The organism is Biformimicrobium ophioploci (genome assembly GCF_030270605.1).
GTDB lineage: Bacteria > Pseudomonadota > Gammaproteobacteria > Pseudomonadales > Cellvibrionaceae > Biformimicrobium > Biformimicrobium ophioploci.
The window spans coordinates 1-57,671 of the sequence record NZ_BSYJ01000002.1; the positions used below are offsets into that span (position 1 = coordinate 1).

At 58.4% G+C, this 57,671-nt stretch carries 36 protein-coding genes and 1 tRNA gene (1 of these 37 running past the window's edge); 27 read left to right on the top strand and 10 right to left on the bottom strand.

The window, feature by feature from the left end; genetic code table 11:
• Positions 1 to 295: 295 nt before the first annotated feature.
• Both QSJ80_RS03505 and QSJ80_RS03510 read left to right on the top strand, forming a co-directional pair.
• The gene (locus QSJ80_RS03505; protein WP_285762898.1) at positions 296 to 979 is read left to right on the top strand and encodes a hypothetical protein; all 684 of its coding nucleotides are present in this window, start codon (positions 296 to 298) and stop codon (positions 977 to 979) included.
• A gap of 191 nt (positions 980 to 1,170) precedes the next feature.
• Positions 1,171 to 2,004: an outer membrane protein gene (locus QSJ80_RS03510; RefSeq protein ID WP_285762899.1), complete on the top strand. Its 834-nt coding sequence runs from the start codon at positions 1,171 to 1,173 to the stop codon at positions 2,002 to 2,004.
• A 63-nt stretch (positions 2,005 to 2,067) separates the two neighbouring features.
• On the opposite strand, the gene QSJ80_RS03515 is transcribed toward QSJ80_RS03510, so the two are convergent.
• The 3 genes from QSJ80_RS03515 to QSJ80_RS03525 all read right to left on the bottom strand — a co-directional run bounded on the left by QSJ80_RS03515 (position 2,068) and on the right by QSJ80_RS03525 (position 5,626).
• Positions 2,068 to 2,595, bottom strand: a complete 528-nt coding sequence (locus tag QSJ80_RS03515) for a dihydrofolate reductase family protein (RefSeq protein WP_285762900.1) — start codon at positions 2,593 to 2,595, stop codon at positions 2,068 to 2,070.
• 94 nt (positions 2,596 to 2,689) lie between these two features.
• Positions 2,690 to 3,424, bottom strand: coding sequence for a TSCPD domain-containing protein (locus QSJ80_RS03520; RefSeq protein WP_285762901.1), 735 nt, complete (start codon positions 3,422 to 3,424; stop codon positions 2,690 to 2,692).
• Positions 3,425 to 3,454: 30 nt separating this feature from the next.
• Positions 3,455 to 5,626, bottom strand: a complete 2,172-nt coding sequence (locus QSJ80_RS03525; RefSeq protein ID WP_285762902.1) for an adenosylcobalamin-dependent ribonucleoside-diphosphate reductase — start codon at positions 5,624 to 5,626, stop codon at positions 3,455 to 3,457.
• A gap of 447 nt (positions 5,627 to 6,073) precedes the next feature.
• Here QSJ80_RS03525 and QSJ80_RS03530 point away from each other — a divergent pair, with 447 nt between their 5' ends.
• From QSJ80_RS03530 to QSJ80_RS03540, 3 genes are read left to right on the top strand one after another with little or no spacing between them, the layout of a single operon-like run.
• Positions 6,074 to 7,636 (top strand): Re/Si-specific NAD(P)(+) transhydrogenase subunit alpha, encoded by a 1,563-nt coding sequence (locus QSJ80_RS03530; protein WP_285762903.1) that lies wholly within the window; start codon positions 6,074 to 6,076, stop codon positions 7,634 to 7,636.
• 16 nt (positions 7,637 to 7,652) lie between these two features.
• A complete protein-coding gene (gene pntB, locus QSJ80_RS03535; protein ID WP_285763642.1) occupies positions 7,653 to 9,053 on the top strand; it encodes a Re/Si-specific NAD(P)(+) transhydrogenase subunit beta in 1,401 nt (466 codons plus the stop codon).
• A 50-nt stretch (positions 9,054 to 9,103) separates the two neighbouring features.
• Positions 9,104 to 11,716: an immune inhibitor A domain-containing protein gene (locus tag QSJ80_RS03540; protein ID WP_285762904.1), complete on the top strand. Its 2,613-nt coding sequence runs from the start codon at positions 9,104 to 9,106 to the stop codon at positions 11,714 to 11,716.
• Between the two features lie 58 nt (positions 11,717 to 11,774).
• On the opposite strand, the gene yhbY is transcribed toward QSJ80_RS03540, so the two are convergent.
• Positions 11,775 to 12,077, bottom strand: coding sequence for a ribosome assembly RNA-binding protein YhbY (yhbY, locus tag QSJ80_RS03545; RefSeq protein ID WP_285762906.1), 303 nt, complete (start codon positions 12,075 to 12,077; stop codon positions 11,775 to 11,777).
• Positions 12,078 to 12,116: 39 nt separating this feature from the next.
• On the opposite strand from yhbY, the gene rlmE reads away from it, so the two are divergent.
• From rlmE to QSJ80_RS03635, 18 genes are all read left to right on the top strand, one after another.
• Positions 12,117 to 12,740, top strand: coding sequence for a 23S rRNA (uridine(2552)-2'-O)-methyltransferase RlmE (gene rlmE, locus QSJ80_RS03550; RefSeq protein WP_285762907.1), 624 nt, complete (start codon positions 12,117 to 12,119; stop codon positions 12,738 to 12,740).
• Between the two features lie 146 nt (positions 12,741 to 12,886).
• Positions 12,887 to 14,818, top strand: a complete 1,932-nt coding sequence (gene ftsH / locus QSJ80_RS03555; RefSeq protein ID WP_285763643.1) for an ATP-dependent zinc metalloprotease FtsH — start codon at positions 12,887 to 12,889, stop codon at positions 14,816 to 14,818.
• Between the two features lie 74 nt (positions 14,819 to 14,892).
• Entirely contained in the window at positions 14,893 to 15,750 is an 858-nt protein-coding gene (gene folP / locus QSJ80_RS03560; RefSeq protein ID WP_285762908.1) for a dihydropteroate synthase, read from the top strand.
• A gap of 55 nt (positions 15,751 to 15,805) precedes the next feature.
• On the top strand, positions 15,806 to 17,143 hold the full coding sequence (gene glmM / locus QSJ80_RS03565; protein ID WP_285762909.1) for a phosphoglucosamine mutase: 1,338 nt from the start codon (positions 15,806 to 15,808) through the stop codon (positions 17,141 to 17,143).
• Between the two features lie 165 nt (positions 17,144 to 17,308).
• The gene (gene tpiA / locus QSJ80_RS03570) at positions 17,309 to 18,028 is read left to right on the top strand and encodes a triose-phosphate isomerase (RefSeq protein WP_285762910.1); all 720 of its coding nucleotides are present in this window, start codon (positions 17,309 to 17,311) and stop codon (positions 18,026 to 18,028) included.
• Between the two features lie 26 nt (positions 18,029 to 18,054).
• Positions 18,055 to 18,444: a preprotein translocase subunit SecG gene (gene secG, locus QSJ80_RS03575; protein WP_285762911.1), complete on the top strand. Its 390-nt coding sequence runs from the start codon at positions 18,055 to 18,057 to the stop codon at positions 18,442 to 18,444.
• 16 nt (positions 18,445 to 18,460) lie between these two features.
• A tRNA-Leu gene (locus QSJ80_RS03580) sits at positions 18,461 to 18,546 on the top strand.
• 283 nt (positions 18,547 to 18,829) lie between these two features.
• On the top strand, positions 18,830 to 19,339 hold the full coding sequence (locus QSJ80_RS03585) for a hypothetical protein (protein ID WP_285762912.1): 510 nt from the start codon (positions 18,830 to 18,832) through the stop codon (positions 19,337 to 19,339).
• Between the two features lie 77 nt (positions 19,340 to 19,416).
• Positions 19,417 to 21,411: a tetratricopeptide repeat protein gene (locus tag QSJ80_RS03590; RefSeq protein WP_285762913.1), complete on the top strand. Its 1,995-nt coding sequence runs from the start codon at positions 19,417 to 19,419 to the stop codon at positions 21,409 to 21,411.
• Complete coding sequence (locus QSJ80_RS03595) at positions 21,408 to 24,539, top strand: tetratricopeptide repeat protein (RefSeq protein WP_285762914.1); 3,132 nt, start codon at positions 21,408 to 21,410, stop codon at positions 24,537 to 24,539. Before QSJ80_RS03590 ends, QSJ80_RS03595 begins: the two co-directional genes overlap by 4 nt.
• A complete protein-coding gene (locus tag QSJ80_RS03600; protein WP_285762915.1) occupies positions 24,536 to 25,132 on the top strand; it encodes a tetratricopeptide repeat protein in 597 nt (198 codons plus the stop codon). The genes QSJ80_RS03595 and QSJ80_RS03600 overlap by 4 nt, the downstream gene beginning before the upstream one ends.
• Positions 25,132 to 25,467, top strand: coding sequence for a hypothetical protein (locus QSJ80_RS03605; protein WP_285762916.1), 336 nt, complete (start codon positions 25,132 to 25,134; stop codon positions 25,465 to 25,467). The genes QSJ80_RS03600 and QSJ80_RS03605 overlap by 1 nt, the downstream gene beginning before the upstream one ends.
• A gap of 100 nt (positions 25,468 to 25,567) precedes the next feature.
• Positions 25,568 to 26,332, top strand: coding sequence for a MotA/TolQ/ExbB proton channel family protein (locus QSJ80_RS03610; protein WP_285762917.1), 765 nt, complete (start codon positions 25,568 to 25,570; stop codon positions 26,330 to 26,332).
• Positions 26,332 to 26,928 (top strand): ExbD/TolR family protein, encoded by a 597-nt coding sequence (locus QSJ80_RS03615; RefSeq protein ID WP_285762918.1) that lies wholly within the window; start codon positions 26,332 to 26,334, stop codon positions 26,926 to 26,928. The genes QSJ80_RS03610 and QSJ80_RS03615 overlap by 1 nt, the downstream gene beginning before the upstream one ends.
• Before the next feature lie 59 nt (positions 26,929 to 26,987).
• On the top strand, positions 26,988 to 27,476 hold the full coding sequence (locus QSJ80_RS03620) for an ExbD/TolR family protein (RefSeq protein ID WP_434219162.1): 489 nt from the start codon (positions 26,988 to 26,990) through the stop codon (positions 27,474 to 27,476).
• 10 nt (positions 27,477 to 27,486) lie between these two features.
• Positions 27,487 to 28,863, top strand: a complete 1,377-nt coding sequence (locus QSJ80_RS03625) for an AgmX/PglI C-terminal domain-containing protein (RefSeq protein ID WP_285762919.1) — start codon at positions 27,487 to 27,489, stop codon at positions 28,861 to 28,863.
• A gap of 267 nt (positions 28,864 to 29,130) precedes the next feature.
• Positions 29,131 to 39,615 carry an isopeptide-forming domain-containing fimbrial protein gene (locus QSJ80_RS03630; protein WP_285762920.1) on the top strand — a complete coding sequence of 3,495 codons (10,485 nt, stop codon included), beginning with the start codon at positions 29,131 to 29,133 and terminating at the stop codon, positions 39,613 to 39,615.
• Positions 39,615 to 44,375, top strand: a complete 4,761-nt coding sequence (locus tag QSJ80_RS03635; protein ID WP_285762921.1) for a flagellar motor protein MotB — start codon at positions 39,615 to 39,617, stop codon at positions 44,373 to 44,375. The genes QSJ80_RS03630 and QSJ80_RS03635 overlap by 1 nt, the downstream gene beginning before the upstream one ends.
• 33 nt (positions 44,376 to 44,408) lie before the next feature.
• Here the strand turns inward: QSJ80_RS03635 and QSJ80_RS03640 are convergent, their stop codons facing one another.
• A complete protein-coding gene (locus QSJ80_RS03640; protein ID WP_285762922.1) occupies positions 44,409 to 45,323 on the bottom strand; it encodes a LysR substrate-binding domain-containing protein in 915 nt (304 codons plus the stop codon).
• A gap of 152 nt (positions 45,324 to 45,475) precedes the next feature.
• On the opposite strand from QSJ80_RS03640, the gene QSJ80_RS03645 reads away from it, so the two are divergent.
• The 3 genes from QSJ80_RS03645 to QSJ80_RS03655 all read left to right on the top strand — a co-directional run bounded on the left by QSJ80_RS03645 (position 45,476) and on the right by QSJ80_RS03655 (position 50,481).
• A complete protein-coding gene (locus QSJ80_RS03645; RefSeq protein WP_285762924.1) occupies positions 45,476 to 46,387 on the top strand; it encodes a dimethylarginine dimethylaminohydrolase family protein in 912 nt (303 codons plus the stop codon).
• A gap of 41 nt (positions 46,388 to 46,428) precedes the next feature.
• Positions 46,429 to 47,661 (top strand): Zn-dependent hydrolase, encoded by a 1,233-nt coding sequence (locus tag QSJ80_RS03650; RefSeq protein WP_285762925.1) that lies wholly within the window; start codon positions 46,429 to 46,431, stop codon positions 47,659 to 47,661.
• A gap of 360 nt (positions 47,662 to 48,021) precedes the next feature.
• The gene (locus tag QSJ80_RS03655) at positions 48,022 to 50,481 is read left to right on the top strand and encodes a DUF305 domain-containing protein (protein ID WP_285762926.1); all 2,460 of its coding nucleotides are present in this window, start codon (positions 48,022 to 48,024) and stop codon (positions 50,479 to 50,481) included.
• A gap of 9 nt (positions 50,482 to 50,490) precedes the next feature.
• Here QSJ80_RS03655 and QSJ80_RS03660 read toward each other — a convergent pair whose 3' ends face one another.
• From QSJ80_RS03660 to QSJ80_RS03670, 3 genes are all read right to left on the bottom strand, one after another.
• Complete coding sequence (locus tag QSJ80_RS03660; protein ID WP_285762927.1) at positions 50,491 to 52,227, bottom strand: N-acyl-D-amino-acid deacylase family protein; 1,737 nt, start codon at positions 52,225 to 52,227, stop codon at positions 50,491 to 50,493.
• A gap of 66 nt (positions 52,228 to 52,293) precedes the next feature.
• The gene (locus QSJ80_RS03665; RefSeq protein WP_285762928.1) at positions 52,294 to 52,770 is read right to left on the bottom strand and encodes an EVE domain-containing protein; all 477 of its coding nucleotides are present in this window, start codon (positions 52,768 to 52,770) and stop codon (positions 52,294 to 52,296) included.
• A gap of 109 nt (positions 52,771 to 52,879) precedes the next feature.
• Positions 52,880 to 53,155: a DUF4242 domain-containing protein gene (locus tag QSJ80_RS03670; protein ID WP_285762929.1), complete on the bottom strand. Its 276-nt coding sequence runs from the start codon at positions 53,153 to 53,155 to the stop codon at positions 52,880 to 52,882.
• A gap of 124 nt (positions 53,156 to 53,279) precedes the next feature.
• On the opposite strand from QSJ80_RS03670, the gene QSJ80_RS03675 reads away from it, so the two are divergent.
• The gene (locus tag QSJ80_RS03675; protein ID WP_285762930.1) at positions 53,280 to 54,209 is read left to right on the top strand and encodes a LysR family transcriptional regulator; all 930 of its coding nucleotides are present in this window, start codon (positions 53,280 to 53,282) and stop codon (positions 54,207 to 54,209) included.
• 28 nt (positions 54,210 to 54,237) lie between these two features.
• Here the strand turns inward: QSJ80_RS03675 and QSJ80_RS03680 are convergent, their stop codons facing one another.
• Together QSJ80_RS03680 and QSJ80_RS03685 are read right to left on the bottom strand one after the other, a co-directional pair.
• Complete coding sequence (locus tag QSJ80_RS03680) at positions 54,238 to 56,610, bottom strand: ATP-dependent DNA helicase (RefSeq protein WP_285762931.1); 2,373 nt, start codon at positions 56,608 to 56,610, stop codon at positions 54,238 to 54,240.
• Positions 56,597 to 57,671, bottom strand: partial view of a VRR-NUC domain-containing protein gene (locus QSJ80_RS03685; protein WP_285762932.1) — the 3' portion only. It continues 566 nt past the right edge of the window; 1,075 of the gene's 1,641 nt are visible here — the last part of the coding sequence; the start codon falls outside the window, past its right edge; its stop codon occupies positions 56,597 to 56,599. Before QSJ80_RS03685 ends, QSJ80_RS03680 begins: the two co-directional genes overlap by 14 nt.

A 57,671-nucleotide genomic window follows, 5' to 3' on the forward strand; every position in this document is an offset into this window, starting at 1 on the left:
TTTATATTCCAAAAGCCCAGTCGCTAACGCGGCTGGGCTTTTTTCATATAAACCTTCCGATGACGGCTGCTACGCAGCCAGGGTCATGGTGGCTCGCTTCGCTCGGGGCTGCGCCCCGCCGTCGTAAGCTCCGGCGCCCAAACCAGCTACGCTGGTTAGTCAGGTTCCTCAGCTGGCGGATGCCGCGTAGCGGCAGCTCAGAGTAGGTCATCAGTAGTTCAGCCCCCTTACGAACCTTTCTCCGCAGCTCGGGTCTACCCTCAGTACGCAACTGAACAATGGAATGTGCGCAGGGATGGAGCGAGTCGGAATTGCACAGAGATTCTTCTGGCCGATCAGCGCTGCTCTCGTGCTGCACCTGGCGGTCTTTTACCTGATGAAAGACCTGCAGTTAGGTGATTACCCATCGATGCCTGGCCCTGACAGTGCCCGCCTGAATGTCACTTTGCGTTTCGCGTCAGTGACAGAACCGAACCTCGATCCGAAATCACCTACTAATGCTGATCCGGAAATTGACTCCAAACTTGCCCCTGACATCAGCCCGGTACTTTCTTCTGCCTGGAGGGAGCCAGAAGTACAGAGCCCGGCGCCCGAAGCTGCTGCTAGTCGCCAGATCCATACGGCGATACCCGCGCCCGGAGCTGCGCTAGCGCCAAAGCCCTCGATTTCTAAAGAAGATGCGAGTGACGCGGGCGCTTCCGATGCCAAAATCAACGGCACTGTATTTGATCCTCGCCTGAGGGAACGGATCCAGCGTGCACAATCCACACGAAGTTTGCCTGCAGACAGTGGGGATATCGAAGAGATGACTGCGCAGGGCACGTTTATCCGGAGGGGAGATTACTGTGCCGAGCGGCGAGCACTGGTCACCAATGATATCGACTTTGTTGTCTATCAGGACTTCAAGGTGAAGTGCAGCAAGCGCAAGGCCGACAAAGACAGGGTCGACAGGCTCGCGGAGCGCTTCGGTATTCCCTGAGGTACTGCGCTGTAGCGGGGGGACACCACTGCGTGCACCGGCTAATTTACAACGCGATTTGCGAAACGCGGTGATTCCTCAAAATTGATGCCATTTCAGCGCTTTTTTGCCTTTGTAGGATGCGCTTTAAATACCTGTTTCGATTGCTCACCTATTATTTAGACGTATGTTCTAGGGATAGGTGTATACCAATGATGAAACGGACAGTTTTTTTGGGCCTTGCATTGGGTGCGTTCGCATCGTCGCAGGTATTGGCCGATAGTAGCCTCTATGTAAGTGGTTCTGCTGCTTACAACGATATGGATGACACTGGCAGTGTTGGCTGGCTGACGGATGAGTTCGTCACCGGCCCGGGCACTGAAGTGCCGGCCGGCGTGGTCCTGGGGCCCGGTACGAATTTGCGCTGGGATACCGATGTCGATAGTGGCTGGGGTGTAAATCTTGCGTTGGGCTGGCGCGCGAACTCGGCCAGGTTTGAGCTGGAGTACGCCTACACAGAGAACGATGTGGACTCGCATAGTGGTGTCACTATAGCGGGAATCGCAATCGATTCTGAGGATGCCGCCATCCTGATCAGCGACGCCGAGGAGAATCTGGGCGTGACGGTCGGGGATCTGGTCGCCGATGGTGGTGGCGAATTCACGACAGATTACTTCTTCGTCAACGCCTATTACGACTTTGACGGCTGGGACGACCAGTGGGCACCCTATGTCGGTGTAGGTCTGGGTTGGGCGTGGCTGGATGCAGACTATAGCCCATCGAGCATCGATATCCTCGATGACGACGACGATGGTTATGCGTGGCAGGCAATGCTCGGTCTCAACTATTTCTGTAGCGACCAGCTGAGTATTTTCGGTGGAGTGCGCTGGCGGGAATCTGATGAGATGGTGATTCGCACTGGCAGTGACAGCCTGGTACCAGCGCTGTTCGAGGTCGATAACGAGAACTGGCAGTTTGAGGTCGGCGTGCGCTGGCACTTCCACATGGGGCCGAAAATGGCGCCTTACACGCCGAACTACAAGTAGCGACTTTGCTGCAACGTTGAATGGAAAACCGGGCCTTGCGGCCCGGTTTTTTGTTTGGATCCGCTAGCCGGGCTTTATCTCATAGTGTGTGAGTGCGGCGCCTGCGTCGATTACTGTGGCGCTTTTCAGCTCGAAGGGTATTGTTCTGTCTAGTGGCGCGAAGAGCGGTATACCGGAGCCGAGCAATACCGGCATCTGGCACAGGCTGAGATCCGTAAGCAGGTTTCTTTCCAGTAAGGCAGAAGCGAGGACTCCGCCACCGACCACCCATAAATAGCCAATGCCAGAGCGCCTCGCGGCACTCACTGCCTCCTCGGGAGTGTGCTCCAGTTGCAGTGCGCAGCCCGCATGCCCGGTAACCTCCCCGCTCGCGCAGACCCAGGTTGGCCTGTCTCCATAAGGCCATTGGCCGAATTCGCGAATCTGGTCGTAGGTCTTGCGGCCCATGATGACGCCATCTACAGAGGCGAAAAATTCGTGGAAGCCGGTTTCCGAGAGCGGAATCGCCAACTCGTCCAGCCAGCCCACCCCACCCTCGGCGTCCGCGATAAAGCCATCGACACTGGCGGCAACATAGTAGTGAACTTTCATAGCCCAAGTGTAGGCCGCCCACTACCAAAAAATGACGGGCAATAAAAAAGGCGACTCATGGGAGTCGCCTTCGTAAAGCCCAGCGTTCAGATGCTTAACCGCATTTGCTGTCGCCGCAGTTCAGGCAGGTCAGGCAGCCATCCATCTGGATCAGCGCAGTGGTATTGCACTTCTTGCACAGTTGCGCGCCCGGCGGGAATTCTGCATGTGAGCTGGCGGAAGCCTTCTTCTCCTGCTGCGATTCAAACTCCTTGCGCTTCTGGTCCAGGATTTCCTTCTGGTGGGCTTCCATCTCCGGGTCTACCAGCAGGCCAATCATGCGCATGTGCGACTCGATGGCTTCGCCGATTTCAGCGACCAGGGACGGCATGAAACGGCCGCCGGACTTGAAGTAGCCGCCCTGCGGATCGAATACTGCTTTCAGCTCTTCCACCAGGAAGGTAATGTCACCGCCCTTGCGGAATACCGCGGAAATAACCCGGGTCAGGGCCACGATCCACTGGAACTGGTCCATGTTCTTGGAGTTGATGAAGATCTCAAACGGACGGCGCACTTCGTGCTCGGTACCCTCGTTGAGGATGATGTCATTGATGGTGACATAGAGCGCGTGCTCGGACAGCGGTGTCTTGATCTTGTAGGTAGAACCGAGCAGCATCTCAGGACGTTCTACGCTTTCGTGCATATGGATGACCTCAGCCATCGCCGCGGGTGCCTCGGTACCCTCTGCAGGCTGTGTGGCTACAGGCTGTGCGGCCGCTTCCGACGGCTTGTCTGCCTCTTCGTCGCGAACCTTGAAGCCCACGATTTTCTTTTCAATCTTAGTTGCCATTATTCCTTTCCCCAAAATTCTGTATAGCGCTTACAGCTTGCCGTAGTAGCCTTCTTTCAGTGCGTCGAAGAGGTTTGCAGCGGTGTGGATCTCGCCGTCGTATTCCACCTCTTCATTGCCTTTCAGGCGCACAGTGGTGCCGTCGTCCAGAGTGAACTCGTAAGTGGTCTTTTCCAGGTCACTGTCCTTGACCAGCACACCCTGGAAGGCCTCCGGATTGAAGCGGAAGGTGGTGCAGCCCTTCAGTTTCTTCTCGTAGGCGTACAGGTAGATATCCTTGAATTCCTCGTAGGGGAAATCTGTTGGCACGTTTGCAGTCTTGGAGATCGAGGAGTCGATCCAGGTCTGCGCCGCCGCCTGGATATCAACGTGCTCCTTGGGCGTGATGTCATCTGCAGTGATGAAGTACTCCGGCAGTGCTGCGTCCGGGTCTTCGCTGTATGGCATGGCCTTGTTGCTTACCAGTGCACGGTAGGCAAGCAGCTCATAGGAAAAGACGTCGACCTTCTCCTTACTCTTCTTGCCGGCACGGATCACGTTGCGGCTGTAGTGGTGCGCAAAGCTCGGCTCGATACCGTTACTGGCGTTGTTGGCCAGGGACAGGGAAATAGTACCTGTCGGCGCGATGGAGCTGTGGTGGGTAAAGCGGCAGCCTTTCTCGGCCAACTTTTCCGCCAGCGCCTTGTCCTCTTTCGCCACACGCTGCATGTAGCGGCTGTACTTAGCAAACAGCACCTTGCCCGGCAGCTTGTCGCCGGCCTTGATGCCGTCCTTCGCCATCTCCGGGCGTACACGCAACATGTCCGCGGTCACCGTGAACTCCTCGTCCATGATCGGTGCTGGGCCCTTCTCTTCGGCCAATTCCAGGCCGGTGCGCCAGCCGGTCATTGCCAGCTCGCGGCTGACCTGCTCGGTGAACGCGAGGGAGTTCTCTGAACCGTACTTCATCTGCAGCATGGTCAGGGTGGAGCCCAGACCCAGGAAGCCCATGCCATGGCGGCGCTTGCGGAATATCTCGTTGCGTTGCTCTTCCAGCGGCAGGCCGTTGATCTCCACCACATTGTCCAGCATGCGGGTGAAGATGCCGACGGTCTCGCGGAAGCTGTCCCAGTCAAAGGTCGCCTCTTCGGTGAACGGGTCACGCACGAACTTGGTCAGGTTGACGGAGCCCAGCAGGCAGGCGCCGTAGGGCGGCAGGGGCTGCTCGCCACACGGGTTGGTCGCGCGAATATCCTCGCAGAACCAGTTGTTGTTTTCCTGGTTGACCTGGTCGATCAGGATGAAGCCCGGCTCGGCAAAGTCGTAGGTGGAGGCCATGATGGCATTCCACAGTTTCTGTGCCTTGATGGTCTTGTAGATACGGCACGCAGCTTCACCTTTCTTGTTGGTGTAGTAGCGGCTGCTGTCTGGCAGGTAGCGCCAGACCACCTGCTTGGCGTCTTTCAGGTCAACTTCGTCGCTCTCGACTTCCTTTTCGGTCATCGGGAAAGACAGGGTCCAGTCGGCGCCCGCCTGCACGGCCTGCATGAAGTCATCGGTGATCAGCAGGGACAGGTTGAACTGGCGCAGACGGCCGTCCTCACGCTTGGCGCGGATGAATTCCATCACGTCCGGGTGGTGCACATCGAACGTGGCCATCTGCGCACCGCGGCGACCGCCAGCCGAGGAGACGGTGAAGCACATCTTGTCGTAGATATCCATGAACGACAGCGGGCCGCTGGTGCGGGCACCGGCGCCGCTTACGTAGGCACCGCGCGGGCGCAGGGTGGAGAACTCGTAGCCGATACCACAGCCGGCTTTCAGGGTCAGGCCAGCTTCATGAACCTTCTCCAGGATGCCGTCCATGGAATCATCGACGGAACCAGATACTGTGCAGTTAATGGTCGATGTGGCGGGTTTATAATCGCCTGCGCCGGCGTTGGAAATAATGCGGCCGGCAGGGATGGCGCCATTGCGCAGCGCCTTGACGAATTCTTTCTCCCAGTGTGCGCGCTTTTCAGGCGCTTCCACTTCGGCCAGCGCTTCTGCGACGCGCTGGTAGGTGGCGTCCATGTCCGCGTCCACCGCTTTGCCGTTGCGGTCCTGCAAACGGTATTTCTTATCCCAGATGTCGAGGGATGCGTCTTGGAAAGCCACGTCAATGCGGGCTTTTGGCTTACTTTCCGTGGTTTTGGAAGCTGCGGCGGTCTTGCTTGATGACATGAGAGCGTAGTGTTCCTTGAAGCTTTTCTTGTATTTATACCACAAGATATTGTGGTGCCGATCGACATAGTATCCGAAAGGGCCGCGGATATTAAAGTTTGAAATTTGTATCCGCAAGCGGACCCAGGCGCCACTGGAAAAATATTAATGACTGTCAGGTTGTTCAGTTTGAGGTTGTTCTTTTTTTAATCTTTTGGGTAAATTTTGAGCGCCGCAGCATGGGTGTTTACGCGACAAAAAGTGATTGAAATCCGGACGGCATTAATGCGTGAAATTGGATGCAGAAAAAAACGCCACTCTGTGCAGATTTTGGCGCCAGCATGCTTTGAATCTGGCGTGGATTGCTGCCATGATCCGGAAAGCCGGACCACAAGGTTCTCAAGGATGTAACGGGGGCTGCTTATTTCGTGACCGGCTTGCTTATATACAACAGGGGAGGTTATAGCGGTGATTATTGCAATACCCGCAGAGACAGCGGCAGGTGAAGCGCGTGTAGCGGCTACGCCGGCGAGTGTCGACAAACTGAAGTCACTGGGCTTCGAAGTCCGGATTCAGGCTGGAGCAGGGGAGGCCGCGAGCTTCCGCGACAGCGACTACGAACAGGCAGGAGCGCAGATCGCAGCAGATGCGGCGGGCTGCTTCACCGGCGCCGATATCGTACTCAAGGTTCAGGCGCCTTCCACCGAAGAGATCGAGCTGATTCCACCGCGCGCGACCCTGATTTCCTTTATGAAGCCGGGCCAGAGTGAAGCGCTGCTCAAGACGCTGGCGGAGAAGAATATCAACGCCCTGGCCATGGAGTCCGTACCGCGGATCTCCCGCGCGCAAAAAATGGACGCCCTCAGCTCCATGGCGAATATTGCCGGCTACCGCGCGGTCATCGAGGCAGCGCACTCCTTTGGTCGTTTTTTCACCGGCCAGATCACGGCTGCGGGCAAGGTGCCGCCGGCCAAGGTGCTGGTGATTGGCGCTGGTGTCGCAGGCCTCGCTGCAATCGGTACCGCCAAGGGCATGGGTGCCATCGTGCGCGCATTTGATACCCGCGCCGAGGTTAAAGAGCAGGTAGAGTCCATGGGGGCCGAGTTCCTCACGGTGGAGATCGAGGAAGAGGGCTCCGGCACCGGCGGCTACGCCAAGGAAATGTCGCAGGCCTTTATCGATGCTGAAATGGCGCTGTTCCGCGAGCAGGCCGAGGAAGTGGACATCGTGATCACCACGGCGCTGATTCCGGGCCGCCCCGCGCCCAAGCTGTGGCTTGCGGACATGGTAGAGACCATGAAGGAAGGTTCTGTAGTGGTGGACCTGGCCGCGGAAAACGGGGGCAACTGCGACTTCACCGAAAAGGATGAAAAAGTCGTGCGAGAGGGTGTCACCATTATCGGTTACACCAACCTTCCCAGCCGTGCAGCCACCCAGGCCTCGACGCTGTACGCCACCAACCTTTATCACTTGATGAGTGAACTGAGTCCTGAAAAGGATGGCCAGGTCAACATTGATTTCGAGGATGAGGTCATCCGCGGTGCGACCGTGGTACTCGCCGGCGACGAGCAGGGTGAGATTACCTGGCCACCACCGGCGCCCAAGCTGAGTGCGCAGCCCGCCAAGCCTGCAGCCGGAGAAGAGACTCAGGTCGCCGCGGTAGAAAAGAAAGAGAAGAAGCCGACCAGCGCATTTGCCCTGATTACCTACTGGGCAGTGGCAGGCGCAGCGTTGCTGGGCCTTGGTAAGGTAGCGCCGGCAGATTTCATCGCGCACTTCACTGTGTTCGTGCTGGCCGTCTTTGTTGGCTGGCAGGTGATCTGGAATGTGACCCACGCGCTGCACACCCCGTTGATGAGTGTGACCAATGCCATTTCCGGTATTGTGGTTGTGGGTGCCCTTCTGCAGCTGGGTGGTGACAGCAGCACGCTGGTGACGGTGCTGGCATTTATCGCGGTACTGGTGGCGACCATCAATATCGCCGGCGGGTTCCTGGTAACTCACCGCATGCTGAAAATGTTCCGTCGATAGGCCAGGGAGAAATATGATGAACGGTGTAATTTCTATGGCCTACCTGTTGGCGGCCATCTTTTTCATCCTGAGCCTGAGCGGGCTCAGTAGCCACGAAACGGCGCGCAGGGGCAATGCCTACGGCATAACGGGTATGGCCATTGCAATTGTGGCCACGATCCTCAGCGTCAAAGCGGAAGCCTACGGGCTGATTGCCATTGCGATGGGCGTGGGTGCGGCGATTGGCTTCGTGTTCGCCAAGCGGGTTGAAATGACCGCGATGCCGCAGCTGGTTGCGCTGCTGCACAGCTTTGTTGGTCTTGCGGCCGTGCTGATCGGCTGGGGCGGCTACCTGTCTCCCGCGGAGCAGCTGGAGGGCGCGGCGCATACGATCCACAATACCGAGATCTACCTCGGGATCTTCATCGGTGCCATTACCCTGACCGGTTCACTGGTCGCATTCGGCAAACTGCAGGGTTCGATTTCCGGGCGGCCGCTGATGCTGCCATTCCGGCATGGCCTCAACCTGATTGCGATACTGCTGACAATATTCCTGGGCGTATTGTTCGTGCCGGGTGACATCAGTGCGTCCAGCACGTTTTACCTGTTGATCATGACCGGTATTGCACTGCTGGTGGGTATCCACCTGGTTGCGGCCATCGGCGGCGCGGATATGCCGGTGGTGGTGTCGATGCTCAACAGCTACTCGGGTTGGGCCGCGGCCGCGACCGGCTTCATGTTGAGCAACGACCTGTTGATTGTCACGGGCGCGCTGGTGGGTTCTTCCGGTGCCATCCTCAGTTACATCATGTGTAAGGGCATGAACCGCTCTTTCATCAGCGTGATCCTCGGTGGCTTCGGCACCGATAGCGGCGCAGTGGCCGATGACGACGGCGAGGGCGGGGAAGCTGTAGCGACTTCGTTCGAGGAGCTGGCTGACGATCTCGACATGGCGAAAAACATCATCATCGTGCCGGGCTTCGGTATGGCGGTTGCGCACGCGCAGCAAGCCGTCAGCGAACTCACGGAAACCCTGCGTAAACAGGGCAAGACCGTGCGCTTCGGTATTCACCCGGTGGCGGGTCGCCTGCCCGGGCATATGAATGTACTGCTGGCGGAAGCCGATGTGCCATATGATATCGTGATGGAAATGGACGAAATCAATGATGATTTCCCGGAGACGGACCTGGTGCTTGTTATCGGCGCGAATGATACGGTGAACCCGGATGCGGTGGAGAAACCGAACTCGCCGATTGCCGGTATGCCGGTTCTGGAAGTCTGGCGGGCGAAGAAAGTCGTTGTGCTGAAACGTTCCATGGCGTCCGGCTATGCCGGGGTTGCCAATCCGCTGTTCATCAAGGAGAACGCGCGGATGCTGTTCGGCGACGCCAAGGACAGCCTGCAGCATGTAATAGGAAAGCTTCTGCAGCTTGCATAAAATGGAAGCGCGCCTCTAGAGGCGCGTTTTTTTGTTTGGGAAAAATAAAAATGAATAGAGCAATCGCCGCGGTCTGCGCAGGGCTGCTGATACCCGCTTTTACCAGTGTGGCAATTGCCGAGCCGCTGGAACTGAAGACGAGCCCGAAAGACCCGGGCGTGATCAATCGCGAGCGTATTCTCTACTGGTTGGAGAAGCGCGGAGACCTTCCGGTGCATGCGACGCGGGAGCAGCGCGACCAGGCATTCCAGCGCTACGCGAGTCGGGCCAGTACATCCAACCTGCTGATGCAGCCGGCGTTGCCAACTAATAGGGCCGTGAAAAGCGGTGCGCAACGGATATTAAAAAACAATGCTGTCGGGGAGGAGGGCAAGACCGTCAAGGTGTTGTCCGTATTGATCGACTTTCCCGACTTGCCCCATGACGATAACGGCCTGACCCAGCTGGATACAGATATGTATTACGGCAGTTACCCGGTGAACCACTACCAGCAGATGCAGTTCAGTGGCTCCGGTTACTCCGGCCCAAACGGGCAAATATTACAGTCTGCACACCAGTATTTTGAAAGGGAGTCCGGCGGCAGTTTCAGTTTCGAGGGGCAGACCTATGGCTGGGTGACGGCAGATCAAAACGCCTGGTACTACGGCCGCAATATTGGTGAGGATGAGAATGACAGTGATGTGCCAGCGCTGGTGGTCGAGGCTGTGCGCAAGGCGGTGGCAGCGAACAATATCGACCTGGCCGACTACGACCTGGAAGATCCCTACGACCTGGACGGCGACGGCAATATCGAGGAGCCGGACGGCTTTATCGACCACATCAATATTTTCCATTCCAGCATCGGGGAGGAAGCCGGCGGCGGCACCCTGGGCGGTGACGCCATCTGGTCGCATCGCTTTTTTGTCAACTGGCAGAGCGACCCGGATCTCGCTGGTGCCTCGGTGGATGACAGCGGGGTAAAGGTTTTCGGTTACACCATTCAGCCAATCGATGCGGCGATCGGGGTGGTGGTGCACGAGTTCGGTCACGACCTGGGCCTGGACGATGAATACGATACCGACTTCTCCACTATCGGTGCGCCTGTCGGTTACTGGTCGTTGATGGCGAGCGGCGGCTGGGCCGGTAGCCTGGCTGGCTCCGAGCCTGCCGGTTTCAGTGCGCTGGCCCGCGAGTTCCTGCAGAACGTCTATGGCGGCAACTGGGTCAACCAGGTCACGCTGTACCTGGATGATGTGAAGAATGTTGGTCGTGCCTACCAGCTGGTAGAGGCATCAAACCATGATGTAGGCACGGTTAATCAGCTGCGTATTGATTTGCCGGCACAGCAATATTCTCCCTGGGAAGGTGAGTATCAGTATTACTCTGGCGCCGGCGATTTGATGAACAATAGCCTGGTATTCACGCCGGGTATTTCAGTTGCTCCAGACGAGCCAGTGTTGCAATTACGTATGTGGGCACACTGGGATATAGAAGAGGACTGGGATTATGTCCAAATAAAGGTGGCGGGTGTAGCGCTGTATGGGAAGTACACCAGAGATTTCAATCCATTACGAGATGAGCATTGGGAAGACTACGGGAATGTATATGAGTACATAAGCGGTAGATCAGCTGATATACCGGAGTCGACCGGGCCTGAGGGGTGGGTGTTGTTGGAATTTGGAATGTGGCCTGAAAACGATCATTCTATACCAGATGTAACGATTGAATACGTTACTGACGCTTACGTTGGCGGCTACGGTTTCGTTGTAGATAAGATCGAAATTGTTCAGGGCGACAATGTACTTTGGTCGGATGATGCCGAAACCGCCGGCACCGCCACGCTCGACGGCTTCACTCGCACTGGCGCGATAGAGGGCGAAGCCCAGAATTACTGGGTCCAGATGCGTAGCCATAACGGTGTCGACTCCGGCCTTGAGGACGAGGGTTACGAGCACGGTATGCTGCTCTGGTTCGGCAACGAAAACTACAGCGATAACAATGTCGATGCGCACCCGGGTTTCGGCTTTGTGGGCGTGGTGGATGCTGACCAGATCATGATCGGCACTGAGCCGTCAGAGGCGCAGGTCAAGGATGCACCGTTCAGTCTTTATTCCCACTCAACCAGCTGGGGCGATAGCAGCACCAACGGCAATAGCCTGTTCCGCGATGAGGACGACTACTCGAGCCCGACGCAGCCACAGTCCGGTCTGGTCCTGCCGGAACACGGTCTGGAGATCGAGGTCCTGAGCCAGGCCGGTGACAGCAGCAGTGGCACCGTAGAAGTTCGGGTGCAGGGGGCGGCGCCCGCAGTGCAGGCATCGATATCCACCAGCGTGAGCGATCTCACGGTGGATTTTGATGCGCAGCCCAGCGGCGGCGACGGCAGCTACACCTACTCCTGGGACTTTGGCGACAATGGCAGCAGCAGTGACAAGTCACCACAGCACACCTATGCCAGTGCGGGTACCTATACCGTCCAGCTGCAGGTCAGCGATGGTTCCGGCGGTGTGGCGCAGGTACAGCAGTCCGTGACCGTAACCGCAGCGAGCAGTAACAGCGGCACATCATCCGGTAGCTCTGGCTCTGGCTCTGGCTCTGGCGGCGGTGGGGGTGGTCCTATCGGGTATCTGCTGTTGATGCTGCTGGCGCTGGCGGGGTATCGCCGGCGGGCATGGCACGGATAGGGAAAAGTTGTTCTGGGAAGGTAATCGCCCCGCAGTCTGCGGGGCGTACTGCCGCGGCTTAGCGCAGCAGGTTGGACAGTTTGGTGTTGGGTTCCTGGGCCTTGCGGAAGATCAGCGCAATCTTGCCAATGATCTGAACCAGCTCGGCTCCGGTCTGGGCGCACATTTCCTCGATCACTTGCTGGCGTACATCCCGCTCGGTCAGCGCGATTTTCACCTTGATCAGTTCGTGGTCGTCCAGCGCACGGTTGAGCTCTTCCAGCACGCCTTCGGTCAGGCCGTTGCCGGCGACAGTCACCACTGGCTTGAGGTTATGGCCGATTCCGCGTAAAGCCTTTTTGCGGTCAGCGGTTAAGGGCATACAATACTCCGGTATAAATGAATGCTGTAATTGTATCCTATGGGCCGATCTAAAAGCAGCCATCGCTGGCTGCGCGAACATTTCAACGACCAGTATGTAAAGCAGTCACAGAAAGAGGGCTATCGCTCGCGCGCCTCTTACAAGCTGGTTGAACTCAACGACAAGGACAAGCTGATCCGCCCCGGTATGACCGTGGTGGACCTGGGCGCGGCGCCCGGGGGCTGGTCCCAGGTCGCGGCAGAACTGGTGGGCCACAAGGGCCGGGTCATCGCCTCGGACATCCTGGAGATGGACCCGCTGGCGGGCGTGGAGTTCGTACAGGGTGACTTTACCGAGGAGGCGGTGCTTACGCGCCTGTTGGAGTTGCTCGGTGACGACCTCGCAGACCTTGTAATCTCCGATATGGCCCCCAATATGAGTGGTATAAGGGATGTAGACCAGCCGGCCTCGATGTATTTGGTCGAGCTGGCAGTAGACATGGCACGCCAGGTGCTGCGCCCGGGCGGTAATTTCGTCGCCAAGGTCTTCCAGGGGGAGGGGTTTGACGAGCTGTTCCGGGATCTCCGCACTACCTTTAATTCGGTCGTGACGCGCAAGCCCGGTGCATCCAGGCCGCGCTCTCGTGAAGTCTATGTGGTAGCCAAGGGCTTTAAGGGTCGATAGGCCGCGCTTCCGACGGTTTTGGCGACACTGCACCGAGGAAATTGACCTCTGCGTCGGCAGTCGGTCACAATCCGGTCCAACCTATAATCTAATTTACGGAAAGTGCGCGTGTGCGCACTACAGAGAGGGCTGTGCCTTTGAACGATATGGCAAAAAACCTGGTGCTCTGGCTGATCATCGCCGCGGTGCTGTTAATGGTGTTCCAGAACTTTAAGGCGCCGACCCGGGACCAGTCCCTCAGCTACTCGACATTTATTGAGGATGTGCAGTCAGGTCAGGTGAAAACCGTACAGATCGATGGTCTCACGATCCTCGGCGAGCGCATGGACGGCACCCGTTTCAAGACTATCCAGCCGCAGATCCTGGATGACGGCCTGTACAAGGACCTGCTGAACGGCGGTGTCGAGTTCATCGGCAAGGAGCCCGAGAGCCCGAGTATCTGGCAGCAGCTGCTGGTGGCCAGCTTCCCGATCCTGCTGATCATCGCCGTATTCATGTTCTTTATGCGTCAGATGCAGGGGGGCGCCGGTGGGCGCTCAGGCCCTATGGCCTTCGGCAAGAGCAAGGCGCGCCTGCTGGGTGAAGATCAGATCAAAACCACCTTTGCAGACGTCGCCGGTGTGGATGAGGCCAAGGAAGACGTACAGGAGCTGGTGGAGTTCCTGCGCGACCCTTCCAAGTTCCAGCGACTGGGCGGCAAGATTCCCCGTGGTGTGCTGATGGCAGGCCCGCCGGGTACCGGTAAGACCCTGCTGGCGAAAGCGATCGCCGGTGAGGCCAAGGTGCCGTTCTTCTCGATTTCCGGTTCCGACTTTGTCGAAATGTTCGTGGGTGTAGGCGCGTCCCGTGTGCGCGACATGTTCGACCAGGCCAAGAAACAGGCGCCGTGCATTATCTTTATCGATGAAATCGACGCGGTCGGTCGCCACCGTGGTGGCGGCGTTGGGGGTGGCCACGACGAGCGTGAGCAGACCCTGAACCAGCTTCTGGTGGAAATGGACGGCTTCGAGGGCAACGAGGGTGTGATCGTCATTGCCGCGACCAACCGCCCGGACGTGCTCGATCGCGCGCTGTTGCGCCCGGGCCGTTTCGACCGCCAGGTGTTTGTGGGCCTGCCGGATATCCGTGGCCGCGAGCAGATTCTCAAGGTGCATATGCGCAAGGTGCCGCTGGATGACAAGGTTTCCGCGCAGACTATTGCGCGCGGTACCCCGGGCTTCTCCGGTGCAGACCTGGCCAACCTGGTGAATGAGGCGGCGTTGATCTCCGCGCGGGCCAACCGCCGTGTGGTCACCATGGAGGAGTTCGAGAAAGCCCGCGACAAGATCATGATGGGCGCCGAGCGCAAATCCATGGTCATGAGCGAGAAGGAAAAGGAAAACACGGCATACCACGAGGCCGGCCATGCCATCATCGGCCGCCTGATGCCGGAGCACGACCCGGTACACAAGGTGACCATCATTCCGCGCGGCCGCGCACTGGGTGTCACCCAGTTCCTGCCGGAAGAGGACAAGTACAGCCTGTCCAAGCGTGCCATCGAATCGCAGCTGTGCTCCCTGTTCGGTGGCCGGATTGCCGAGGAAATGACGCTGGGCTTTGATGGCGTGACCACCGGTGCGCAGAACGATATCGAGCGCGCTACAGACCTGGCCCGTAACATGGTGACCAAATGGGGCCTGTCCGAGAAGCTGGGCCCATTGCACTACGGTGAGGACGAGAGTGGTCAGCCGGGTGCAGGTAACCCGATTTCCGGCAAGACCTCCAACGAAATCGACGAGGAAGTGCGCCGCATCATCGATGGCTGCTATGAGCGCGCCAAGGGCCTGCTGGAAGAAAACCGGGATATCCTCGAGGCGATGAAAGACGCCCTGATGGAGTATGAAACCATCGACGCGGAGCAGGTCGATGACCTGATGGCGCGACGTAAGGTACGCCCGCCACGCGACTGGCATGACGGTGGTTCCTTCGGTGGCGGTTCCGGCAAGACCGGTGATGAGGAGCCTCAGGCCGGGGAAAACAAGCCGGGCGGTGACGACCTGTCATCCAACTCGGTAGGCGGTCCGGCAAACGGACACTGATTGATTGCCTGAATAACCGGGGCTTGGGCCCCGGTTTTTTTATGGGCTTCTTAAAGGCAAGCGGAAGCACGGGAATGCAGTTACAGTGCGGCGCGCGCGCGCTGGATTTATCACAGCCGGTCATTATGGGGGTGCTGAACGCAACCCCGGATTCCTTTTCAGATGGTGGCAGCTATTACAGCGCTGGAAGGCTGGACCTGGAGCTGGCGCTGAGCCGGGCCGAACAGATGGTGGCCGAGGGCGCCGCCATAATCGATATCGGCGGTGAGTCGACCCGGCCGGGTGCAAAGCCGGTTTCTGAACAGGAAGAGCTCGACCGGGTGATTCCGCTGGTGCAGGCGATTGCGACGGGCACCAGTGCCATCGTTTCTGTGGATACCAGCACGCCGGCGGTGATTGCAGAGGCAGCCAAAGCCGGCGCGGGCCTGGTCAACGATGTACGCGCCCTGCAACGTGAGGGAGCGCTCACTGCGGCAGCGGCAACCGGCCTGCCGGTGTGCCTGATGCATATGCAGGGCGAACCGGGCAGCATGCAGGCCGCCCCGCATTACGCGAATGTAGTGGCGGAAGTAGGGGATTTCCTGGCGCAGCGCAAGGCTGCTGCAATAAATGCGGGCATTGCGGCGGAGAATATTCTGCTGGACCCGGGTTTCGGGTTCGGCAAAACCGATGCGCACAACCTGTCGTTGTTGCGCGGCCTCGCGGAGATTGCGCCGGGCGGCGAGCCAATCCTGGCCGGCCTGTCGCGCAAGTCGATGATCGGCCGCTTGCTGGGCCGCGATGTGGACCAGCGCCTTGCCGGTAGCCTGGCGCTGGCGATGCTGGCGGCGGAGCGCGGCGCAAGGATTTTACGGGTGCACGATGTCGCGGAAACGCGGGACGTGCTGAGCCTGCTGGCCATGGTGCAAGCCGGGCCGGGTCCGGTGCCCTGAATAAAGGGCGCGAGACGATACGAGAGAGAATAAGCAGAGATTTACGGGGTTTTTCGTGGCAAAGAAATATTTTGGAACTGATGGCATCCGCGGCACTGTAGGCAATGGTGCAATCACGCCGGACTTCATGTTGCGGCTCGGCTATGCGGTGGGCAAGGTGATGGCGCGCCACAATGAAGGTGGCCGGGTGCTGATCGGTAAGGATACCCGTGTCTCCGGCTATATGTTCGAGGCAGCCCTGGAGGCCGGTCTCAGCTACGCCGGCGTGGACGTGGCGCTGCTCGGCCCCATGCCGACGCCGGGCGTCGCCTATCTGACCCGCGCCTTCCGTGCCCAGGCCGGTATCGTCATTAGTGCGTCGCATAATCCCTACCAGGATAACGGTATCAAGTTTTTTAACAGCTCCGGTCGCAAGCTCGGCGACGAGCTGGAGCTCGAGATCGAGGCCGCGCTGGATGAGCCCATGGAGATGGGCGATCGCCTCGGCAAGGCGGTACGCATCGACGATGCTGCCGGCCGCTATATCGAATTCTGCAAGGGCACCGTGCCCTGGGGCACCAAATTGCGCGGCCGCAAGATCGTGCTGGACTGCGCCAATGGTGCCACCTACCACATTGCTCCTAGCGTGTTTCGCGAGCTGGGTGCAGAGGTGGTGACCATCGGCACCCAGCCGGATGGTCATAACATCAATGAAAAGGTGGGCTCCACCAGCCCCGCAGCTTTGCAAAAAGCGGTGCAGGAGCAGCAGGCGGACCTGGGCATTGCGTTTGACGGAGACGGTGACCGCGTCATGTTCGTGGACCGCAACGGCGAGCTGGTGGACGGTGACCAGTTGCTGTTTATCATCGCCCTGCACCGGCACCAGTTCGGTGATGGCTGCAATGGCGTGGCGGGCACCCTGATGAGCAATTATGGCTTCGAGCTTGCTCTCAAGGAGCGCGAAATCCCGTTTGGGCGCGCCAAGGTGGGCGATCGCTACGTGCTGGAAATGATGCGTGAAAACCACTGGCACCTGGGTGGCGAGTCATCCGGTCATATTGTGTGTGGCGATGTCACCACCACCGGCGACGGCATCGTCTCCGCGCTACAGGTGTTGCGCGCGCTGGGTGATTTTGGCCAGGACTTGCACCAGGTCAAGGCGCTTATGACCATGTATCCACAGCACATGATCAATGTGCGCTTGCAGAAGCGCGATGGCGTGATCGAGCACCCCAAGGTGGCGGAGGCCGTTGCTGCGGCAGAGAACCAATTGGGCGGCCGCGGCAGGGTGCTTTTGCGGCCATCCGGTACCGAGCCATTGATCCGGGTGATGGTCGAGGGTGACCGGGCCGACGAGGTGCGGCAGCTAGCCGCCGACATCGCCGGCGTGGTGGAGTCCGTGGGTGCGGCCTAGGTCGCGCCGGAAAATTTGTTTAAAAGCAATGGATTAGCGGTTGTATGTTGGCACCAATGTCGCTACCATTTGCGCCCGCTTTAAAGAGGCTGGGCATTGCCACGGCGGCGCAGGCCACCGGGTAGAAGATGTAACGCCCACCACTGAAAAAGGATAAGAGCTGCGATGCGGCAGAAACTGGTTGTAGCCAACTGGAAGATGCACGGTTCAAGTGCGTTTATTCGTGGTTTCTTTGCGGAGTTTGCCCCTGCGGGCAACGTGGTGATCTGTCCGCCATATCCCTACCTCGCCACCGTTGCTGCGGCCTGCGCGGAGAAGGGGCTTGAAGCAGGCGCACAGAACCTCAATGCCGAGCCGCAGGGCGCCTTTACCGGCGAGGTCAGTGCCGCCATGTTGGGTGACCTGGGTGTTCGTTACGTTATCGTGGGGCATTCCGAGCGTCGCAGCCTGTATGGCGAGAGCAATACGGTGGTGGCTGAAAAGTACCACGCAGCCCGCGCAGCCGGCTTGGTGCCGATCCTCTGCGTTGGCGAGACTCTCGAGCAGCGCGAATCCGGCAACACCCTGCAGGTGATTGCGGAGCAGCTGGCAGCGGTCAGTGGAGAGGCGGAGTCCCCCTGGGACAATGCGGTAATTGCCTACGAGCCGGTTTGGGCGATAGGCACCGGCAAGACTGCAACGCCGGAGCAGGCGCAGGAAGTGCACGCCTTCATCAGGCAGGCGCTCGGCGCGGAAGGGCAGTCAATACAGGTTCTTTACGGTGGCAGTGTCAAAGGTGACAATGCGGCCGAACTGTTTGCCCAGGCAGACATCGATGGTGCTTTGGTGGGGGGAGCCTCTCTGAAGCCGGAAGAATTCGCGAAAATTTGCAGCGCTGCTGTTTAAGCGCTCAAGAACGGGTTTCCGATCTAATGGAAAAAATTATTCTTGTGTTTCATGTGCTGACAGCGATCAGCATTATCGGCCTGATCCTGCTGCAGCAGGGCAAGGGTGCTGAAGCGGGCGCATCATTTGGTGCCGGCGCTTCCCAGACCGTTTTCGGTAGCCAGGGCGGCGGTAACTTCTTTTCCCGCTTGACTGCAATTCTGGCGACTGTATTCTTCGTCACCAGCTTCGCGTTGGCCATCGTTGCGAAGAACAATGCAGGCGGCAGCGATGACCTCGGTATTCCGGAAATTCCGGCAGCCGAACAGACCCAGCCGGAAGTGCCGGCGTTTGAGGGTGAAGGCGATGTGCCGGTAGTGGAAGACGCTATCGAAGCAGAAGTGCCGGAGGCAGACGAGGCCGAACAGCCGCAGTAAAGCGGAACCAAAATTTGCTCAGGTGGTGGAATTGGTAGACACGCTATCTTGAGGGGGTAGTGCACTTTGTGCGTGCGGGTTCAAGTCCCGCCCTGAGCACCACATTAAAGTCCGGGTTGATCAAAGCAATCCGGCAACATCCTGAAAGCCCCGCACTGCGGGGTTTTTTTGTATCTCTTGCCTGCCCAATAGGGGTGCGGCGCATTTACGTCTTTTCAGAAACGAGAAGTAATCGACTCCCGCACGTCGCCGAGTTATGACTTGCCTCACATCTCGCGTAGGGCTCGTTTGCGTACAATTCATCTTCCTGTTTCCAGTATTGGGCACGGTTGCTTTTCCGTGTCTGCGGTTGCTTTAGCCCAGAGTGCTCCCAGAGGTAGAAAAGATGAAACGAGCTTTGCGCTTTATATCCCTGATGTTGATCGCATCGTGCGCTTTCGGGCAGGCTGTCAGTCGTGAAGAAATTTATGGTCTGGACGAGCAGATCCAGAGCGCGAAGCAGGACGTTATCGAGCTGACGTCGGAGCTTGCTTTGCTGGAGGAAAAACTGCTCTTCCCGTCCAGTACCCAGGCCGCGTTTTTTGTCTCTGTGCCATCCGGCAGCGAGTTCGACCTTCAGGCTGTGGAGCTGAGTCTCGACGGCAAGGTTGTTTCTCATCATCTTTACACCTTCCGTGAGCTGGAATCCCTGCGTAAAGGCGGAGTCCAGAAAATCCATTTAGCCAACCTTGAACCCGGTCATCACCCGCTTCACGTGCGCCTTATCGGCGAGTCCGCTGCGGGCAAAGAGCTGCGGGTTAATGCCGGGTTTACAGTCGAAAAGCAAACAGGCCCGGCATTTGTCGAGATTGAGCTCGCCGGAGACCAGTCCGCGATCAATTTCAAGGTCAGGTAACCATGGTGGCATGGCGAGCCTGCACGAAATCCGTGCTGCGCATGTTAGAGCTTCCAGCGCTATGTGAGGCGTCGGAGATGGGAGCCAGATTATTCCCGCGTGCCGTGATTCTGTCGGCTGCACTGACCATATGCTCCGCTTCAGGTGCTGCAGAGCCGCAGGGGGCTGGCCAGAAGTCCGCCCGTGATCTGTTCTTTGCCGCGGCAATGTACGAGGCCCATCAGGATAACTATCTAGACGCAATCGTGGGGCTGGACGTTGAGCTGGCGCAACACAGGCGCCTCGATGAGCCGCTGCTCGACCCTTTCAGTTTTCACCGCGACCAAGCGCAATTTTCAGTGGGAGACCTGGAGCTTTCCTATCGCATGCACCAGCAGGCGGGCAGGGCTGTTGAGGCGGTTCTAAATGGGGATGTCCCCCAGCAGGTGAAGAATGAAGCAGCTTATCGCCTGGCCAACATTCACTACCAGAAACGGCAGACTCAAAACGCCCTGCATGCCTTGCAGATGATCGAGGGCGGGGTTCCTCACAGAGTCCGTCCAGCTGAACAGTTCCTTCGTGCGAGAGTGTATATGGAGTTGGGCCGGCTGCCGGAAGCAATCGCCCTGCTGCGTTCAATGAAGGGTGAGCAGGGATTCGAGGGCTTTGTCGAATACAATTTGGGCATAGCACTGTTAAAGTCCGGCGAGGCCGCGGCAGGCATCGCCGAGCTTGCTGCCCTTGGGCGTCGGACGGTGCAAGATCCCGCCAGGCAGGCACTGGCAGACAAGGCAAACCTGCTGCTTGCCTCAAGGCTGCTGGAGGCTGGAGAGCTGCAACTTGCCCGTACTCATTTCAATCGTGTAAATCTTGAAGGACCATTCTCCAATCGCGCGCTGCTCGGTGCCGGCTGGGTAGAGGCCAGAGCTGGCAACTACGAGCGGGCGCTGGTGCCGTGGCAGCTACTGAGCGAAAGGAAAGTAACAGACGCTTCCGCCCAGGAGGCGTTACTGGCAGTTCCTTACGCATACGGGAAGTTGGAGGTTTTCAGTACGGCAGCGGTCAATTATGGCCATGCACTGGAGCAGTTTGGGCAAGAAGTTGATGTGCTCACTGCGTCGATCAGAGGTGTGCGTGAAGGCAAGCTTCTTGAGGCGCTGCGCCGCAAGGAGGCGAGGCAGATCGAAAACTGGGTTGTCGCTTTGCGGGAGCTACCCGGTGCCCCAGAAACGCATTACCTTTTGCAGTTGATGGCCTCAAATGACTACCAGGAATTCCTGCGTAACTATCACGACCTGAATGACCTGCATGAGCGCAATACCAAGTGGCTCGAGAGCCTGGATGCCCTGCAGTCCCTGATAGCCAGCCGCCGCGCATACTTTGAGCCCATATTGCCGGGCATCGACGAGGCATTTCGCGTTCTCGATGCGAGAATCAAATTACGTATGGAAGAGCGGGATCGCTTCGCTGCGCGTGTTGATCTCATGCTGGTTTCCCGGCGCCCGGAGTATCTCGCAAACGCCGAGGAAATTCAGTATATCCAGCGCCTGAACAATCTAGCCGACATCCTGTTTGGTAGTAATGATGAAGTATCAAATGCGCGCGTGGCCCGTCTGGAAGGCGTCATCGATTGGCGCCTGGAGACAGAATATGACAGTAGGCTGACCAATGCTTTCCAGCGCCTGCAGGAGCTGAATGCTGAAATCGAGCGCTTGCAGGAAGCCCGTACTGCGTTTGTGCAGCGCCGACAGGCCGCGACCCAGAGCTATGCAGGGCATGACCAGTCCGTGGAGCGATTGCGCGCGAGGCTGCGGCAATCACAGGACCGGCTTGAATTTTTGATGGCGCGCCAGGGAAGCATGCTCGAAGCGGTTGCCATCACCGAGCTGGAGCGGCGTCGGGCTGTGATCGAGAGCTACCAGGTCAAGGCAAGGTTCGCGCTGGCGGATAGTTATGATCGTGCCAATGAGCTTCTCGAGCAGCGAGATGGCGAGCGTAGGGCAGAGCAATACCGGAAAGATAATTCTGGATTGCCAAAGAATAACCCACCGGAGCTGAGCCCGGGTGGCCTGCCTGAAGGGGGTGATAAGTGACTCGCTTCAACCCGGCGCCATTAGCGCTCGCATGTGTAGCCGTATTAGGTGGTTGCGCAACTGGTGGGCATCAGACGATTGGTAGCCTCGAAAAAGTTGAAATAAAGATCGAGGAGACCAATCTTGAGGGGAGTCTCGAACACGCACTCGCGGGCTACCAAAAATATTTGCAGGAAACTCCAGAATCAGCAATGACGCCAGAGGCGATTCGGCGCATAGCGGATTTGAAGATCAAGCAGGCTCATCAGGTAGAGGCGGCAACGCAAGCAAGCCGAAGACCTGAGACACCTGAGCCTGCAGCGGCACAGCCTTTGGTGGGGCAGCTGTCCAGTAAACCTGAAAATGTTGCCGACAGGCCTGTACTCGCCGACAGGGGGGCAGAATCCGACCGCGACTTTGAGCGGCGGGCCAGTGCTGCCAGAGAGGTCCAAGCCAGTGAGGCCACGCCGGAACTCCCGGAAGGGAATACCGATGCAGTACTCGCCGCGAATGCCGCAGAGGCGATCTCCCTTTATCAAAAGCTACTGAAAAAGTACCCCCTGTATCCTCGCAATGACCAGGTTATGTACCAGTTGTCGCGTGCCTACGAGGAAACAGGTGAGATGGACAAGGCGGTGAGAATTCTGCACCGCCTGGTTGCGGAATTTCCCGGATCCCGTCACGTTGACGAGTCATATTTTCGTCTGGGGGAATATTATTTTACCCGCAAGAAATATCTGGATGCGGAAGAGGCTTACGGTCGTGTTGCTGCAATGGGACAGGCGTCGAGCTTCTTTGAGCTCGCGCTGTACAAGCGTGGCTGGGCGTTCTTTAAGCAGGAGTTGTACGAAGAGGCGCTGGATGACTTCATTGCCATGCTGGATTACAAGCGCGCCCGTGGATATGACTTCAATCAACAGACGAACAAAGTTGAGCGCAAGCATGTTGGCGACACCTTCAGGGTTGTCAGCCTGAGTTTCTCCTATCTCGGTGGTGCCGAATCCATCGTGGAGTACTTTGACAGGAAAGGCGAGCGCCCCTACGAATCTCTGGTATACAGTCATCTGGGTGAGTACTACCTGGACAAACGCCGTTACCAGGATGCGGCTGAAGCCTACACTGCCTTCGTTAGCCGCAGGCCGCTGGACAGGGTTGCACCGGATTTTTCCATCCGCGTGATCGAAATCTATGAAAAGGGCGGCTTTCCCAAGCTGGTTTTGGCGTCAAAGAAAGAGTTCGCCAATACTTATGCATTGGATGCCAGCTACTGGAGTGTGTTCGATATTAATGAATACGGTCATGCCTACGAGTTCCTCCAGTCCAATCTTACTGATCTTGCCGCGCACTACCATGCGGCCTTCCAGAATAAACGCCTAAAAGATAAACGTGCGGAGAACTATCAGGAAGCGATTCACTGGTACCGTCGTTACCTGACCAGCTTCAAGCAAATGGCACGTGCACCGCAGGTGAATTTTCAGCTCGCCGGCCTGATGTTGGAGAACCGGGATTTTAATTCTGCAGGTGTCGAGTATGAGCGCACGGCTTATGACTATCCCAGACACGAACAGGCTGGTGAGGCGGGCTATGCTGCCGTCTTTTCTTATCGTGAGCACCTTGCCAATAACTTAAAGAGTGCAGGCGCCACCGAACGTGCAGCCTTTCTTCGGGAAATCGTGCGCTCATCGTTGCGTTTTGCATCGACCTATCCAGAGCATGAAAATGCAGCCCGTGTACAGCTGGGCGCAGTGGAGGACCTGTATGGTCTGAAGGAATATGCCCCGGCCATCCAGTACGGCCGGGCGTTACTGGAGCAGTTTCCGAAAGCCAATACGGAAATTCAGCACGCTGCCTGGGTTGTGATAGCGCATGCGTCATTTGATACAGCCCTCTACATTGAAGCCGAGAAAGCCTATCGTGTGGTTCTGGCTATGTCGGTCAAAGAAAAAAAAGGGCAGGACCAGGCTTTGTTTGAAAACCTGGCCGCATCCATTTACCAGCAGGGGGTGCTGGCACGCGACACGGGCGACCATGCGCGTGCCGCTCAGCACTTTCTTCGGATCCGCAATGCGGCCCCCACGGCCAGCATCCTCGCCACGGCAGAGTATGATGCCGCCACGGCACTAATTAACCTTTCGGCCTGGGACAGGGCGGCCGAGGTCTTGACTGCCTTCCGTGCAAACTTCCCCAAACACGAATTGCTAGGTGAAGTGACCAAAAAACTTGCCGTCGTCTATTCGGAGAGTGGCCAGCTTTCCCTCGCCGCACAGGAGTTCGAGCGCATCGAACGTGAATCGGATGACGATGCGACGCGCCGGGAGGCGCTCCTGCAAGCGTCGGATCTTTATGTGGCAGCGGAGGAGTCCGGTCAGGCGATAAACGTGCTAAATCGCTACCTGAAATTCTTCCCGGCGCCATTCGAGCCGGCAATAGAAGTGAGGCAAAAGGTTGCCGACATCTATTCCGCGAGCGGCGATCAGACGCGTTATACGCAAGCGCTCGAGCGGCTTGTACGGATTGAGCGTGGCGGTAAGGCAAATCGTACCGAGCGCACCCGTTACCTAGGGGGGCATGCAGCGCTGCAACTTGCGGAGCCCGCGTTTGAAGCTTTTGTGGCGGTACCGCTGGTTTCACCGGTTGACCGCAGTATTAATCGCAAGCGCAGCCTGATGAAAACCGCTACCAATGCATTTACCAGGCTGATTGATTATCAGGTGGCTGAGGTCACTGCAGCAGCAACTTTCTATCTGGCTGAGATCTATCTGGAATTCAGTGTCGCCCTTAAGGACTCGGAACGCCCCACTAATCTGACTCCACTGGAGCTGGAGGAGTATGAGCTGGCACTGGAGGAGCAGATATTCCCGTTCGAGGAGCGTGCAATTTCTGTTCACGAGAAAAATATCTCGCTCCTTGGCCGGGGCATGTACAACCACTGGGTGGAGCGCAGTATCGGCGCACTGGCTGTTCTGATGCCTGCCCGCTACGCGCGTGCGGAAGAGTACGGGCAGCCGTTGCCGTCAATCATCCCTCTGCCGCAGGTATCCACTGCTTCTGTTGATGCCAGTACTGATGCCAGCCTGGAAACGGCTTCGAACAAGAAATCTGACGAGGTAGCTGGTGAAGCTGATGCCCTTGAGGGAGGTCAATCATGAGCCAGAGTTCCCTACGCGTACTGCCAGTAATACGCCTTACAGTAGTGCTGGTGTCTCTGGTGCTGGGAGCCTGTGCCGGTAATCCGCCAGGCGGCCGGACTGCAATCGACCCCGCATCCGTGCGGGTGTCGGGCGGAGTGAGCCGGGATTTTGAGCGCTCGCTGGAATACCTGCGTGGAGAGCGGTATGAAGAGGCGATCGGGATACTGGAACCGCTTGTTCAGCGGGAATCGCGCCTGCCTGCGCCGTACGTCAACCTGGGCATCGCCTATTACCGGGTTGGCGATGAAAAGAGCGCCGAGGAAGCGTTTGTGAAGGCGCTTGCAGTACGGGCCGGCCACGCAGCTGCGAGTAATGAGCTGGGGGCACTGTACCGGCGTCAGGGGCGTTTTGAGGAGGCGCGCACAATCTACCAGTCCGGCCTTCAAGTTAATCCGGATTATCCAGTGCTTGTTCGAAACCTTGGCATTTTATGTGACCTGTATCTCCAGGATCTTTCCTGTGCGCTGGCACAATTCCAACATTACCGGAATCTCAAACCGGACGCGCCCGAAATCAAGATATGGCTGGCCGAACTGGAGCGGCGGATGTAATGAAAAATTTGGTCGTAATACTGCTGTGCTCCTTAATGGTAGCTGGCGCGACTCCGTCAGTGCTGGCCGAGGAAGACGAGGCCGGAACGGTTCAGGAAAATGTGAATGTGGCGTCAAAGAAAGTAGATGATGAAGTCAAGTCACTTTCCGGAATCTCCATTATCGGTAACAAGGAAGCGCCAAAGTCGCTTTATATCGTGCCCTGGAAAAGCTCAGAGGTTGGTGTGGAAACGGATCTCGCATCTTCCTTGTTGGATGATTCACTGCAGCCGCTGGATAAAGATGTCTTCCAGCGCGAGTATGAGTTTTACAAATTGAGCACTGATCAAGAGTGACTCTTTGGTTAATTAATTTTATTGAGGCTAGCGGGCATGCATTGCACTGCGGCCGGATTGATTTTTTTGCTTACTGCACTATGTGTCGAGAGGGTGTGTAATGGATTTTTTTAATAGCGTAATCGCGTTTTTCCAGACGGGCGGTGCATTTATGTATCCCATTCTGGTTGTGCTGGCGTTGGGCTTGGCAGTCGCAGCGGAGCGTTATGCCCGCCTGGTTTATGAACGCCACACTAACCGGGCGATGTGGGATAAGGTTCGTCCGATCCTTGCGGCTGGTGACTTTGATCGCGTGCGTAATCTGATCAAAGATAGTAATTCCGGCGTTGCCAAGCTCATCGCCATGGGGCTTTCTCGCCAGGGCGCAGTGCGCCGTCGTGAGGATATCGAAATCGCGATGGATGAAAGCATGATGGAAATCATCCCTCAGCTCGAAAAGCGCACTTCTTACGTTGCGCTTTTCTCGAATATCGCCACGCTGTTGGGTCTGCTTGGCACCATCATGGGCTTGATCGAGGCCTTTACCGCCGTGGCAAATGCAAATCCAGCGGAGAAGGCGGACCTGCTGTCCGCGAGCATCTCGGTGGCGATGAACACCACTGCTTTCGGCCTGATGGTGGGTATTACCCTGCTGATCGTGCATGCACTGCTGAACTCCCTTACCGGTGAAATCGTTGACAGCCTGGAGATGGTATCCGTGAAGGCCCTGAGCATGATCTCTCTGTCCTCGCGTCGTCGGGTAGATTCGGAAGGCGAAGAGAAAGAGGGCCGTACCGGTGCCGCGGCCAAAAACGAAAAAACATCTGCTGTGCCGACTCCCGGTAAAGCAGCGCCAAAACCGGGCATACAAGCGGAACCGGCATAATGAGAAGAAGGCGTTATTCGGCCAAGAAAGAAGCGCCGGAGCTGGATATCACCGCCTTCCTTAACTTGATGGTGGTTTTGGTCCCGTTTCTGCTGGTTTCAGCCGTATTTTCCCGTGTGACCATCCTCGAGCTGAATATGCCTTCCGGTGCAGGAGGCGGGGCACCGGATGATCCCAGTGTGACTGTTGAGGTTGTAGTCCGGCAGGATCAGATTGAAATCGGTGATGGAGAGAAGATCATTGCCCGGTTTCCAAACCTGGTCACAGCGGAGGAGCTGGAAGGGAAAGGGGATCAGGCGGTTGTCGGCGGTACAGAGGTAGCAACTGAAGGCGCGCAGCAAATGGTTATACCGACAGAAGAGCGGTATGACCTGCAGAAACTGCGTACCTTCCTGTTGCAGGTCAAGGGTAGTTACCCGGACAAGACGGACGCAATCATCCTGATGGAAGCCAATGTCGCATACGAATACCTGGTTGGCATCATGGATGCGGTGCGTGAAGCTGAAGTGCGCAGCGAAGATAGCAACCCGGAAGAAACCGGTTCTGTTGAGCGTGTTGTGCTGTTCCCGGATATATCCCTAGGAGATGCGCCGTGAAGCGTGAAAGTCGCCGTATGAAGCGGATGGGTCGAAGCCGTAGACGCAAGGCGCCCGGCATGAATCTTACCTCCCTGATGGATGTATTCACGATTCTCGTGTTTTTCCTGCTGACCAATACTTCCAGCAATGAAGCGCTGGATCCGCCCAAGGTGATCACCCTGCCGGACTCTGTGGTGGAGTCAAAGCCCAGGGAAACAGTGACTCTGATGGTGACCCATGATGAGGTGCTGATTGAATCCAGGCCAGTGCTCACCATTGAGGAATTACTGGGTAGTGAGGAAAGTGTGGTTCAGGTTATCAGGGAGGCCATGGAAGCTGAACTGGGTAAAGCAATCAGCGTGGCTGTTGCTGAAACCGCTGACGCCCCAGAGGGGGCTGTGCAAGAGGGGGATGCAGGGCTGATTGAGGAAGTGCCACCTGAGGTGAATATTCTTGCGGACAGAACTGTGCCGTTCCATTTGCTGAAAAAAGTCATGTCGAGCTGTACCAGTGCCGGCTATACACGTATATCGCTGGCGGTAGTTCAGAAAGCGTCGCAGAGTTGATGGAAGTTTTGTGAATAATTTGGTTCAACAGCAACAGGCGGTCAGCGATGCGCAGACAACGACGCTTCGCAGGATCCGTGTGCTCGAAGGAGAGCGCCAGTTAGTTCAGGATCGCCTGTCCGAATTTGACCGTGCCTCGGAAGAGCACAGGCTGCTTGCAGAGATAAGTGAGCGCCTCTCGCGCCTGGAGGAAGTGGGCGCGGGCGAGCTATTCTGGGCAGATCAATATCGTGACGATGCATCCGAGGTTGTATTGCGCAGGATTGCGCGAACGCTCAAAGCGCATAACGCCGATCGCGGCCTGATGCAGGAGAAGGCGCAGAAGCTCGATAGGGAGATTGCGAGCTACGAAGAGACGCTGGCCGATCTCGACTACGAAGCGGAGCGACTTCAGCAGGAACAGGAAGAGGCGCAGTTCGAGTTTGAAGTCACCCGCGAGCTGGATCTTTCCCGCGATTGTGATGCGGTTATGCCCTGGCACAAGCAGGGCGAGGACGAAAAGCGTTTCCGTAAGTCGGTCCTGGCTTCACTGCTGCTGGCACTGCTGCTGGGCTCTGGCGTGGCGCTATGGACCTTGCCTGAGCCGGATGAGAATCAGGTTATTGAGATACCCGAGCGCCTCGCCAAGCTTGTAATCGAGAAAAAGACAAAGCCGAAGCCGCCGCCGGAACCGAAGCAGGCCCAGCAAAAACCGGATGAAAAGAAACCGGAGCCCAAGAAAGAGGTCGCCCAGAAAGAGCCGCCACCCACCAAGGCTGAGAAAAAAGAGGCTCGTCGGAAGGCTGAGCGAGCGGGTGTGCTTGCATTCAAGGACAACTTCCAGGACCTGATTGAGGATGACCTGGATCAGCGCCTCGGCGTGCAGACGCAGCTTAGCACCACGGGTAAGAGGGAGAACCGTAGTCAGCGTTCCCTGATTACAGCGGCGGCAAAAGCCGGTAGTGGCGGTATCGATACTGCCTCCCTTAGCAGGAATGTCGGCGGAACCGGCTCTGCCCTGAATGGCGTGGCATTCTCGAGGGTCGAGAGTTCGATCGGCAGTGAGGGTGACTTTGCCGGTGAGGATCGTCCCCTCAGCAATGGTGCAGGTCCTTCCCGCACGGACGAGGAGATCCAGATCGTGTTCGATCGGTATAAGGCTGCGCTCTATCGCATCTACAACCGTGAGCTGCGCAAGAATCCTGCGCTACAGGGCAAGATGGTCCTACGCATCACGATCGAGCCGGATGGCAGTGTGTCGCTCGCGAAGGTCGAGACCAGTGATATGGACTCCGCGACTCTGGACCGCATGATTGCCTCACGGGTCAAGCGCTTTAATTTCGGGCCAAAAGCCGGGGTGCCGACCATCACCATCCTGTACCCGATCGACTTCCTGCCGGCGGGGTAACCGACACTCCAGCCGGCCAGGGTTCTTCCTGGCCGGCCTTGCCTAATCTCAAACTTCATGGAGCTTCTGAGGTTCCGGTGAGAACTGTTTGGCAAACAAGGAAAAATTTGGCCTTACCCCTTCGTTTGTTATGACGCATTTCACGCCCTTATACCCCATCTGTCGATAAGGTGCGCTAACCGGAGAAATCCCTCTGGTGGCGTGCCCGCGATTCATGCCGGGCGAGCAAGGGCTAATGGCCGATTGGATGTGATGATGGCAGGTGTAATGGGGCTGAAATTGATCAATAAACTGGTGCGCAATGTTGTCACCGGTCGTGGCCTGGTGCTGCGCCCATTGCTCGGTGTTCTTTTGTCCCTGGTGGTGGCGCAGGTCGCCCTTGCTGACTCATTCAAGGTTTCTGACTTTGAGACTGTGCCGACTGCGCCGCCGAATCTGGCGGGTATGCCGGATGGCTGTCTGATCGATGGGCCTTACATGCCCACAACGGATGGTACCGGGCGCACCATGGCGCCCCAAGACCAGCTCTCGATCAACCGATCCTGCACCATCCGTAATTTCACCTGCGATGTTCCGCTCGAGTCCACCCTGAATTTCGCAGGGGTGCCGGACGGGACCCTCATCATTTTTGACAATGTCTGTTTCGGTGGCAATTTTGCCTGCGCAAACGTCGATGGAAAGGCATCCGTGTGGGCAGTCAACGGCTCTGACTTCAGTACTGTACGCGAGGGCTGCCAGGATCTGGTGATCCCGGTAGAGAAAATTGAAAAGCGGGCAACTGATCTTACTGGCACGCCGATTTCTCAGGTCACCGTTGGAGTGCCGTTTATCTATATGCTGGATGTACCGGTGCTGTTCGATCCGGTCAATGGCACAGTCCTGCAGTCCGCGGGATCCCTCAATGACATCCAGTCCATCACTATCCAGGATGATCTCTCACTCGCAGCGCTGGGCGTGGACCTGCGTCTGGAAAGTGTGACCGCCTACTATGAAGACAATAGCGGCGCGACCGTGCCCATGTCACAGGGTAGCGATTATTCATTCAGCAATAGTGGCAGTCCGGTCAACCCGGGAACCCTGACCTTTGAAATCCTCAACCCCGCGACCTTACCGGCGGGGGCGCAGGTACACTTCTCAATCCAGGTGGTATTGAAAGATTCACCGGTGAATAGCGTCGGCACGTTTTTCACAAATATTGCGACCTGGGAATTTGCGCGGGAAATCAACGGCACTTTCTATGACCCACTCCCGGGTGAAAATGGCGTGGCGGATTTGCTGAGCATCTCCAGTCCAGATCTGGTGCTGACCAAGACCACCAGTGCTACAGCGGTGAATTTCACCGACCAGCCTGGCTACTCCATCAGCGTACAAAATGTTGGTGGAACCCCGGCCTGGAATGTCGTGGTGGAAGACCAGCTGCCGGTGGCTATGCAGGAGCTCGACCCCACGAGTCTGCCAATAACTGTAAGCATGGGCGGGACGCCTCTGTCGGAAGGCACACACTATACGTTGTCCTATACCAGTCCGCCGGCTGCCGGTGCCGGATTGCTTCGCCTTGAGCTGTTGGATGCCGCCGGGGGCCTGGCCCAGAACGCAACGTTGCAGATCAATTACAGCAGTCAGCTGAACCAGCCCGGACAACCCAATGAGCCCGCCAATGGCGACGTACTGGAAAACGGCGCCGCGGCGACCGCTTGGTATAACGACGCGAGTGGAAACAATAACCGAGCGGAGTTCCTTCGCACATTTACCGACGGCACCGTCGGGACGGATGATCATCAGGATGTTGCCTCTGTTGAGGCGGCGCTGTCCGGTTACTATTTTGAAAAAACCGTTGCCAACCAGACCATTGGCGCCTACCCGGCGACCAGAGCCGCCCCGGGCGATGTGTTGCTCTATAACATCCATCTATTCAACGTGGACCAGAACATCACGGATATAGTGATCCGCGATACTGTTCCGACGGGACTCACAGACAGCAGTGTCACGACGTGTCGCATCGACGGGCCGGCTGCTCCGGCAGTTGTACCTGTTTGTACCCTTACCGGTAATCAGTTACTGGTGCAGGGTAATGGCGGTGCGCTGTCACTGCCGCAGGGATATGACCTGGTCGTCGAGTTCCAGGCGACTGTGGGAAACTCATTGGCCAATGGCGCTGTGGTTTCCAATCAGGCGGAGCTGACTGCAACCGGTATCACATCGGTTTCTCCGGCGCCGGCCTTTTATCTCAGTGATGATCCATTTGTAAACGGCGTGTCTGATCCCGAAGCCCTGGGAGATGAGGATCCCACTGTCTTCACGGTTGTTGCTCCGGGGCCACTGAGTAAACAGGGGCCTGGATTCGGCAGCGCGGCTATCGGCCAGACATTCAGCTATCAGATTACGGTGCCGGCCACGGCGGTAGACGCGCCCCTCTATGATGTGCGTGTGTTCGATGCGCTGCCCGCGAACCTGGAATTCCTGTCAGCCAGCGCCAGTGTCGGCGCTGCGACATACAACCTGAGCAACACCGGCAGCGGCAATAACCTGGTACTGGAGGAGACTGCCATCGGTCTCGATATTCCGACGGGCCAGCAGGCTGTGGTTACACTCCAGGTGCGCCTGGCTAACCAGATCGACAATCAGGATTCTTCACCCGCATTCAGCAATACGGCAAGTTATACCTACAGTCGTGTTCAGGGCGGCAGCCAGAGCGATGGCAGCGGGACGCAGGATGCGACCACAGCGCTTAGTATCGTAGAGCCCCAGCTTACTGCCAGTAAGGCAGTCACCAATGTGACGCAGGGCGGAAGCATCGCCGCACGCGGGGGCGACATCCTCGAATACACCGTCAACCTGGCGAGCAGCGGAACCTCGACCGCTTTCGATGTTTCCATTATCGATACTCTGCCTGATGGCCTTGTTATGGTTCCCGGCTCCGCCGAGATCACTCTCGGGGGGAGTGCCAATCCGGTTACGCCGGGTGTCGACGGTAATGTGCTGTCCTGGGGGCGTGTTAATGGGGATGAAAGACTGGATATCCCGGTCAGACAGACGCTCACGCTGACTTATCAGGTACAGGTAAATGGTGCCGACGGCGGTGATCTCGTCAATAGTGTTGAAGTGGACTGGACGTCACTCGATGGCGCGCAACTTGAAGAGCGCACCGGTAACGATCGCACTGCCGACGCAGCGGCCCTGAACAACTATTTCACCACCGCCACCAGTACCCTGGCATCGGTCGACGTCACCGCGTTTACCAAAGCGGTTGTCGGTGACAGCTGGGGCAGCGGTATTGCGACGAGTGCAGATACAACCGCACGAGCGGGAGATTTCGTAACTTACCAGTTGGCCCTCACCCTGCCGGAGGGGTTGATCCAGGGCGTGGTTGTCACAGACGTCCTGGATGCGGGGCTCGCTTTCGTTGATGTGGTCAGCATAAACGGGGTGAGCGGCGCGCCTTATTCCAGCACGGGGGTATTTACCCACGGGGATATCAATGCCGGCAATGTACCGGTGGCTGGCCAGACCGGCACGCTGACCTGGACGCTCGGCGATATCTCCAATGCCGTCAACAATGACCCGTCAGATGACCGCTTTGAAATTATCTATCGCGCGCGGGTACAGCATGGTGCAGCGGAATTGCCTGCGCCGACACCCACGGCGACGACTCTGGGGAACCAGGCCAGCCTCCAATACGCCTACGCGAACGGAACTCCGGCTCCTGCACTGCCAGCCTCGGCCAGTGTCGAAGTGTTACAGCCGCAGATCTCGGCATTGACCAAATCTGGCATGGTGCTGCCGGCAAGTGGGTCGTTGGTGGGTGATGGGTTGTCGGCGGCTACGGCTTTTGTGGTGGATATCACCGCGAACACAATGGACTTTTCCGTTGAGGCATGTAACAGCGGTGATGCACCGGCCTATGGTGTACGGCTGCTCGACGACTTGCCGGCGGAACTGGATGAAAGCTCAATCACCGGGTTAACCGTTTCCATTGACGGTGCGCCGCTGGCGGCGGCAGATTACAGTTACACCGCACCAGCCGCGCGCGATGGCAGCATCACTGTCGACCTCAACACGCCATTGGATCCGGCGAGCTGCGTGGTTCTTGGGTATCGCATTGGCTTTCATACGGATATTGCGCCGAACCAGGTCTGGTCCAATGTAGCAGAGCTGGGTGCTTACTGGTCTCGACCCTCCCTTGATAGCGCGGATGCACGCGAATATATGGCGCTCAATCCTGTCGCCGCATCCAGCGTCTGGATGACCAATACTTTCGAGGCGCAAGCACCAACAAAAACCATTTCGGTCTCCGAAGCCACGATCGGGCAGGACGTGACCTATACCATCACCGTGCCAGGTACTCCGGTCAATGCCGCGCTCGGTAGCGTTTCCGTAGGCGATACCCTGGACCCGGCGTTGCAGTTTGTGAGCGCTACGGTGGAGCTGAATGGCGCCCCGCTGGCGGTGAGTGCCGTCCAAAGTGGTCAGGACCTCAGCTGGGATATCGGGGATATTCCCGCGGGTCAGCAGGCCGTCATCAGCCTGACTGCGCGCGTAGCGAATACCCAGAGTGTGAACACCGCAATCAGTCCGGTACAGAATCTCGCAACTTACAATTACACGGGTACGGCACAGCCGCTCACCAGTACACCTGTAGATCTGACTATCGTCGAGCCGGAACTGGCAATGACCAAGACGGTCGCGAATATCACTGACCCGGGTCAGCCCGCGGCCAGCGGAGATGTGCTGGAGTACACGCTGACAATTCCCAACGGCGGCAGTTCTACCGCTTTTGATGTCAATGTCGCTGATTTGCTACCGGCGCAGCTGAGCTATGTCGATGCCAGTGCATCTGCCGTCATTGACGCTAATCCGGTTCCCGGTTTTAACGCTGTGCCCACGGTCAGTGGTACGACTCTTATCTGGGGTCGGGACAATGGGGACGCTTCACTGGTAATCCCCGCAGGCAGTGAGCTGGTGCTGGGTTACCGGGTGAATGTTGATACGGTTACTGCGGAGAATATTGTCAACAGCGCCCTGGTCGACTGGACATCTCTCGACGGCGCATTTACTGGCAATCGTGAGCGCACCGGTGCGGGCTGCCCCACCGTCACACCACCCGATACCTATTGCACTGGTGCGACCAGCGGCCTGGATGTGGACTACAACATCGACCTGACCAAGGCCTATCTGAGCGATAGCTGGAATGGTGATGGCAATTTACGTGTGGGGGATACGGTCGAGTATGAAGTCACCCTGGCACTGGTCGAGGGTACCCATACTGATCTGGTATTGGCGGATACCCTGCCCGTGGGTATGGCATTTGTCGAAGTCGTGCGTGCAGATTTCTTTGGACTGCCGCAGGGCGCACCGCCAGTACCGGATGTGAGCCCGGACGGGCGCACGGCGACCTGGACTCTGGCCACGCTGACCAACCCTGTCGATGGTGACTCGGCTAACGATTTCCTGACCATTGTCTACCGCGCGCGGGTACAGAACGGTGACGTGCTGAACCAGCAGCCCACGACGCAGGCGTTGAACAACACGGTCACCCTGAATTATCCGGTGGGAGGGGTTCCGGCAGCGCCCCTGATTGCTAATGCGGCAGTGAATGCCCTGCAGCCGTTATTGTCCGTCAGTAAGTCAGCGCTGACTTCGATCGACGGTGACACCGTGATCCGTGCCGGCGAAACCGCGATCTATACAGTAGACGTTGCCAATACTGGTGCGGCCCCGGCTTACGATCTCGTGCTGGAAGATATCCTGCCCGCAGGCCTGCGGCAGAATGGTGTGACACCGGTGAGCGCGTCTCTGGTGAACGCGGGTGGTAGCTTTAGCGTGACGCCATCCTATGACAACAGCACCGGTACAGCGCTGTGGGATTTCGACAGTGCAGGCGGCGCCGCGATTCCTGCCGGGGATACCCTGCGCGTGGTCTACGAGGTGACCGGAGATGGCGACCTCGGCGCGGGGTTAACGCTTACTAACAGTGCTCGCGCGCTGCGTTACTATTCCTTTGACGATGACCTGGTGCCTTCTAACAGCAGCGTAGATTGGCGTGAGGAATATGGTCCGTCGGAAGCCGCCACTTCCATCCTCACCACGCCGATACCGGGTGTATTGAGCAAGGTTACCGCGCAGGATACGGTGGCGATCGGTGAGCAGCTGACCTATTCCATTACTATCCCGGAAACACCTGTGGATGTTGCGCTGCAGGATGTGCGCATCATGGACGATCTCACAGCGACGGGAGTCGACCTGGAGTTTGTGTCTGCGACGCTGACAGGCGTCGCTCTGGAAAACCTTGGTTCCGCCAGCAATCTCATCCTGGCCCAGGCTGGCGGCATCAATGTACCGGCGGGCGGACAGGTTGAAGTACTTGTGACGGTCGAGGTATTGAATACCGCAAACAACCAGAGCCGTGTAGAGCCGTTTATCAACCGCGCCTGGTACGACTACGATACCGGTGTGGCGCGTCTCGGTGACGATGCAACGACCGGTGCCGATGCCAATCCCGTGACCATTGCACATCCCGAGCTGGTGGTTACGAAGAGTGGCCCGGCTTCACTGCGAGTCGGTACGCCAGACAACTTTACCTTGCTGGTAGAGAATAGCGGAGCCACCTCTGCCTGGAACCCGACACTGACCGACTGGCTACCAAACCCAGCCCCGGGTGGTATGTGCGACATGCAGCCCGCAATACAGAGTGCAGAGATCCAGAAAGCCGATGGCTCCACCATTGCACTCGCGGCTGCAGATTTTTCTGTCGCGCTGACAGAGGGCGAGCCCACCTGTGAATTCACCATGACGCTACTGGCCGATGTGCCGCTGGGAAGCGGTGACCGGCTCAGCCTTGCCTATGAGGTGGCGCTTGATGATGACAATATTCATGGCAGTACGCTGATGAACATTGCCGGCGCTACCCAGTGGTATAGCGCTGCCGCAGTTTCCGACCAGCGTTTCGGCTACCAGCGCCAGTTAAGTGATGGCACGCCGGCCGTAGTCGATCATGAAGACAGCCATGAATTCTTTGTGGAATCGGCGGAGCTGGAAACCCGGAAGACGGTATTCAATGTCACGACTGGCGAATCCGGCGCGACTGCCAGTCCCGGTGACACACTGCGTTACACCATTGAAATCCAGAATGTCAGCGACATCCCGCTGAACAGCTTTAGCCTGCTGGACGAACTGGATCGCCTGAATGCCACTGCAATGTTCGCAGCGGACTCGCTCGTCCTGGTCTCAACCCCGGACGGCGCCAATGCAGCGGTCACTGGCAATGGCGGCGCCCTTGGTACCGGCTTGCTTGAGGTCAACGGATTGTCAATTGCTCCGGCAGGGCAGGCTGGCGATTTACTGACTGTTGTGTTCGAGGCGACACTGGTTCAGGTTATCACCAGCGACACTGAGGTTTTGAACCAGGCGCAACTGGCGGCGGGTTCCGTGATATTTGGAAACAGTGATGATCCGCTCGTCGCTGGCGTTGAAGATCCCACGCAGACTCTGATCAGCTCTGCCCCCCAATTCGTGATCGAGAAAACCTCGGAAGACATGACAGGTGACCCTGCGATCCTGGTTCCGGGGGATGTCCTGCGCTACACACTCACAATTGAGAATGTCGGCAGTGAAGACGCACTTGAAGCGAGCCTGCGTGACCAGGTTCCCGCGAATACCACTTATATCGCAGCGTCCACCTTCCTCAATGGCGCAGGTGTAGCCGATGTGAACGGATTGTCGCCTCTGACCGCCGGAATGACAGTACAGTCGCCAGGCGCCGACCCGGGTGTGCTGCCCGCGGACCCGGCAGCTACCGGCACCGGAAAAGCCACTGTCACATTTGATGTCACGATCAACGATGTCAATGAAGGTACGCTGATTTCCAACCAGGGTTTCCTCAATGGCACCGGCGCGGGTAGTGGCGCCTTCACCGAGCGTCCCTCGGATGATCCGGCCACGGATGTAGCTGATGACCCGACGGTGGATGTAGTTGGGCAGCTGCCGTTGCTGCTGGCACACAAGACCGTTGCCATCGAAGTGGACAATGGTACGGCCAGCATTCTCGATCCCGGTGATACGCTGCGATACACCATCGTTATCACCAATACCGGCGAGGTGGATGCGACCCTGGCCGAGTTACTGGACCCGGTGCCGGCCAATACTACCTACGTTGCCGGCAGTACCTATCTGAACGACGTTGCCGTACCGGACAATACCGGTGGCCGCACGCAGCTCGATGTCGGCCTGCCGGTTTCGTCTGGTGACCGCACACCGCCGTTGCCGGGTGCGGCGGAAGGCGTGATCACCGCCGGCGAAAGCGCGGTTGTGACCTTCGATGTTATGGTCAATGCTGGCACTGCTCGCGGCACTGTGATCAGTAACCAGGGGCGGCTATCGAGTCAGGAAGTGTCTAACACCCTGACCGATGCGGATGGTGACCCGGCCAATGGCGCGCAACCCACGGATATTGTGGTGGGCGATGCGCAGCAGCTTTCTATTACCAAGCAGGTTGCAGTAGTGGGTGGTGGTGCCGCGGAGGCTGGAGCTGTTCTTGAATATCTGGTTACCGTGAAAAACATCAGTTCGGTACCGGTGTCCGGTGCAGTAATTACCGACGATCTCGCCACAGCCGGCGATGGTGTGCTCACCTACGTCGACGCCTCGGCCTACCTGAACGGCCTGCAGAATGGTGTAGCGGTAAACGGAATGGTGGTCAGCGCCGACTACGGGGCAAGCTACGGAAACCTGATGCCAGGTGAGGAGGCCACCTTGCGCTTCCAGGCGCGCCTCGCTGACAACCTCGCGATAGGATCACGGGTGACCAACACCGCATTGGTCGTCTGGGGTGATCCCCAGCAGAGTGCGACCGCGCAGGTGACGATTGACCTGGGTGGTACCCCGGGCATTGCCAACCTGGCCGGTTACCTCTGGCACGATGCAAACTTCAGCCTGGCGAATGAAGGGCAGGAACAGGTGCTGCCGAACTGGAACGTAGCACTCTACCGCGGTGATGTTCTGCTGGAGAGGGTACAGAGTGATGAAAACGGCTATTACCAGTTCGACGGCCTGGTGCCGAATATGTACGGCGGCCTTCCTCTCGATAACGAGCCACCGTATCAAATCCGCTTCTCGGCGCCCGGCGCCGGCGTCAATAGCGCCGCCCTGGGCTTTGCTGACTCGGACTTTACCAACGGCCTGCACACCATCGCGGATATCTATGTAGAGGCTGGCCGAAACCTGCAGGCACTGAACCTGCCGATTGCGCCCAATGGCGTGGTGTACGATTCGGTATTGCGCGCCCCGGTAGCTGGCGCCACTCTGACAATGGTCCGCGCGAGTTCCGGTGCGGAGTTGCCCGACACCTGCTTCGATGATTCGAAACAGCAGAATCAGGTTACCCTGCCGGGCGGACACTATCGCTTCGATATCAACTTCAGTGGTGGCGCCTGCCCGGCAAACGCTGACTACCTGATTCAGGTGCAGTTACCCGGCGCTGGCTACGTTGCCGGGCCTTCGGCCGTAATACCGCCACAGTCCGGCGTGGACACAGCCGGCTTTGACGTGGCTGCCTGCGTTGGCTCGGCAGCCGATGCAGTACCTGCGACGACCGGGCACTGTGAAATCCAGGCCTCGGAGCGGCCACCGGGCCTGGGCGTCGCTGCACGTGATCCGGGCACCGACTACTACCTGCGCCTGACCCTTTCTGACCTGCAGCGCCCTCGCGACAGCCAGCTGTTCAATAACCACATTGCGGTTGATCCGGTGCTGGAAGGTGCGCTGTCGATTACCAAGACGACGGCAATGCAGAACGTCACGCGCAGCCGCCTGGTGCCCTACACCATTACGTTCAATAACACTTTGCCTGTTCCGTTGAATGACCTGCGTCTGGTCGACTTTTTCCCCGCCGGCTTCAAGTATGTCGCCGGTTCCGCGCGTGTGGATGGTGAGGCGATCGAACCACAGGTGGAGGGGCTTCAGCTAGCCTGGGACAACCTGAGTGTCGGTGCGGAACAGACCCGTACCGCGAAACTATTATTGGTGGTTGGCTCCGGGGTCGGTGAGGGCGAGTACGTCAACCGGGCAAGGGTTTTCAATGCCCTGTCTGGCCAGTATGCATCCGGTGAGGCCTCGGCCACAGTGCGGGTGGTACCGGATCCGAGCTTCGACTGCACTGACGTGGTCGGTAAGGTATTCGACGATCGCAATATGAATGGCTACCAGGACAGTGGCGAGACGGGCGTTGCGGGCGCGCGGGTTGTCAGTGCAACCGGCCTCAATGCTACCACCGATGCCCATGGTCGATTCCATATTACCTGCGCTGCAGTACCGAACCAGGAGCGGGGCTCCAATTTTGTACTCAAGCTGGATGACCGTAGCCTGCCCAGCGGCTACCGCCTTACAACGGAAAACCCGCGGGTACAACGGGCGACCCGGGGCAAGATGATGGAGTTCAACTTCGGTGCCGGCCTTCACCGTGTCGTGCGACTGGACCTGGCTGATGCGGTATTCGAACCACGTACAGCCATGCTCCGTCCGCAGTGGCAGTCGCGACTGTCACTGCTGCAGGAAAAATTGGAGCAGGCGCCCTCGGTATTGCGTCTCTCCTACCTGGCTGAGATCGAGTCCGAATCGTTGGTCGAGTCCCGGCTGCAGGCGATCAAGGCGCAGATAGCAGAAGCCTGGCTGCGTGAGGGCGGAGGCTACGAACTGAAAATTGAAACTGAAATTTTCTGGCGACGTGGCGCGCCGCCAGAAAAGGGAGGATGGGAGTAATGTCCTCTAACTCAAAATTTGGCGGCGCACTGCATCCGATCGCCGCCGCACTGGCGATCGCGATTGCAGGCACTGCACCGGGTATGCTCCATGCACAGGGTGAGGAAAAGTCCAAACCTTGGTGGCACTTGTGGAAATTGGGGCAATCGGACGGCGATGTGGCATTCGAGCTGCGCGAGCAAGCACCGGGTAACAACACCGAGTCGATGCTCCTCAAGCCCCCGGCGCGAAAGTGGCTTCAGGATCCGGCACAGTTTGTGGAAGCGCAGGAACCGGATGCTCTTGAGCAGCCGGAGGCTGAGAATACGCAGGCAGCGCTGTCGCCTAGCCAGGCAATGCAGCTGAACCGGGTAAAGATCTGTCGTCAGGAAACTGTGTGCCGATTGCACTACACCGCAGGGACTGAACAGCGGGCACGCCTCCGGAACTTGGTAACGCCCTTGCGCTGGGGGGCCGGGCAAACACAGTTGCCGGAGGGATTTGTACGCAGGATTGTCGAGGCGCGTGCGAATCTGGCGGACAAAAGTAACCTGGTCATGCATTTTGTTGGCCACAGTGCGGAGTTACCCGGGATTGAAAATTCTGAGCAGTTACTACAGCAGTCATCCGCGGAAGCCAGGCGCGTGGCCCTGGCAGTGCGCGACGCCCTGAACCTGCCGAGCGAGGCCGTCACCAGCAGTGGTAAAGGCACCAGTCAGCCGGTTGCCGGCAACGATACCAGCAAGGGCCGTTCCCTCAACCAGCGCGTGGAAGTGGAATTTTGGTACGACGACCCGATGGAGTCTGCCGGTGACGGTGTGCTGGCCTGTCCGGAAAGTGCAGCCGCTGAAACCATTACGATCGCGCATGAATCGCCAACCGGTCCCTTGCCCAGCATACGCTTTGTGAACGGTGCGCCAGAGCTCACCCAGAGCCAGTTGGCCCATATTCGTAATGTGATGGCTGAGGTGGAGAGCAAGGCAAACGTACGCCTTGGCTTTGTGGGCTACACCGACAACAAGGGGCTGGAGAGACGCGAAGCCATGGTCTATGGGGATGACCTGGGTCTGTCGCGTTCACGCGCACAGCGCGCTATGGCGCTGGTGCAGCAAGGCCTGGGCTTGACGGACTCGCAGGTTGAGTTTGAGGGGCGCGGCCATGTACAGAGTGATAATGTGGTTGCGGATGGTTTTCTAGGGAGCGGCGAAGCGCGCGTCGAGGTGCAGGTACTTTACGACGAGCTGGCGATCCTGGCGGAACAGGACCGTATCGAGATCGAGCGCATCGAGCAGGAAGCGCAGGTTAACAATCCCTTTGCCCTGAACCTGATGCGCATTACCGTTGACGGTAGCCCGGAGTACGACCCTTACCGCAATTCTGCCGACCTGCAGCGCTGCACCGATGTCGCGCTGGACGAGGCCAACATCCAGTTCCGTTTCGATAACCAGGATGCGCAGCCGCGGCTAAACGTAACGGCATGGCCGGAAACGATCCGTTACGCGGATGACCTGGAAACGGACATTGACGAGAGCAAGGTCCGCTTCAAGAGTTACAGCAATTACCCGGCATTTATTGACCGATCTGAGATACGACTGTTCGAGGATGGCCTGTCCACCCGAAGCACGCCGCTGGCGATAATTCCGCTGGACGCCAACGGCGAGGGGGAATGGAATGCAGACCTGCAGGTGTTCCAGGCGCCGATGAAGAAACTGCAGTTCCTGCTGCGTGCCTACGACAAAGAAAACCGCTTTGATGAGACGAGCCCGCAAAGCCTGTGGCTGGTGGATCGGCTCGATTCCGCTCCGGTAGAGAGTGAGGCCGAGAACAAATTGCTGGCGGGGTACGGCGAGAGCCGTCTCGCACGCCAGACTATTCCGCTGGGTGGCAGCTCGGTGCTGGTCAATGGGCAGCAGGTGCCAGACGGGCATACCGTCTGGCTCGGTGGCAATCCGGTCCCGGTCGGGGAAAACGGCGCTTTTGCCGGCGAGCAGATTCTCGACAAGGGGCTGCATACGGTAGAAGTCGCGGTACTTGATGCCGAGGGCAACGGTGAACTGTTCCTGCGTGACGTGCGCTTCCGCCGGAATGACTGGTTCAGCGTTGGTATTGCCGACCTCACCATCTCTGCGGATGATACCAATGGTCCCGCCGCACTGGTCACCGGTGATGCGAGCAGCTACGACAATTCCGTGCATTACGACGGGCGCCTTGCGTTTTATACCAGTGGCTCTTTCGGGGATGGCTGGCGACTTTCCGCCAGTGCAGATACCCAGGAAGGTCCGGTGGACGAGCTGTTCTCAAGCTTTCTGGAAAAGTCCCCGGACGCATTGTTCCGCCGGCTCGATGCCGACCTGTACTACCCGACTTTCGGTGATGATTCCACGGTAGTGGAAGACGCACCCACTTCCGGTAAGTTCTATACCAAGTTGTCCCGCTATGACGACTATGGACTGTGGGGCAATTTCAAGGCCTCCCATATGGACAATGAGCTGGCCCAGATCGATCGCGCGCTCTACGGTGCCAGTGGTCACTTCGAGACGGATGCCGTCACCGACTTTGGTGAAAAGCGTTTCGAAATCGACGGCTTTGCCGCTGAGCCGGGCACCATCGCCGGGCGGGAAGAGTTTCGCGGTACCGGTGGTTCCCTTTATTTCCTCCGCCAGCAAGACCTGCTGGTAGGTTCGGAGCGCCTGCGGGTGGAAGTCCGGGACAAGGATTCAGGCCTGGTCCTTGGCGTCCGTAACCTGACCCCGGTCATCGATTACGATGTGGATTACATCCAGGGGCGGGTCATTCTCAACCGTCCGCTATCGGCGATTGCAAACGACAACCTGCTGGTGCAGAGCGGTTCCTATAACGGTCACCCGCAGTTCCTGGTGGCGCGCTACGAGTACACGCCGGGGTTCGAGGACATGGATGCGCTGGCGGTGGGCGGCCGGGCACATTACTGGTTCGGCGACCACGTCAAAATCGGCCTCAGTGGTACCCGCCAGGATGCGGGCGAACTGGAGTCCAAATTGCACGGTGTCGACCTGACCCTGCGCAAGAGCGCCGGAAGCTGGCTGAAAATTGAAACGGCGAGCAGCGAGGGCGGCAACCTGCAAAGTGTCTCGTCCTATGATGGCGGCTTCAGTTTCGAGCAGCAGGCTCCGCTCGCAGACCCAGGGGCACGGGCTGATGCATCGCGCATCGAGGGCACTGTGCAGCTGCAGGATTTCTTCGAGGGGGCACGTGGTAGCGGCACCTTCTATCATCAGGAACGCGAAGCCGGTTTCTCGGCACCGGGGCAGTTGGTGCAGGGGGAAACCATACAATCTGGGGCCAGTGTGAGTGTGCCGATTGGAACCCGCCTCGATGTCAACCTGAAGGCAGATTCGAGCAAGCGTGAGTTGGGCCTCGAGACCGAGTCTGTAGACCTTTCCGTCGGCTACCGCGTCAGTGAGCGCTGGAAAGTCACCACCGGTACACGCACGGATTCCCGCGAGGATTTGTCTCCGGTCGTTGCGCCTACCCAGACCCAGGGCGAGCGCACCGATATGGCGGTGAGGGCGAGCTACGACTCCGGCGAGGACTGGCGAGCGTTTGGCTTCGTTCAGCAGACGCTGGATGCCAGCGGCACCCGCGAAGAAAATAATCGCTATGGGGTGGGCAGTGCCTACCGCGTCAATGACCGCCTCACGCTGGATAGTGAGTTGTCCGAAGGCGACACCGGTACCGGGGCGCAACTGGGTGCGGACTTCCGCGTCAGTGATCGCACCAACCTGTACCTCAACTATGCACTGGATAACGAGCGCAGTGACACTGGGGTCCAGGCCCGGCGTGGCAATATGAGCAGCGGTTTCCGCAGTCGTTATTCTGACAGTCTCAACATTTACGGTGAGGAGCGCTACAGTCACGGCGATGTTGCTACCGGGCTCACCCACGCGCTCGGGGTGGACCTGTCTCCTGGCGAGCACTGGAGCTACGGCTCCACATTTGAGGCAGGAACTTTGGAAGATCCCCGTACTGGTGCCGAGACTGAGCGCCGTGCCGTGGGTCTGAGTGTGGGACGCAGTGGCGAGAGCATGCGCCTGTCATCGGCGCTGGAGTATCGCACCGACGTGATGGAGCAATCCACCGACGAGGCCTTGCCGAACCAGGAGCGCGAGACCTGGTTATTGAAGAACTCGCTAAGCTACCAGGTGGATGAGAACTGGCGGCTGGTTGCCAAGCTGAATTATTCAGACAGCAAGAGCTCGCTAGGCCAGTTTTACGGCGGTGAGTTCACCGAAGGCGTGCTGGGTTATGCCTATCGCCCGGTGGACAATGATCGCCTGAATGCACTGGTGAAATACACCTACTTCTACAATCTGCCAACGCCCGGACAGGTGACCCTGAAGAATACGGCGGCGGAGTTCATCCAGAAGAGCCATATTTTTGCCGTGGATGCCAACTACGATATCAGTGAGCGCTGGACCCTCGGCGCCAAGTACGCGCATCGGCTCGGGCAGTTGAGCATGGAACGGGAGGATCCCGAGTTCTTTGACAGCCGCGCGAACCTGTATGTGCTACGGGCCGACTGGCATCTGGTCCACCGCTGGGACCTGTTGATCGAAGGGCGTCTGCTGGACCTGCCGGATGCCGGAGACAGGCGCAGTGGCGCACTGCTGGGCATCTACCGGCATGTGGGTGATCACCTGAAGCTGGGAGTTGGTTACAACTTTACGGATTTCTCCGACGACCTGACCCAGCTGGACTACGACCACCAGGGCGTTTTCCTGAACGTCATCGGCAAGCTTTGATGGCCGCGCCGCGCTCCTACCAGCGCGGCGTGGTCAGCGCGCACTTTGCTGGTGAAGTTTTGTGCAGGCTTGCAGGTTTTCCTTGAGGTACTGCACAAACAGCTTTGCGCGCATGGTCGCGCGCTTGTCGTCATCCGTGAGCAGGTAGTGTTGCTCGGCGGAGTGGACGGTTTCATCAAACAGGCGAACCAGCTCGCCGCGCTCCAGTTCCCCCTGTACGTCGATCTGCTCTACCAGGCCCACACCAAAGCCACTGCGGATTGCGGTGAGTACCTGAAAGCTGTCTTCAAAAAAGATACGCTGCGGAATCTCGGCATCTATATCAAACAGCGAGAACCAGCGGCGCCAGAGACCGTGCTGGTCGTGCAGCAAAGGGAGTTGCAGCAGATCCTGTGGCCGCCGGATAGGCCCGGTTTCATTCAGCAGTGCGCGATGGCAGGCCGGGAAGTACTGTTCCCGGAACAGGGTCTCGATCTTGCGCCCTCCGGCCTCGGGCTTGCCGTAGCAGATGGCGATGTCGACATCGCGAGGCAGCTCCTGCTGGCGTGGCTCGATGTTGGTCAGGCGGATATCGATATCCGGGAAGCGCTGGCAGAAGCTGGTGATCACCGAAACCAGCCAACCGGCCCCGATCGAAGGGGTCGATGCCACCACCAGACTGCCCTCGACGGAATCCGGATCCAGGTACAGTACGGACTCTGCTATCCTGTCCAGCCCTTCGCTGACGCCGGTGTAAAGCTGGCGGCCGCTGGAGGTCAGGGACAGGCGATTGTGGCTGCGATCAAACAGGTCGAGCTGCAGTAGCGCCTCCAGCTGCTTGATCTGGCGGCTGACCGCGCTGTGGGATACGCCCAGTTCCTGCGCCGCGAGCCGCAGGTTGCAGTGTCGCGCGGCCACTTCAAAGGCGCGCATGGCATTCAGGGGCAGTCGCCGCCGGGTCAGTAGCATAGGGCGCCTTGGTAAGAAAATGTAACCATAATGTTAACAATTAGTAGGTTGTGTTGCATTTTTTAGGTGATTAATCTCGGTACTATTACCCTTTACCTGAAATTGATGGTCGCTGGCGGAAAGCCCTGGCGCGGCCTGTTTGAGGAGTTTCCATGGCGAATTTCACCTACCAGCGACGTAATACCGACGGCAAGACACCGGAACTCAGCCCGTGGGGCATGAACTCCGAGTACGGTGTGTTGAGGGATGTACTGATCGGCCCGATGGACCACTATTCGTGGCAGACCGGCAACGCCATGTCGCGCCGTGCCATCCGCCTTGGCCGCGAGTTCGACCCGAAAGTGGCGCGGCAGCAGTACAACGAAATGCTGGATATCTATCGCTCCCAGGGCGCCACGCCGCATTTTCTCGAACCGGATGAAAACCTGCCGTACCAGATCTACGCGCGCGATTCCTCGGTGATGACGCCGTGGGGGCCGATTGTGACGCAGATGTACAGCCCCTGGCGCCGCGGCGAGTGGGTCGAGGTGGTCAAGTTCTACCAGCGCATGGATATCCCCCTGTACGATATCGTTACCGCCGGCTCCCTCGAGGGCGGCGATTTTATGGTGCTGGAGCCCGGCGTTATCCTGTGTGGTTACACCGGCGAGCGCACCAGTGAAGCGGGCCTGAACCAGATGCGTCAGTGGGTCGAAGCCGAGGGCTGGGAGTTCAAGTCCTACCAGTTCGACCCTTATTTCCTCCACCTGGATGTGAAGGTGGCGATGCTGTCGGAGAAGCTCGCGGCAGTTTGCACCGAGGCCGTGGAAGACGAGCTGCTGGACTGGTTTAAGGCCCGCAATATCGAGATCATCGATATCTCTTACCGCTCGGTGTTGGAGCTGGGGGTGAACGTGGTGGCGCTTGGCAATGACCGCGTGCTGATCCCGGCGGCAAGCACCGAGTTGATTGAAAAATCCAAGGCGCATGGCCTTGAGGTGTTCGCCCCGGATATGTCCATGTTTACCTCCGGCGGCGGTGGCGTGCACTGCATGTGCCAACCGTTGCGCCGTGATCCGGTTTAATTCGTTCAATCTCAAAAACTTTAAAGGGCATCGAACAGATCATGTCGCTAATCAAAATCAACCGGGAACGACTCTGGGCCAGCCTCATGGAAATGGCTGCCATCGGCGCCACTGACAAGGGCGGTTGCAATCGCCAGGCGTTGACCGAGGAAGACAAGTTGGGCAGGGAGCTGTTCATCCGCTGGTGTGAGGAAGCCGGCTGTACAATCCGCGTGGACCAGATGGGTAATATTTTTGCCCGCCGCGAGGGCACGGAGGCCAATGCTGCAGCAGTGATCACGGGCAGTCACCTGGATACGCAGCCCACCGGTGGCAAGTTCGACGGGGTATACGGTGTGCTGGCGGGGCTTGAGGTGATTCGAAGCCTCAATGATCACGAGGTTGCCACTCATCACCCGATCGAAGTGGTGGTATGGACTAACGAGGAAGGCGCACGTTTTTCCCCTGCCATGATCGGCTCCGGGGTCTGGTGTGGCGAATTCTCCCTGGACTACGGCTGGAGCCGCGCTGACAAGGCCGGCAAGACCATCAAGCAGGAACTGGAAAATACCGGTTTTCTGGGCGAGGTCCCGTGTGAGCCTGCGAACATCAAGGCGGCATTTGAACTGCATATCGAGCAGGGGCCGATACTGGAGAAAACCGAAACCACCATTGGCGTGGTGGAGGGCGTACAGGGTATGCGCTGGTATGACCTGACCCTGATCGGCCAGCCGGTACACGCCGGCCCGACGCCAATGGAGGATCGCAAGGATCCATTTATGGCGCTTACGGAAATCACCGCGCAGCTATACCAGCTGGCTGAGCAGAACGCCCCGCGGGCGCGGGTGACGTTCGGTGATATCCGTGCGGAACCGGGCTCACGTAATACCGTACCGGAGAAACTGGTACTGGCAGTGGACTTGCGCCATCCGCAGCAGGCCAGACTGGAAGAAATGGATACGGCCTTCCGCGCGATCGCCGCGTCCGTCGGTGAAAAGTTCGGTATCGCCACCGAGATTCGCGACGAATGGAACTCTCCGGCAGTGCAGTTCAGTGAGCAGTGTATCGAGGCAGTGCAGTCGGCGGTGGACGGGCTGGAATACTCGAATATGCGTATGTTCAGCGGCGCCGGCCACGATTCTGTTTATGTTTCCCGCCGTGTGCCAACCTCCATGATCTTTGTGCCCTGTGAAAAAGGCATCAGCCACAATGAGGCGGAAAACGCTGATCAGGGTGATATCGGCGCGGGTGCGGACGTCCTGCTGAATGCCATGATCAAGGCGGCCTCTGCCTGAGGCTGCCGGTTATCCACTTGACCGGGTATGTCTCACGACATGCCCGGCATGCCCCTCCTGAATTTCTACCAGAAAGACGTAATAACGTGTAATTGGCGCGGTTTGACTCTGCAGGATCCTGTAGCGTAACCTCGTCTAAGTGATTTTTTCACGCATCCCAGTATTCGCTTTCTTTATTACTGGCCCCGGCCGCTTTCTCTTTCCGGGGTGGTGTACCTCTCTGTTCACTTTTGTTGTTTCACTCGCGGTATGTTCGCCTATGCGCGGCTTGGCGATCATCAGCTAAATAGGGGAAACGTTTTGGCTTCTATCAAGAAAAATAAATTGGCTGTTTTTATCTCGGCCCAAGTTGGGGTCTGTTTGTTTGGTTTGGCGAGCCTTGCCGGTGCGGATGCGCCGATCGTGCATCCGGGAGCCCCGGGGCAGGAACCCCGGGAAATCTCTGCGGAGGAAGCCGTTCGGGTTGCCTCGGTCACCCATACGCGTGCAGACGCTCGCTTTATGCAGGATATGATCCCGCACCACCACCAGGCGATGGAAATGGCGGCGCTCGTTGCCAAGCGCACCAACAACCAGGAGATCATAGATCTCGCCGGCCGTATCGACAGTTCCCAGAGTGATGAAATCGCCCTGATGCAGGCATGGCTAGCGGAGCGCGGAGAGACGGTGCCGGATCCGTCACACCATCATGCCATGCACACGAGCCATATGATGGCGGGCATGGCGACCCCGAAGCAGATGCGGCAGCTGGCAAAGTCCAAGGGGCCGGAATTTGATCGCCTGTTCCTGGAATTGATGATCCGCCACCACGACGGCGCAGTCAAAATGGTAAAGGATTTGCTTGGCCAGAGCGGCGCCGCTTATGACCCGGTCCTGTTCGAATTCACCTCCGATATCGTTAACGACCAGACTGCGGAAATCAAACGTATGGGAGCGCTGTTGATCGGCCTTCAGAGCGATCCCAGGTCTGCATTGGAGCCGGGGCTTGCAGATGCAGGGCAGGCCAGTCTTAACATCAGGCACATTGCACTGATTCCCAAGCCACCGGGCTTTGTCAATCCGGATAACCCTGCGGAGCTGGCACCGAAAAAGGAAGAAGTAGCGAAAGAAACGACCGGTGACTCTGAGGGCGCAAGCGAGGAGTCAAGCGAGGGTGGGCAGGAAAATAGTGAAGAGGTGATGGCCGCAGTAGAGCCAGTTGATGAGGAGAAAAAACGCTGGCCATTGATGAGCTTTTCCAACACCGATATGGCGTTTCGCGGCGACATTATGGTTGCCGGTAACTATCACGGCTTTAATACCTACAAGTTAAAGGAAAATGGCATTCCTGAGCACATCGCATCGATTGTCTGTCCCGGTGGGCAGGGCGATGTTTCGATTGTGGGCGACCTGCTGATCATGTCTGTTGAAGAGACTCGTGGCCGGGTCGATTGCGGGTTGGAAGGGGTGTTTGAAGACGTCAGCGACGATCGCTTCCGCGGTCTGCGTATTTTCGATATCAGTGATATTGCGCGACCGGTTCAGGTCGGTGCGGTCCAGACCTGTCGTGGCTCCCATACCCATTCGGTGGTTTCCGGTCCCGGCAGCGATGGCAAGATTATTGTCTACAACTCGGGCATTGCATCGGTTCGCGATGCGGAAGAAATGCCCGGCTGCTATGACGAAGTGCCCGGTGATACGCGTACGGCGCTGTTCAGGATCGATGTCATTGAAATTCCTGTGGATGAACCGTCTAAAGCCCGGATTATTGACAGCCCTGCCGTATTTGCGGATCCGGAAACCGGTTCACTGGCGGGGCTCTGGCGTGGTGGTGACCATGGTGAGGACACACAGAAAACCTATCGTACGGACCAGTGCCACGATATTACCGTGTTCCCGGAAGCCAATATTGCCGCTGGCGCCTGTTCCGGTAACGGCATCTTGTTTGATATCTCCAATCCACGTAAACCCAAGCGCCTGGATGCAGTAACCGACCAGGGTTTTGCCTACTGGCACTCCGCGACATTCAACAATGATGGCACCAAGGTTGTCTTTACCGATGAGTGGGGTGGAGGTATGCGCGCACGCTGTCGCCCGCACGATCCGGTCACCTGGGGTGCAAACGCTATCTATGACATTGTCGATGGCAAGCTCGAGTTCCGCAGCCACTACAAGATGCCGGCAGCCCAGACGGAGCAGGAGAATTGCGTTGCCCATAACGGCGCCATAGTACCGGTGCCGGGAAGGGATATCTTCGTGCAGGCCTGGTACCAGGGTGGTATATCCGTCATGGACTTTACCGACTCGGCCAATCCGGTGGAAATTGCCTATTTCGATCGCGGTCCGGTTGATGCCGAAGAGCTTGCGCTCGGCGGCTTCTGGTCCAGCTACTGGTATAACGGTTATATCTACGGTACGGAAATCATTCGCGGCATCGATGTACTGGAACTGCTGCCGAGTGATTACCTGAGCAAGAATGAAGTTGCAGCTGCGCGGCTTGCCGACCAGGGAGATGCCTTCAATCCACAGCAGCAGTTCAGCGTTTCCTGGCCGGATGCACCCGAGGTCGCGGCTGCCTATGTTGACCAGCTGAGGAGGGCTGGCGACCTCAATCGCCGCCTGGGTGATGACATCGAGCAGGCACTTTCCGAAGCCGGCCCCCTGGCCGTCAGGGGCGTTCAGAAAGACAGTCTCGCGGGTGAGCTCGAGGTGCTGGCTGCACGCTTGAAAAAGGCGCCGGCAAGCACTGAGCAATCCGGTGCTCGTCTCAAGCTTGCCCGTGCGCTCACCGGAATCGCCGATAGACTCAAAAGTGAGGATACAACGGCTACTCGCCCTTAATCGGGTCTCTCACCGTGCCGGGAGAAAGGTCCCAAAGCCTTTTTCCCGGCCCAGCTCCGGCACGATCTCACCGGCATCCAGCGCAATCTTCCCATTGATCAGTACATGCTCAATAACCCCGGGGTTGCGGTTGACCATGCGCTGCAGGCCGAAGTTTTCCATTTCGGCCCACTCCGGTTGTTCCAGCTCCTGATTCAGCTTTTCCGGGTTGATGATGGTAATGTCCGCGCGATCGCCGACGCGGATGGTGCCGGCGTCAATACCGAACCAGTCTGCCTGCTCGCCGGTCAGGCGCCAGATAGCCTTCTCCAGCGGCATGATTTCCTGCCCCTGATCCGCGCTCTCTTTTACCAGTTTCAGGAAGCGCAGCGGGTAGTTATAAAACGCCATATTGCGGATATGCGCGCCCGCATCGGAAAAGGTAATCAGTGTGTTGGGGTTGGTGACCATTTCACTGAGTCGCTTTTTATCGCCGTTGCCGATCACGGTGAACCAGCGCAGTTTGCGCCCGAACTCCACCACGCAATCCAGGAAAAAATCCACCACGTGTTCGCTGCGCTCTGCGGCGACCTCGGCAAAATTGCGCCCGACCAGGGACGGGTCAGGACAATCGAGGATGATGGCGTCGGCAAAGTCCCGTTGCCATACCCGCGGTGATAGCTTCTCGCCGTAGAATTTGCGGAAGTTCCTGCGGTAATCCCTGTCCTGTAGTAGTGCGTTGCGTTCCAGCTGGTCCTTCAGGTCCAGTGCCATCTCTCCAGCACCGAACTCCTCGAAAATGACCACATCCATGCCGTCGGCATAGACGGAGAACGCCGACGGCAGCAGTTGCCAGCGAAAGTCGCCGCCGAGCAGGTTGGTGAACCATGCAGACAGCGCAGCCATCGGCCGTACCGTGGCATTGCCCTTGAGGTCGAGCATCGAGATCAGGGTGGTCTTCAGCGGCTTGCCGAACCAGCGGATGGATTCGCCGAGGTACTGGAAAATCTGTAACGGATTGGCGGCATTGGGCGCGCCCTGGTGCACGCGGTTATAGCGGCGCAGGATTTTGTTAAGCCGGCGAACCTCTTTCCAGCGTGCGTAGGTGCTGGGCAGGCTCCTGGACCAGGCACGCTCGCCATCGAGTTTGTCCCACTTCAGGCACATAGTGGATAGCCCCACGAAACCCTGCTGCATGGCTTCATCGAGGCAGGCCTCCATACGCTGCATTTCTTCGGCGCTCGGTGTCACCGAGCGATCGGTGGCGCGCAACAGGCCCATGGTGGCGACACGCAGGTCGCTGTGGCCCAGCAGTGAGATGACGTTGGCTCCCATCGGTTGCGCGCGTACGAATTCCACCCACTCGCTCGGGCTGCTCCAGCGCTTGTGCTGCTGCAGGATAGGCAGCACTTTCTCGCGTGGTACCGTCTCCACACGCGTAAACAGGTCCGAGGCATCCTCCGCTTCGGAGCAGACCATGCTCAGCGAGCAGCTGCCCACCAGCACGGTGGTGACGCCATGGCGGACGGATTCGGACAGGCTGGGGGATACAATCAGTTCGGCATCGTAGTGGGTGTGCGTATCGATAAATCCTGGCGCGACCCAGCGGCCGTGGGCATCGATCACCTTGCTCGCACGCCCGGGGTCGAGGTTGTCCCCGGTTTCGCAAACGCGCCCGTCGCGGATGGCGATATCGCAGATTTGTGAGGGGCCGCCGGTACCGTCAAGATAGCGGCCGCCCCGGATGAGGATGTCGTACTGGCGCATGGCGCGAATTCCGTTATTTATAGTTATCGGAATATCTTACCTGCGTGGGCCGCCACAGGGCCAGCGCTACAGGCCGGGCCCTGCGCCGGTGCCGAGCTGCAGCAGCAGGGACCATTCGGCCGCGGTTACCGGCTGGATCGACAGCCGCCCCTGTTTCACCAGCACCATGTCGGCGAGCGCCGGGTGCTGCTTGATTTCAGCCAGTGGTACGGCACGCGCAAATTGCGATTGCCAGCGTATGTCGACGCAATACCAGCGCGGGTTTTCGTCGCTGGCTTTGGGGTCAAAGTAGGGGCTTTCGGGATCGAGCTGGGCCGGGTCGGGATAGGCCGCGCGCATAACCTCGGCAGTACCCACCACGGCAGGCACCTTGCAGGCGCTGTGGTAGAACAGCACACCGTCGCCCGCATTGACCTTGTCACGCAGGAAGTTGCGCGCCTGGTAGTTGCGGATGCCGTCCCAGCGCCCGGTCTGGTCCGGTTCTGAGGCCAGGTCGTCAAGGCTGTATTCGTCCGGTTCGGACTTGAATAACCAGTAGTTCAAAGCTTGTGCCCACGTTTCGTCGTGCTGTCGGGAGCACAATGGTAGCGGCTTAATTGCTTTGCAGGGAGGGGTGGCCCCACCGGCTGGCGCCGGCGGGGCTTGCTGCCAATCAGTTGTTGGCGGTCAGGGGGTCGATGATCTGCGGGATTTCGGTGATCTTGCCCACCGGGATACCGCTGATCTCGCCGTGGTCCAGGATTGCCTTCTCGTCTTCCGCCAGGTAGATGCAGTAAGTCTTGTCGCCGGCCACGTAACTGTGCTGCCACTGGATGCGCGGGGTAAGGTGCGCCAGGGCCTCGTTGGACGCGCGTGCCGCACCGCAGAGTTCAGTCAGGGACATGGCACCGATGCCGGGGATATCTCGTTCGATCATGAAGCGTTTCATTGTTATTCCTCAAAATTTGTCAGTGGTTGGTCCGTATCGCGATGATTGAATTGTTTACCGTGAAGGCCGGCCCGACAAGGCAGAATATCTTTACCCGACTAAAGAAAATCTTTATCTTGGGTGCATGATTCGACTGACACACCTGAACAGCCTGCAGGCGCTGGAAGCTGCGGTTCGTTGCGGCTCGCTGAAGCGTGCAGCGGAAGAGCTGGGTATTACGCCAGCTGCCTGCGGCCAGCGTATCCGGGCGCTGGAAAACTATCTGGGTACGCCGCTGCTGACGCGCAATAGCGCTGGTATCAGCCCAACCCCGGCCCTGCTCGTTGCGCTCGAGGACCTGAAGGCGGGCTTTGCATTGCTGGGATCTGCCGGGGAACACCTGCGCATGCCCAACAGCAATCGCCTGCAGATTGCCGCCGATGAAGACTGGCGTGAACTGTGGCTGCTGCCAAGGCTGGGCGGATTCCGGCAGAAGTATCCGGAGCTGGAGCTTGAGTTCCCGGACGATACCGGTGCACCGGGCCAGGCGGATTTGGTGATTCGCCTGCAGGCGCCCGGGAGCGGCGTCGAGTTGTTTCGCGACTACATATTGCCGGTGATTTCACCGATCAACCGTGCGCGGATCGGTATCGAGCCACTGGAGCAGCGCCTGGAGGGTTTCCCGCTTCTGCACCTGGACTGCTATGAGGCCGTAGCGGGCGTGATCGACTGGCCAGCCTGGATTGCACGCTTTGGTCACCGTGCCACGGGTGCCGAGCGCGGTGTGCGTTATTCGCGGGTAGTGCACGGGCTCAAGGGGGTGCGCTCCAACGCTGGCGTCCTGCTGTGTGGTCTGGCACTGGTTTCGGTGCAGGTGCGCTCCGGTGATCTCGTGCTGCCGTTTCCGGTAGCAGAGGGGGCCTGGGCCAAACATGCCTACCATCTGCACGTGAACGGGGATGCAAATCGCGGTCCTGTGCGTTTGTTTGTCGACTGGCTGGAGAAAGAAGCGGCCGCTACGCGTACAGAAATGCGCGCGACACTGGAGGCTGCGCAGGCAGAGAGCCCTGCCTGATTTTTGCCATTCACGGCAGCAAAAGGCATTAGTCGTGCGCTGATTGCGCCCAGAATGCGCTGAGGTAACCTTGTAGTTGTTGGCGCGCCGTGCACGCGCAAACCTGCCATTGCCGCGGGATCAGCTGGCGATAGGCCGGCTGGCGAAAGCGCGGGTCAACCAGAACCACCACCCCTCTGTCGCTCTCTGAGCGGATCACGCGGCCAGCGGCCTGCAGCACCCGGGTAAAGCCCGGATACTGGAAGGCAAAGGCATAACCGTCCAGCCCCGCATCATTGAAATGGCGCTGCATCTGCTTGCGGGTTTCGTCCGGTTGCGGCATGCCCGCGCCCACCACGATAGCGCCAGTCAGGGCGTCCCCTAAAAAGTCCACGCCCTCACCGTACACGCCGCCCATGATGGCGAAGCCCAGCAGCGCGCCACTGTGTTCGAAGAACTGATTCAGGTAGGCCTCGCGCTCCTCCGGTGAGCTGTTGCGCTGTTGCACTGCGGTGGCGATATCCGGGTAGGCCCCGGAGAAAAAATCGCAAACCGATTGCAGGTACTGATAGGAAGGAAAAAACACCAGGTACTTACCTGCGCGAGCGCGGTACACGGCTTCGATAGTCCGTGCGAGTTCGGGCAGGGAAGCATCGCGTTGCTGCCAGCGGGTATCAATATAGTCGCAGCGCAGGGTGAGCTGGTTTTCCGGTGAGAATGCCGGCGGCAGGCTGGTGCAGCCGGTGTCTTGCGGGAGTCCCATGGTCTGGCGGTAGAAGTCCAGTGGCAGCAGGGTAGCGGAGAAGCCAATGGTGGCGCGGGCATTGCGATAGCGCCGTGCAAGCTGCCCGGACGGATCGAGACACTGGATGGCAATTGTTTTCTTGCGTTTTTCTTCCCGGATGCTTGCGTAAAAATTTTTATCTAGCAGTTGTGCGATGGTCACGAAGCGCAGCAGTTCCCGGGACCACTCCGCCAGCCGGCGCGGGCGCTCGTCCTCGATCAGTGAGTGTTGTCCGGGCACGATGGCAAGTTCCGGGTTTGCCAGTGCAATGATCGCTTCCTCAATACGTTTTATAAGGGCATCGGGTATCGTTTCCGGTGCTTCCTGCGCGGGCAGGCGATTGACACTACTGGCGACGCGCTTGACGATTCTCGCGGCCTCGGGGAAGTCCGGCTCCAGCTCGCGTGCGAGCTGTTGGGCGGCCCTCGCATCGAGAAGGGCGGAGTGCATGTCGCGGGCCCGGTCGGGCAGGTTGTGGGCCTCGTCGATGAGCAGGGCGCGTGTGCCGGGGTTTTCCTCGAGCCCGGTCAGGGCAACCAGCGGATCGAAAAAATAGTTGAAGTCGCAGACAATGATCGGCCACCAGCGCAGTAATTGGAGGCCCAGCTCGAAGGGGCAGATCCCATGGCGGTCGGCAATCTGGCGCAGGTTGTCCGGGGTGAGCTGGCCTGCCTGCAGGCAGTCGATCCGGGCCTCGGGCAGGCGATCGAAAAAGCCGAGGGTACGTACGCAGGTGCCCTCTGCGTCCAGGCAGCTGCTGGCGGTCTCCGGCAGGCGGCAGGGACAGGTCTGGTCCTTCGCCTGGATGACGAGGAAATCGAGGGATTTGCTCGCAGACATACTGTCGATCGCATCACGGGCGGCGATGCGCCCGGAATTCTTGGCCGTCAGGTAGACCGCCTGCTCGACATGCCCCGCCCCCATGGCTTTGATGGCGGGAAACAGTGCACTGATGGTTTTTCCCGTACCCGTAGGCGCCTCCACCAGCAGCGCACCCCGGTCGCGGCAACTGCGGAATACGGCTGCGGCAAATTCGCGCTGGCCCGGGCGGAATTTACCGTGCGGGAACGTGAGCGAGCGCGCGGCATCGTGCATCGCTTCGCGGCGCTGCTCCACAAGCTTGTGCCATGCGAGGTAGCGCTCGAGCAGCTCGATACCGTGCTGCGCAAGCTCGGAAAAGTTGTCGATACTGGTGTCGCTGTAGGTCCTGTTTTCCACCAGGTTGTGCCAGCTTACCCGTGAGGCGATGGGTTGCTCGCCGGGAAAATCCTGCTGGATGCCGTAGAGCCAGGCATACAGGCGGGCCTGCGCCAGATGCAGCGCCTTGCTGCTCTCCGGCAAGCGTTCGGGCGGGAAATAACTGGTCTTGATCTCTTCGATGATCGGTGGGCTTGCGATTTCGTTGACCAGGTCGGCGCGGCCCTTCAGCAGCACCCTGTAGGGCTGGTGCTCGACGGTTGCCTTCAGGCTGAATTCTGCCTGCCAGTCGGCGCCGCGCTGTCCCTGTACCTGCTGGTGCCCGCGGATGCCTTCCAGGTTGGATGGGCCCGCGGTACGTGCACCGTGCAGGTCGCCCGTGCGTGCCGAGAACTCGGCGAGTTCGCGCACGCTCAGCGTGATGGCCCTAGCGCCATTCAACGTTGATGACCTTGTGCGGAATCTGGTGGGCTTCGAAATGCTGCATCCAGCGCAGCTGGTTTTTTTGCAGGCGATCGCCAGGCCCTTTTACTTCCAGCAGTTCATAGCCCCCATCAGCGGGGAAGAAAATAAGGTCTGGAAGTCCTGAACGGTTTTCCCTTGGCGCGCGCCAGATGCGCGAAAAAACCGCCGCCCAGTGTGCTGCAGGTATCCGTTCCAGCGCGCTCTGAATCAATTCCGGGCTGAGCATTTCCCAGGCCACGAACGGGTTGGCGATACCCTGTTTTTCCTGCCAGCGTTGAATTAATTCATCAGCTAGCTGTTTTGGCCGTGTAAAGTCTACTTCCGGGTCGCGCCACTGCGCCCCGCGCAGGGACAGAAAGTCTGTTTCGTACAGGTCGTGTGGGCGGTACTGGAAGGGGTTGGTAAAGGCGCCCGCCGCCGGCGCGAAAATCAGGTCCCAGTAGTAAAGGCCGAAAATACCGCCGAACAGGGTGTTCTCGACATAGTGGCACTCGCCATTGGCATCGAGATGGGCCGCAACCCCGGCCTCCACACCGTACTCATCCTGATCCAGCCGGATCAGCGCATCGGGGGGTATGTATTTCTGTGGCTGCGGCCACGGAAGTTTATTTTTGCGGGCGGTGCGATAGCCGAAGTCCGCAGCGAAAAACTGTTCTTCCTCGGAGCGCGGCGATGCCAGCATGTCACCGCATAGCTTCAGGGACGCCCCGATTTCTCCGGCCTTGCTCATCAGGCGCGCGCGGCGTTCGCGTGCGGGCGGCGCCATGCAGCGCTCATACAGGGTTACTGCCTCTGCGGGTGCATCGAGACGTTCCAGCTGGCGGGCGAGGGCAAGGCGATCACGCTCCACTTTTTTGCACAGCAGGCGACTGCCGTTACCCAGTTGCTGCAAGCTGTTTTCATATTCCAGGATTCCTTCCGGCTGGCCCGCCAGAACCTCCTCTCGCAGGTCACGCAGGCGATAATAGTCCAGCAGTTCTTGCAGCTGTTCACGGTTTTCTATCAGGCGCGTGTCGCGGTCGATGCGATAGTTTTCG

What these genes read in the sequence shown, in the direction of transcription:
- rlmE (WP_285762907.1), top strand. Translation starts at nt 12,117, where the DNA reads ATGGGCCGATCTAAAAGCAGCCATCGCTGGCTGCGCGAACATTTCAAC.
- yhbY (WP_285762906.1), bottom strand. Translation starts at nt 12,077, where the DNA reads ATGCCCTTAACCGCTGACCGCAAAAAGGCTTTACGCGGAATCGGCCAT.
- QSJ80_RS03505 (WP_285762898.1), top strand. Translation starts at nt 296, where the DNA reads ATGGAGCGAGTCGGAATTGCACAGAGATTCTTCTGGCCGATCAGCGCT.
- QSJ80_RS03540 (WP_285762904.1), top strand. Translation starts at nt 9,104, where the DNA reads ATGAATAGAGCAATCGCCGCGGTCTGCGCAGGGCTGCTGATACCCGCT.
- QSJ80_RS03620 (WP_434219162.1), top strand. Translation starts at nt 26,988, where the DNA reads ATGAATCTTACCTCCCTGATGGATGTATTCACGATTCTCGTGTTTTTC.
- secG (WP_285762911.1), top strand. Translation starts at nt 18,055, where the DNA reads ATGGAAAAAATTATTCTTGTGTTTCATGTGCTGACAGCGATCAGCATT.
- QSJ80_RS03510 (WP_285762899.1), top strand. Translation starts at nt 1,171, where the DNA reads ATGATGAAACGGACAGTTTTTTTGGGCCTTGCATTGGGTGCGTTCGCA.
- QSJ80_RS03660 (WP_285762927.1), bottom strand. Translation starts at nt 52,227, where the DNA reads ATGCGCCAGTACGACATCCTCATCCGGGGCGGCCGCTATCTTGACGGT.
- QSJ80_RS03515 (WP_285762900.1), bottom strand. Translation starts at nt 2,595, where the DNA reads ATGAAAGTTCACTACTATGTTGCCGCCAGTGTCGATGGCTTTATCGCG.
- QSJ80_RS03670 (WP_285762929.1), bottom strand. Translation starts at nt 53,155, where the DNA reads ATGAAACGCTTCATGATCGAACGAGATATCCCCGGCATCGGTGCCATG.
- QSJ80_RS03600 (WP_285762915.1), top strand. Translation starts at nt 24,536, where the DNA reads ATGAGCCAGAGTTCCCTACGCGTACTGCCAGTAATACGCCTTACAGTA.
- QSJ80_RS03605 (WP_285762916.1), top strand. Translation starts at nt 25,132, where the DNA reads ATGAAAAATTTGGTCGTAATACTGCTGTGCTCCTTAATGGTAGCTGGC.
- folP (WP_285762908.1), top strand. Translation starts at nt 14,893, where the DNA reads ATGCAGTTACAGTGCGGCGCGCGCGCGCTGGATTTATCACAGCCGGTC.
- ftsH (WP_285763643.1), top strand. Translation starts at nt 12,887, where the DNA reads ATGGCAAAAAACCTGGTGCTCTGGCTGATCATCGCCGCGGTGCTGTTA.
- QSJ80_RS03650 (WP_285762925.1), top strand. Translation starts at nt 46,429, where the DNA reads ATGTCGCTAATCAAAATCAACCGGGAACGACTCTGGGCCAGCCTCATG.
- QSJ80_RS03635 (WP_285762921.1), top strand. Translation starts at nt 39,615, where the DNA reads ATGTCCTCTAACTCAAAATTTGGCGGCGCACTGCATCCGATCGCCGCC.
- QSJ80_RS03645 (WP_285762924.1), top strand. Translation starts at nt 45,476, where the DNA reads ATGGCGAATTTCACCTACCAGCGACGTAATACCGACGGCAAGACACCG.
- QSJ80_RS03640 (WP_285762922.1), bottom strand. Translation starts at nt 45,323, where the DNA reads ATGCTACTGACCCGGCGGCGACTGCCCCTGAATGCCATGCGCGCCTTT.
- QSJ80_RS03615 (WP_285762918.1), top strand. Translation starts at nt 26,332, where the DNA reads ATGAGAAGAAGGCGTTATTCGGCCAAGAAAGAAGCGCCGGAGCTGGAT.
- QSJ80_RS03630 (WP_285762920.1), top strand. Translation starts at nt 29,131, where the DNA reads ATGGGGCTGAAATTGATCAATAAACTGGTGCGCAATGTTGTCACCGGT.
- QSJ80_RS03590 (WP_285762913.1), top strand. Translation starts at nt 19,417, where the DNA reads ATGGGAGCCAGATTATTCCCGCGTGCCGTGATTCTGTCGGCTGCACTG.
- QSJ80_RS03585 (WP_285762912.1), top strand. Translation starts at nt 18,830, where the DNA reads ATGAAACGAGCTTTGCGCTTTATATCCCTGATGTTGATCGCATCGTGC.
- QSJ80_RS03520 (WP_285762901.1), bottom strand. Translation starts at nt 3,424, where the DNA reads ATGGCAACTAAGATTGAAAAGAAAATCGTGGGCTTCAAGGTTCGCGAC.
- QSJ80_RS03525 (WP_285762902.1), bottom strand. Translation starts at nt 5,626, where the DNA reads ATGTCATCAAGCAAGACCGCCGCAGCTTCCAAAACCACGGAAAGTAAG.
- pntB (WP_285763642.1), top strand. Translation starts at nt 7,653, where the DNA reads ATGAACGGTGTAATTTCTATGGCCTACCTGTTGGCGGCCATCTTTTTC.
- QSJ80_RS03675 (WP_285762930.1), top strand. Translation starts at nt 53,280, where the DNA reads ATGATTCGACTGACACACCTGAACAGCCTGCAGGCGCTGGAAGCTGCG.
- QSJ80_RS03610 (WP_285762917.1), top strand. Translation starts at nt 25,568, where the DNA reads ATGGATTTTTTTAATAGCGTAATCGCGTTTTTCCAGACGGGCGGTGCA.
- tpiA (WP_285762910.1), top strand. Translation starts at nt 17,309, where the DNA reads ATGCGGCAGAAACTGGTTGTAGCCAACTGGAAGATGCACGGTTCAAGT.